Consider the following 56,132-nt stretch of genomic DNA (forward strand, 5'->3'; position numbering starts at 1 on the left):
GAAACCCTTGAAGGTCTGGTAGTGGGCCAGGGCCTCGCGGTCGAGACCCAGCCACAGCAGCAGGGCGTCGCTGCAGAGAATCCACAGGGCGGCGACGATCAGGTAGAGGAGCGAGAGCTGCAGCGGGCTGCGCTGGAGTTTCATCAGAACTGGGTAGGCCTTGGCGGGTGTGAGCTGCCGCACATTATAGATAAGTCGCCATCCAGCGCATTCTCGTCTAACGCTGCACTGGCATTCTCCCCCCGCTTGGGGATAATGCCGGGGAGGCTGGGTTTACAGTCGTTCTCTCTATCCCCGCGAGGCTACACCCTTCATGTGGTACAACGGTTTTCTCGATCTGTCGCCATGGCAACTGGTGGCGGTCACCCTCGTGCTGACCCACATCACCATCGTCAGCGTTACCGTCTATCTGCACCGCTATTCCGCGCACCGCTCGCTGGAACTGCACCCCGCGCTCAAGCATTTCTTCCGTTTCTGGCTGTGGATGACCACCGGCCAGAACACCCGCGAGTGGACTGCCATCCACCGCAAGCACCACGCCAAGTGCGAGACCGCCGATGACCCGCACAGCCCGGTGATCAAGGGCTTGGGTACCGTGCTGCGCAAGGGCGCCGAGCTGTACCAGGAAGAGGCGAAGAACGAAGAGACCCTGCGCATCTACGGCAAGAACTGCCCGGAAGACTGGATCGAGCGTAACGTCTACTCACGCTTCCCTATGGGCGGCATCATCCTCATGGCGATCATCGACCTGGCCCTGTTCGGCGTGCTCGGCATGACCGTGTGGGCGATCCAGATGATGTGGATTCCGGTGTGGGCCGCAGGCGTGATCAACGGCCTGGGCCATGCCGTCGGCTACCGCAACTTCGAGTGCCGCGACGCCGCGACCAATCTGGTGCCCTGGGGCATCCTGATCGGCGGCGAGGAGCTGCACAACAACCACCACACCTACCCGAACAGCGCCAAGCTGTCGGTGAAGAAGTGGGAGTTCGACATGGGCTGGGCCTGGATCAAGCTGTTCAGCTGGCTGGGCATGGCCAAGGTGCAGCGCGTGGCGCCCATTGCCCACCGCGTCGAGGGCAAGCACAACCTGGACATGGACACCGCCATGGCCATCCTCAACAACCGTTTCCAGATCATGGCGCAGTACCGCAAGCTGGTGATCAAGCCGCTGGTGCAGCAGGAACTGGCCAAGGCCGACGAGTCGGTGCGCCACCTGTTCCGCCGCGCCAAGCGCCTGCTGTCGCGCGAGACCAGTCTGCTCGACGAGCAGCACCATGCGCGCATCAGCGAGCTGCTGGCGCAGAGCCAGGCGCTCAAGGTGATCTACGAGAAGCGCATCGCCCTGCAGCAGATCTGGGTCAAGACCAGCAGCAACGGCCACGACATGCTCGAGGCGATCAAGCAGTGGGTGCACGAGGCCGAGGCCAGCGGCATCCAGTCGCTGCGTGACTTCGCCGAGCAGCTGAAGACCTACTCGCTGCGCCCGACCGCGGCCTGAGTCGAGCCGCTGCCGAAAAGCCCGCCAACAGGCGGGCTTTTTTGTGGTCGGAATATTTGTTGGCGCCGGGTGCGGGGCCGGCAAGGCGGGCTACGCTGAATGTATCAAGATGTTGCGCGAAATGCCGATGGCCAGGGAACGGCGTTGCTTGGTCGATCACTAGCCGTACTTCTCTCAACGGATGACGAGGTCGAACATGTTCGGTTCTTCTGTGCGTAACGAGTTGTCGCAGTGCCAGTCGCAGCTATTTGCTTCCGAGCAGATGCTCGCTGCCATTCGCGGCGGCATGGCGCTGATCGAGTTCAGCCCGCAGGGCGAGATTCTCGATGCCAATGCCGCCTTCCTCTCCACCATGGGTTATCGCCTGGAGGAGATTCGCGGCCAGCACCACCGCATGTTCTGCTCCCAGCAACTGCTTGGCAGCCCGGATTACGCGCGCTTCTGGCAGCGCCTGGCCCAGGGCGAGAGCTTCAGCGACCGCTTCATGCGCGTGGCCAAGGGCGGGCGGGAGATCTGGCTGGAGGCCAGCTACCTGCCGGTGCGCGATATGGGCGGGCAGGTGTGCAGGGTGATCAAGGTCGCCACCGACATCACCGCCCAGATCGAGGCCGAGCATCAGCACAGCAGCCTGCTCAACGCCATCAGCCGCTCCATGGCGGTCATCGAGTTCAACCCGGACGGCACCGTGCGCGAGGCCAACGACAACTTCCTCCACACCATGGGCTATCGCATGGAGGAGATCCGCGGCCAGCACCATCGCATGTTCTGCGAGGCCGGGGAGGCAGGCAGCGAGGGCTATCGCCGCTTCTGGCAGCGCCTCAACCAGGGCGAGTTCATCTCCGACCGCTTCAAGCGCATCGCCAAGAATGGTCGGGTGATCTGGCTGCGGGCTACCTATAACCCACTGTATGACGCCAACGGCCGCCTCAGCGGGGTGGTCAAGTTCGCCAGCGACATCACCTCCCAGGTCGAGCACCGCGAGGCCGAGGCGGCTGCAGCGCAGCTGGCCTTCGATAGCGCCCGCGAGACCGACTCCAGCGCCGTCCGGGGTGCCGGCACGGTCGATGAGGCGGTGCACATGGTGCGCGGCATCGCCGACGAACTGGGCCAGGTGGCGGACAAGGTCGGTGCGCTCAGCGAGCAGTCCGAGCGCATCAGCAGCATCGTGCAGGTGATCCGTGGCATCGCCGAGCAGACCAACCTGCTGGCGCTCAACGCCGCCATCGAGGCGGCGCGGGCCGGCGAGCAGGGCCGCGGCTTCGCCGTGGTGGCCGACGAGGTGCGCAACCTGGCTGCGCGCACCAGCCAGGCCACGGTGGAAATCAACGAAGTGGTGCGCCTCAACCACGAGCTGGCGCAGCAGGCAGTGGGCGGCATGGATGGCAGCAAGGTCAAGGCGGAGCAGGGCGTGCAGCTGGTCAACCGTGCCGGCGAGGTGATGCTGTCCATCCGCAACGAGGCCCAGCGTGTGGTGGATGCCATCGGCCAGTTCACCGAGGCCATGCAGGACTGAGTGCGGCCTTCGCCGCCATGAAAAAAGCCCGCCGATTGGCGGGCTTTTGCGTTGCAGGGCTCAGCGCTGTTGCGGCGCCGGCTGCTGCTGGGTGATGCAGTGGATGTTGCCGCCGCCGAGGAGGATCTCGCGGCCGGGCACCATCACCACGCGGTGCTCGGGGAACACGCGCTGGAGGATGGCGCGGGCCTCCTCGTCCTTGGCGTCGTCGAAGCTCGGCGCAACGATGCCGCCGTTGACGATCAGGAAGTTGACGTAGGAGCCGGCCAGACGGATCGACGGATCACGTTCCTGGGTGCCCTCGGCGGCGTCGACACCGGCGCACTCTTCCTCGGTCGCGTGGATCGGGCCGGGGATCGGCATCTTGTGCACCACCAACTGGCGACCCTTGGCGTCACGAGCAGACTCCAGCACCTTCATCGCCGCCTGGCAGCGCGGGTAGTTGGGGTCATTGACGTCATCGGTCCAGGCCAGCAGCACTTCGCCTGGGCGCACGTAGCAGCAGAAGTTGTCGACGTGGCCGTCGGTCTCGTCGTTGAACAGACCGTCCGGCAGCCAGATCACGGTGTCGACGGCCAGGTGCTCGCGCAGCACCGCTTCGATCTCTTCGCGAGTCAGGTGCGGGTTGCGGTTCTTGTTGAGCAGGCATTCCTCGGTGGTGATCAGGGTGCCTTCGCCGTCGACATGGATCGAGCCGCCTTCGAGCACGAAGCCCTCGGTGCGGTAGCGGTCGCGGCGCTCGATCTCGAGGATCTTGCTGGCCACCTGGTCGTCGCGCTGCCACGGCCAGTACAGGCCGCCGTCGAAGCCGCCCCAGGCGTTGAAGCCCCAGTCCACGCCGCGTACTTCGCCGCTGCCGTTGGTGACGAAGGTCGGGCCGGTGTCGCGCACCCAGGCGTCGTCGGTGGTGATTTCCACCAGGCGAATGTCGCTGCCTTCGAGGCGCGCGCGGGCGTTCTCGTACTGGCCGGCGGAAACGCAGATGGTCACCGGCTCGAACTCGGCGATGGCGCGGGCCACGGCGGTGAAGGCAGCCTGTGCCGGCTTGCCACCGAGGCGCCAGTTGTCCGGGCGCTCGGGCCAGACCATCCAGGTTTGGCTATGCGCTTCCCATTCGGCGGGCATGCGGAAGCCGTCGGCGCGCGGGGTGCTGTTCAGTGTGGTCATGGCAGTGGTCCGTAAGCTGGGCGCCGGCCCTCGTGGGGCTGGCGGGTGGATTACTCGGAAGCCTGTTGGCCGTCCAGGGTCTTGAGGGGATCGTACAGGTTGGGGCGACGGTCGCGGAATACGCCCCAGGCGCTGCGCACGTGCTCCAGTTGGTCGAGGTCGAAGCTGTGCACCAGCACGCCTTCCTCGGTCTCGCCCAGTTCCTCGACCTTCTTGCCGAACTGGTCGGCGATGAATGAGGAACCGTAGAAGGTGATGTCGTAGCCGTCCTGCTCCTCGCGGCCGATGCGGTTGGCGGCGATCAGCGGCATCAGGTTGGCGCCGGCGTGGCCCTGCTGCACGCGCTGCCAGTGGTCGCGCGAGCTGATGCTCGGGTCATGCGGCTCGCTGCCGATGGCGGTCGGGTAGAGCAGCAGTTCGGCGCCGAGCAGCGCCATGCTGCGCGCCGCCTCGGGGAACCACTGGTCCCAGCAGATTCCCACGCCGATCTTGGCGTAGCGGGTGTTCCATACCTTGAAGCCGCTGTCGCCGGGGTTGAAGTAGTACTTCTCGTGGTAGCCGGGGCCGTCCGGGATGTGGCTCTTGCGGTACACGCCGAGGTTGCTGCCGTCGGCGTCGATGATCGCGATGCTGTTGAAGCGCGCCCGCCCTGCGCGCTCGAAGTAGCTGATAGGCAGCACCACCTGCAGCTCGCGGGCGAGCCGCTGGAAATGCTGGATGGCCGGGTTCTCGTCGGTCGGCGTGGCCAGCTGCAGGTAGTCCGGGTTGGGCTTCTGGCAGAAGTAGGGCGTCTCGAACAGCTCCTGGATCAGGACGATCTGCGCGCCCTTGGCGGCCGCCTGACGCACCAGCTTCTCGGCGGTGGCGATATTGGCGGCGCTGTCCCAGGAGCAGGCCATCTGGGTGGCGGCGACGGTAACGATGCGCGACATGAGGCACCTCGCAGGAGCATTTGAGAGGTCATCTGACACTAGCAGAGACCCATGGCGGCGCCCGGCGTATTGTTTACGCGAGTGGCGGATGCCTGACTTTATATTCGATAAAAATCGGCTTTGAAAGCGAATTTTTATCCGCTCAGGCGAAATCACACTGTTTAGATAGATAAATATCCAATGCTTAAGGCGTACGGAGCCAGCTGGACTGCAGCGCAGTGCGGTGACTGACTCGTATGGCCGGCGATAACGAGAAGGCCGATAGTTATCGGCTCACTCCTGGGGGAACTGGCGCCTGGGCAGGGCGGGCGGCAGGTACAGGGCCAGGTAGGCGTCGAACACGCGCATGCCTTCCTCGGCCAGGCGCGGGGTGATCTCGCCATGCAGCTGCACCGAGCGGGCGTAGACCCGGTCGCCGAGCTCCATGGCCAGGGCGAACACGTCGACGTCTTCCGGCAGCTGCGGCAGCGGGAAGTGGCGATCGAACAACGCCTGCATCAGACGGCCCAGCTCGAGGTCGTGCTGGCGATCGGCCTGGGTCACTTCGGACAGGCCGTGCTGGGCCAGTATCAGCTGGCGCGCTGCGCTGTCGCCGGCGTAGATGGCCAGCATGCGCTGCTCGATGATCCGCGACAGGTCGCGCCAGTCGTGCAGGGCGGCGTGCTCCACCGGCTGCAGCAGGCAGTCGCGGAAGGCCGCGTGGATGTCGGCGGTCAGCGCTTCCAGCAGGGCCGGCACGCTGGCGAAGAAGTGGTACACGGAAGAGGGTGGGATGTCCGCGCGCTCGGCCACCGCATAGATGGTCAGGCCGGCGAAACCCTGGCTGCTGAGCAGTTCGCGCGCGGCCGCAAGGATCAGTTCGATGCGTGCCTGGCTGCTGGCGCGAGGCTTGCGGGCGATTGCGGTGCGGGTCATGCCGGTCTCCTGTCCGTGGCAGGCGCTATTGGACGCCAGACGGACAGGGGAGGCAAGCCACTCGTCGGGAGGGGGCTGTCGAGCGAGCCGGACCGCTTAGCCGCCGTCGCGGAAGCGGGTCCAGACCTCGTCGCGGGCGTTCTTGGCCTTGTCGGTCAGCGGCGTCAGGGCGAACAGTCGGCCCTTGGCACCATCCAGGTTGCGGCCCAGCTGGTCGCGCAGCTTGGGTTCGAGGAACTGCTGGGCGTCGCTGTTGGCGCTGGGGTAGAGGGTCTCGCTGCTGATCAGTGCGGCGACCTGCGGTTGCATCAGGTAGTCGATGAACTTGTGCGCCAGGTCCGCACGACGGGCGCTGGCCGGGATCACCAGGTTGTCGATGAACAGGGTCGAACCTTCATCCGGTACCACGAACTGCACCGGCTGGCCGGCGTCGCTGGCGCCCAGGGCGTCGCCGACCCAGGCCACGGCCATGCACAGCTTGCCCTGGTTGAGGTCCTCGATGTAGCGCTCGCTGTCCACGTAGCGCAGGTTGGGGCGCAGGCCCTGCAGGGCTTCGCCGGCCTTCTGGATGCGCCCCGGCGAGCTGTTGGCGAAGCTGCGGCCCTGGTAGTTGAGCAGGCTGTACAGCACCTCGTCCGGTGCATCCAGCACGCTGATGCCGCAGCCATTGAGCTTGGCGCTCTGCGCCGGATCGAACAGCAGGCTCCAGCTCTGTGGCAGCGGGCCGCCATAGGCGGCTTCGGCCTGCGGCGTGTTGATCGCCAGGCCCACGGCGCCCCACAGGTAGGGCACGGCGTAGCGGTTGCGCGGGTCGACCGCGGCCAGCTTGCTCAGCAGCTGCTTGTCCAGGTGCGTGCGGTTGGGCAGGCGACTGACGTCGAGCGGCTGCAGCAGGCCGGCCTTGATCAGCGGCGGCAGGTCGTTCTGCGAGGGCACGGCGATGTCGATGCTCTCGCCGCTGGCGAGGATCTTGTCGAGCTCCTCGGCCGAGGCATAGGTGTGGTACTCCACCTCGATGCCGGTGGCCTTGGTGAAATCGGCCAGCACCTGGGGCGCGATGTAGTCGTTCCAGTTGTACACGCGGATGCTGTCGGCGGCGGCCGCCAGCGCGGGGGTGAGGCTGAGCAGCAGCGGAGCAAGAATGCGAAACATGACGACCTCCTTGGCAAGTGTTGGGCATGGCTCCGCCGCCCCGCGTTAGGTGGTGGCGGACAAGCGGGCGCTGGTGGCAGATAAAAGAACGCCGGCACTAAGGCCGGCGTTGGGTGTTGCATCAAACGGTATGCAGATACCAGTTGTATTCGAGGTCGGAGATGGTGGTCTCGAACTCCTGCAGTTCAGCTTCCTTACAGGCGACGAAGATGTCGATGTAGTCCGGGCTGATGTACTTGTTCAGCACTTCGCTGTCGTCCAGCTCGCGCAGGGCATCGCGCAGGTTGTTCGGCAGGCTCTGTTCCAGCTGTTCGTAGGAGTTGCCTTCGATCGGCTCGCCCGGGTCGACCTGGTTGGTCAGACCGTGATGGATACCGGCGAGGATCGCCGACATCATCAGGTACGGGTTGGCGTCGGCACCGGCTACGCGGTGCTCGATGCGCACGGCATCGGCGCTGCCGGTCGGCACGCGGACGGCCACGGTGCGGTTGTCCAGGCCCCAGCTCGGCGCGTTGGGCACGTAGAACTGCGCGCCGAAGCGGCGGTACGAGTTGACGTTGGGGCAGAGGAAGGCCATCGACGCCGGCATGGTCTCCAGGACACCGCCGATCGCGTGACGCAGTGCGGCGTTCTCCTGGGGGTCATCGCTGGTGAAGATGTTCTTGCCGGTGGTCTTGTCGAGCAGCGAGATGTGCACGTGCAGGCCGTTGCCCGCCTGGCCCGGGTAGGGCTTGGCCATGAAGGTGGTGTCCATCTCATGGTCGTAGGCGATGTTCTTGATCAGGCGCTTGAGCAGCAGGGCGTAGTCGCAGGCCTTGATCGCGTCTTCGGTGTGGTGCAGGTTGACTTCGAACTGCGCCGGGGCGCTTTCCTTGACGATGGCGTCGGCCGGGATGCCCTGTTCCTTGGCCGCTTCCAGCATGTCCTGCAGGCAGTCGACGTATTCGTCGAGGTCGTCGATCAGGTACACCTGGGTCGACTGCGGGCGCTTGCCCGACATCGGCGAGCGCGGCGGCTGCGGACGGCCGTTCACGTTCTCCTGGTCGATCAGGTAGAACTCCAGTTCGAAGGCCGCGCAGATGCGCAGGTTCATCTCGTCGAACTTGGCCACGACCTGGCGCAGCACTTCACGCGGGTCGGCGAAGAACGGCTTGCCGTCCATCTCGTGCATGGTCATTAGCAGCTGCGCGGTGGGGCGCTTCTGCCAAGGCTCGTTGCACAGGGTATTGGGGATCGGGAAACAGATGCGGTCGGCGTCGCCGATGTCCAGGCCGAGGCCGGTGCTTTCGACGGTGGAGCCGTTGATGTCGAGGGCGAACAGCGAGGCGGGCAGGTTGATGCCCTTTTCATACACCTTATGGAGGCTGTTTCGTTCGATGCGCTTGCCGCGCACAACCCCATTCATATCAGCAATTAGAAGGTCAACGAACTGGACCTCAGGATGTTCCTTGAGGAACGCGTTCGCTTCGTTGAGCTGAACGGCACGCGGGGGTACCGACATGATGCAACACCTTTTTTGTTAAAAATTTCAATCATTCATTCTTACAGCCCTGAGTCAATCTCAATCGCCATGGGCTGTCAATAGCGGGCCATTTTGCCCTGAAACGGGGCTCGATGGCCAGTTTTGGGGCATTTCAGGGTTTTCTGGCCGGCCTCAAGCCCCTGTGGCGTCTAGCGCTCAGCGGCCTGTGTTCAATTTTTTACAGCCCTATTGTGTAATAAATTGAACAAGGCTAATCTCGGCCTCACCTGACAACAGCATAAGAACGGGTGTCCCATGTTGCGCCTGCCGATCATCGGCGTCACCGCCTGCACCAAGCAGGTCGGCCTTCATCCCAACCATATAGTCGGCGACAAGTATGTCCGCGCAGTAGTGGTTGGAGCCGGAGGGCTGCCCCTGGTGATTCCGGCGCTCGGTGAGCTGATCGATCTCGACACCCTGCTGGCCAGCGTCGATGGCCTGCTGTTCACCGGTTCGCCGTCCAATGTCGAGCCCCATCATTATAGTGGCCCGGCCAGCTCGGCCGGCACTCATCACGATATTGCCCGCGACGCCACCACCCTGCCGCTGATCCGCCGTGCCATCGATGCCGGCATCCCGGTGCTGGGCATCTGTCGCGGCTTCCAGGAAATCAACGTGGCCTTCGGCGGCAGCCTGCACCAGCGCGTGCAGGAAGTGACCGGGATGATGGACCACCGCGAGCCGGCCGACGAGCCGGTCGAGATCCAATATGCCCCCCGCCACGTCGTGCGCGTGCAACCGGGTGGCGTGCTTGCCGGCATCGGCTTGCCGAGCGAGATTCAAGTCAATTCCATTCATGGCCAGGGCGTTCAGCGTCTGGCGCCGGGCCTTCGCGTAGAAGCTCTGGCGCCTGACGGGTTGATCGAAGCCTTCTCCGTCGAAGGTGCGCCGAGTTTTGCACTCGGAGTGCAGTGGCACCCCGAGTGGCAGGTACGATCCAACCCGAATTATCTCGCCATCTTCCAGGCCTTTGGTGAGGCTTGCAGGAAGAAGGCGGGGCAATAGCTGAGTAGGTGAGCACCCGGCGAGCGGCGAATCCACACGGGTTCGCTAGGCTCTAACCGGTCCGCAGTAGCCGCTCTACAACCCTGAGGTCTTTATGACTAGCAAGCTCGACCAGCTGACCAGCTGGCTGAAAGAACGCAAAATCACCGAAGTTGAATGTCTGATCAGCGATCTTACCGGCATTGCCCGTGGCAAGATTTCGCCGACCAACAAGTTTCTCGACGAGAAGGGCATGCGCCTCCCCGAGAGTGTGCTGCTGCAGACCGTGACCGGCGACTACGTCGAGGACGACATCTATTACGAGCTGCTCGACGAGGCTGACATCGACATGTTCTGTCGCCCGGACGAGAACGCCGTGTTCCTCGTGCCCTGGGCCATCGAGCCCACTGCGATGGTGATCCACGACACCTTCGACAAGCAGGGCAACCCGATCGAGCTGTCCCCGCGCAACATCCTCAAGAACATCCTCAAGCTCTACGCCGACAAGGGCTGGAAGCCGATCGTCGCGCCGGAGATGGAGTTCTACCTGACCAAACGCAACAGCGATCCGGACTTCCCGCTGGAGGCGCCGATGGGCCGCTCCGGCCGCCCGGAAGTCGGTCGCCAGTCCTTCTCCATCGACGCGGCGAACGAATTCGACCCGCTGTTCGAGGACGTCTACGACTGGTGCGAGCTGCAGGAGCTGGACCTCGACACGCTGATCCACGAAGACGGCCCGGCGCAGATGGAAATCAACTTCCGTCACGGCGACGCGCTGCACCTGGCCGACCAGATCACCGTGTTCAAGCGCACCATGCGTGAGGCCGCGCTGAAGCATGACGTGGCGGCCACCTTCATGGCCAAGCCGATCACCGATCAGCCGGGCAGCGCCATGCACATCCACCAGAGCGTGGTGGACATCAAGACCGGCAAGAACCTGTTCTCCAACCCCGATGGCACCATGAGCGAGCTGTTCATGCACCACATCGGCGGCCTGCAGAAGTTCATCCCCGAAGTGCTGCCGCTGTTCGCGCCGAACGTCAACTCGTTCCGCCGCTTCCTGCCGGATACCTCGGCCCCGGTGAACGTCGAGTGGGGCGAAGAGAACCGCACCGTCGGCCTGCGTGTGCCGGAAGCCGGCCCGCAGAACCGCCGCGTGGAAAACCGCCTGGCTGGTGCCGACGCCAACCCGTATCTGGTGCTGGCCGCCTCGCTGCTGTGCGGCTACATGGGCATGGTCGAGGGCATCAAGCCGAGCGCGCCAGTCAAGGGTCGTGGCTACGAGCGCCGCAACCTACGCCTGCCGGTGACCATCGAGAGTGCACTGGAGCGCATGGAGGCCTGCAAGGCCGCCGAGAAGTACCTGGGCGAGAAGTTCGTGCGTGGCTACGTCGCGGTGAAGCGCGCCGAGCACGAGAACTTCAAGCGGGTGATCAGCTCCTGGGAGCGTGAATTCCTGCTGTTGTCGGTGTGACCGGAGCGGGCGCGGCATACCGCGCCCGTTGCCACTGATTTCATCGGGCTGCCGCCGGTGGCCCGCGTAATAAAAGGTGTTGTTATGACCAATGCAGTGACCAACCCGAAAACCCGCGAGTGGCAGGCCATGAGCCGTGAGCACCACCTCGCGCCGTTCAGCGACTACCAGCAGCTGCACGAGAAGGGCCCGCGCATCATCACCAAGGCCGACGGCGTTTACCTGTGGGACAGCGAGGGCAACAAGATCCTCGACGGCATGGCCGGTCTCTGGTGCGTGGCGGTCGGTTACGGCCGCGAGGAGCTGGTCGAAGCGGCCGCGGCGCAGATGCGTGAACTGCCGTTCTACAACACCTTCTTCCAGACCGCCCATCCGCCGGTGCTGGAATTCGCCAAGGCCATCGCCGAAGTGGCGCCGGCCGGCATGAATCACGTGTTCTTCACCGGTTCCGGCTCGGAAGGCAACGACACCATGCTGCGCCTGGTGCGCCACTACTGGGCGAGCAAGGGTCAGCCGAACAAGAAGGTGATCATCAGTCGTCACAACGGCTACCACGGCTCCACCGTGGCCGGCGCCAGCCTCGGCGGCATGAAGTACATGCACGAGCAGGGCGACCTGCCGATCCCGGGCATCGTGCACATTCCGCAGCCGTACTGGTTCGCCGAAGGCGGCGACATGAGCCCGGAAGAGTTCGGTATCTGGGCTGCCGACCAGCTGGAGAAGAAGATCCTCGAAGTCGGCGAAGACAACGTCGCGGCCTTCATCGCCGAGCCGATCCAGGGCGCTGGCGGCGTGATCATTCCGCCGGACAGCTACTGGCCGCGCATCCGCGAGATCCTCGCCAAGTACGACATCCTGTTCGTCGCCGACGAAGTGATCTGCGGCTTCGGCCGTACCGGTGAGTGGTTCGCCAGCGAGTACTACGGCAACGCGCCGGACATGATCACCATCGCCAAGGGCATGACCAGCGGCTACGTGCCCATGGGCGGCCTGATCGTCAGCGACAAGGTGTACCAGGTGATCAGTGCCGCCGGTGACTTCAATCACGGCTTCACCTATTCCGGGCACCCGGTGGCGGCCGCTGTCGGCCTGGCCAACCTGCGCATCCTGAAAGAAGAAAAGATTATCGAGCGGGTGCAGAGCGAAACGGCACCGTATTTGCAAAAGCGTCTGCGTGAGCTGGCGGATCACCCGCTGGTTGGCGAGGTTCGCGGAGTGGGCATGCTCGGCGCCATCGAACTGGCGAAGAACAAGCAGACCCGCGAGCGTTTCCCGGGCGAGATGGGCGTCGGCATGATCTGTCGCGGCCACTGCTTCGAGAACGGTCTGATCATGCGCGCCGTAGGCGACACCATGATCATCGCGCCGCCTCTGGTGATCAGCAAAGAAGAGATCGACGAACTGGTGGAAAAGGCGCGCAAGTGCCTCGATCTGACCGCCCGCGCGGTGCTGGTGTAAGGCTTGAGCCAAGGGCTCGACCTTGCCAGACTGCACGGTGCGTTGGCCAGGCTCACCGGAGGGTGCGTCGCTAAGGCGACGCAGCCCCGGATACTTCAAACGACAATGGAGCTAACCCGCATGATCAAGACCTTCGGTAAAACACTGCTCGCCCTTACCTTGGCGGGCACCGTGGCCGGCATGGCGCAGGCCGACGACAAGGTGCTGCACGTCTACAACTGGTCGGACTACATCGCCCCGGATACCGTAGAGAAGTTCACCAAGGAAACCGGAATCAAGGTCGTCTACGACGTCTTCGACTCCAACGAAACCCTGGAAGCCAAGCTCCTGGCCGGCAAATCCGGCTACGACATCGTGGTGCCGTCCAACAACTTCCTGGCCAAGCAGATCAAGGCCGGCGTCTACCAGCCGCTGGACAAGTCCAAGCTGCCGAACTGGAAGAACCTGGACAGCAACCTGATGAAGACCATCGAGGTTTCCGACCCGGGCAACCAGTACGCCTTCCCCTACATGTGGGGCTCGATCGGCATCGGTTACAACCCGGAGAAGGTCAAGGCCGCGCTGGGCGAGAACGCCCCGGTCGATTCCTGGGACCTGCTGTTCAAGCCTGAGAACATCGAGAAGCTGAAGTCCTGCGGTGTGTCCTTCCTCGACTCGCCGACCGAGATCCTGCCGATCGCCCTGCACTACCTGGGCTACAGCCCGGTGAGCCAGGACGCCAAGGAACTCAAGGAAGCCGAAGCGCTGTTCCTCAAGATTCGTCCGCACATCACCTACTTCCACAGCTCCAAGTACATCGGCGACCTGGCCAACGGCAACCTGTGCGTGGCCGTCGGTTACTCGGGCGACGTGTACCAGGCCAAGTCCCGTGCCGAAGAGGCCAAGGGTGGCGTGACCGTGGCGTACAACATTCCCAAGGAAGGTGCCGGTACCTTCTTCGACATGATCGCCATGCCGAAAGATGCCGCCAATCCTGAAGCCGCCTACGCCTTCATGAACTTCCTGATGAAGCCGGACGTCATGGCCGAGATCACCAACTTCGTGCAGTTCCCCAACGGCAACGCTGCCGCTACCGAACTGGTCGACGAGGCGATCCGCAAGGACCCGGGCATCTACCCGAGCCAGGAGACCATGTCCAAGCTGTACGCCTTCCCGGATCTGCCGGCCAAGGTACAGCGGACCATGACCCGCAGCTGGACCACCATCAAGTCCGGCAAGTAACAGACAACAGCGACACCCTCCGGCGGGTGCTCCCGCCGGAGCCCCGCAGGAGGTTCCATGACTCAATTCGACTACCGTTACACACGAGCCCCACACAGCTCCGTGGGCGGGCGGCTGGGCGATTGGCATGGGCGTCAGGGATAGAACAGACCGAATTTCCACCATCCCGGGTCGCACTGCGGCCTGTAACACCAACAAGAAAGAGGACCGACGTGTGCGAATTTCCTTCCGCAAAACCCTGACTGCGGCCGCTGTGGCTCTGGGTTTGGCCGGCGTGGTGCAAGCCGCCCCCAGCGTGCATATCTACAACTGGACCGACTACATCGGCGAGACCACCCTGGCTGACTTCGAGAAGGCCACTGGCATCAAGCCGGTCTACGACGTGTTCGACTCCAACGAGACCCTGGAAGGCAAGCTGCTCGCCGGTCACACCGGTTATGACGTGGTCGTGCCGTCCAACCATTTCCTCGGCAAGCAGATCAAGGCCGGGGCATTCCAGAAGCTGGACAAGAGCCAGCTGCCGAACTGGCAGAATATCGACCCCGCGCTGCTCAAGCAGCTCGATGTCAACGATCCGGGCAACCTGTACGCCGTCCCCTACCTGTGGGGCACCAACGGCATCGGCTACAACGTCGAGAAGGTCAAGGCCGCACTGGGTGTCGACAGCATCGACTCCTGGGCGGTTCTGTTCGAGCCCGAGAACCTGAAGAAACTCAGCAGCTGCGGCGTAGCCTTCATGGACTCGCCGGACGAGCTGTTCCCCGCGGTGCTCAACTACCTGGGCCTCGACCCACGCAGCACCAGCCCTGATGACTACAAGAAGGCCGAGGAAAAACTCCTGGCCGTACGTCCCTACGTGACCTACTTCCACTCCTCGAAGTACGTTTCCGACCTGGCCAACGGCGACATCTGCGTGGCCTTCGGCTACTCCGGTGACGTGTTCCAGGCCGCCGCGCGCGCCGAAGAGGCGGACAAGGGCATCGAGATCGCCTACAGCATTCCGAAGGAAGGCGCCAACCTGTGGTTCGACATGCTGGCAATCCCGGCGGACTCGAAGAACACCAAGGAGGCCCACGCCTTCATCAACTATCTGCTCGACCCGGCGGTCATCGCCAAGGTCAGCGATTATGTCGGCTACGCCAACCCGAACCCCAAGGCGGGCGAGCTGATGGACCAGGAAGTCCGCAACGATCCATCGGTCTACCCATCCCAGGCCGTATTGGACAAACTGTACGTTTCGACCGAACTGCCGCCGAAAATCCAGCGCCTGATGACGCGCAGCTGGACCAAGGTCAAGTCGGGCAAATGAGTTAACTGCCCGGCCGTTGTGGCCGGGCACGATTTATCTTTCCGGGAGTTTTGGAAATGGCTGTTGCCTCCAGCGCCTACAAGAAAGCCCTCGAGGGCAACCAGCAACCCAAAGAGGTGCTGGTCAAGATCGACCGCGTGACCAAGAAGTTCGACGAGACCGTTGCTGTCGACGACGTTTCGCTGACCATCAACAAAGGCGAGATCTTCGCCCTGCTCGGTGGCTCCGGCTCCGGCAAGTCGACCCTGCTGCGCATGCTCGCTGGCTTCGAGCGGCCGACCTCGGGTCGCATCCTGCTCGACGGCGTCGACATCACCGACATGCCGCCCTACGAGCGGCCGATCAACATGATGTTCCAGTCCTACGCCCTGTTCCCGCACATGACTGTGGCGCAAAACATCGCCTTCGGCCTCAAGCAGGACAAGCTGCCGCAGGCCGAGATCGACGAGCGCGTCAACGAGATGCTCAAGTTGGTGCACATGACCCAGTACGCCAAGCGCAAGCCGCACCAGCTGTCCGGTGGCCAGCGTCAGCGCGTGGCCCTGGCCCGCTCGCTGGCCAAGCGTCCCAAGCTGCTGCTGCTCGACGAGCCGATGGGCGCGCTGGACAAGAAGCTGCGCTCGCAGATGCAGCTGGAGCTGGTTGAGATCATCGAGCGCGTGGGCGTGACCTGCGTGATGGTGACCCACGACCAGGAAGAGGCCATGACCATGGCCCAGCGCATCTCCATCATGCACCTGGGCTGGATCGCCCAGACCGGCAGCCCGATCGACATCTACGAGACCCCGGCCAGCCGCCTGGTCTGCGAGTTCATCGGCAACGTCAATCTGTTCGACGGCGAGATCACCACCGACGAAAGCGACCACGCCATCATCAGCTGCCCGCAACTGGACAAGCCGATCTACATCGGTCACGGCGTCAGTACCCGCGCCGAGAGCAAGGCGGTCAGCTACGCCCTGCGTCCCGAGAAGCTGCTGATGGCCACCAGCCTGCCGGCCGACCATGAGCATCCGGAATACAACTGGTGCAACGGCACCGTGCACGACATCGCCTACCTCGGCGGCCACTCGGTGTACTACGTCAAGCTGACTTCCGGGCAGATCGTGCAGTGCTTCATCGCCAACGCCGAGCGCCGCGGCAAGCGCCCGACCTGGGATGACGCGGTAGTGGTGTACTGGGAAGACGACAGCGGCGTGGTACTGCAATCATGAGCAAACTGAGACGCTACCTGCCCAGTGGGCGGCATGCTGTCATCGGCGTGCCGTTCTTCTGGTTGTTCCTGTTCTTCCTGATGCCGTTCTTCATCGTTCTGAAGATCAGCTTCGCCGAAGCCGATGTGGCGATTCCGCCGTACACCGAGATCTACAGCTGGGCGGAAAACCAGCTGTCGATCGTGCTCAACATCGGCAACTACATCTTCCTCACCGAGGACGAGCTGTATCTCGCGGCCTACCTCGGCTCGCTGAAGATGGCCTTCATCAGCACCCTGCTGTGCCTGCTGATCGGCTATCCGATGGCCTACGCCATCGCACGCGCCAGCAAGGAAGCGCAGACCGTGCTGCTGCTGCTGATCATGATGCCGACCTGGACCGCGATCCTGATCCGCGTCTATGCCTGGATGGGCATCCTCAGCAACAACGGCCTGCTCAATGGCTTCCTGCAGAGCATCGGTCTGATCGACTCGCCGCTGCAGATCCTCAACACCAACCTGGCGGTCTACATCGGCATCGTCTATTCGTACCTGCCGTTCATGATCCTGCCGCTCTACGCCAACCTGGTGAAGCACGACCTCAGCCTGCTGGAGGCCGCCTCCGACCTGGGTTCGAGCAACATCAACAACTTCTGGAAGATCACCGTGCCGCTGTCCAAGAACGGCATCATCGCCGGCTGCATGCTGGTGTTCATTCCGGCGGTGGGCGAGTTCGTCATCCCCGAGCTGCTTGGCGGTCCGGAGACCCTGATGATCGGCAAGGTGCTGTGGCAGGAGTTCTTCAACAACCGCGACTGGCCGGTGGCATCTGCCCTGGCGGTGATCATGCTGCTGATCCTGATGGGCCCGATCATCTGGTTCAACCGTAACCAAGCCAAAGAGATGGAGGGCCGCGCATGAAAAAGTTGAGCTTCTCCAATGTCATGCTCTGGGTAGGTCTGACCTTCATCTACCTGCCCATGCTGATCATGGTCATCTACTCGTTCAACGCCTCCAAGCTGGTGACGGTGTGGGGCGGCTGGTCGGTCAAGTGGTACGCCGGCCTGCTCGACAACAGCCAGCTGATGGGCTCGGTAGGGCGTTCCCTGGAAATCGCCCTGTACACCGCGGTCGCCGCGGTGGCCCTGGGCACCATGGCCGCCTTCGTGCTGACCCGTGTCACCCGCTTCAAGGGGCGTACCCTGTTCGGTGGCCTGGTCACCGCGCCGCTGGTAATGCCTGAGGTGATCACCGGTCTGTCCCTGCTGCTGCTGTTCGTGGCCATGGCCCAGTTGATCGGCTGGCCGCAGGAGCGTGGCCTGGTGACCATCTGGATCGCCCACACCACCTTCTGCTCGGCCTACGTGGCGGTAGTGGTGTCGGCGCGCCTGCGCGAGCTGGACCTGTCGATCGAGGAAGCGGCCATGGACCTGGGTGCCAAGCCGTGGAAGGTGTTCTTCCTGATCACCATCCCGATGATCGCACCGTCCCTGGCGGCCGGCGGCATGATGTCCTTCGCCCTGTCGCTCGACGACCTGGTGCTGGCCAGCTTCGTATCCGGTCCGGGCTCGACCACCCTGCCGATGGAAGTGTTCTCCGCCGTGCGTCTGGGCGTGAAGCCGGAGATCAACGCGATCGCCAGCCTGATCCTGCTGACCGTGTCGATCTTCACCTTCCTCGCCTGGTACTTCACCCGTCGTGCCGAGGAGCGCCGCAAGCGCGCCATCCAGCAGGCGATGGAGGCCATGGCCGAAGAGGCTTCCGGCGCCAACTGGAAGCCCGCTCAGGCCGCCTGAGTCGTTCCTGCTGCATGAAAAAGGCCGCCCTAGGGCGGCCTTTTTCATTGCCGGGCTATCAGTCCGTCGGCTGCAGTTGCAGGGTACCGCGGGTATTGGCCTGCACATCGTCGCCGGCGAAGTGCATGGGCTGGTACTCGCCCTTGATGTAGGGCTCGGCCTGGTCGGAGTAGTGCTTGTCGAACGGCACGCCGCTCTGCCCGACCGGGTTGATGCCCAGCGCCTTGCTGGCGTCGGCCAGGTCGATCAGGCGACGGGTAGACGGGCCGTAAACCACCGACCAGGGCGCCGGACCGACGCGGTGCGAGAGGTTGTTCGGCACCTCGTGGCCACCCGGAGCGGCGAACGGGCCGACGTTGAACAGCAGGTTCAGCGGCTTCTGCGAGCCCAGCGGGTGCTGGTGGGTGACGGTGTGGCCCTGGCTCCATTGCCACTTGGTACTGTCCTCGCCGAAGGTTTGGCGCAGGTGCGCAACGCTCGCCTGCCAGGCCGCCTTGACCGTATCAGCGCGGGTTTCCACGGCTTCAGTGCCGCGCTTGTCCCACCAGGCGGAACCGGCATCGGCGGTCAGGCGCGGCAGGGCCACGTCGAGCACGCGGGTCTGCAGCAGGCTGTCGAAGAAGGCGTCGCCCAGTTCGTCATGCATGGCCTGGTTGGCCAGCTCGAAGGTCAGCTGGTTGAACAGGGTGGCCGCGGTGGACTCCAGCGGATGCCCGCCGTCCCAGGTGGCGAGTTGCTCGACCAGGGCACGTTCTTCGTCGTTGGCTGCGGCGGCGCGCAGGTCGGCGAGGATCGGTGCCAGCAGGCGCGGGCCGTAGCCGGTGCCGTCGTCCAGCTGCAGCGCCTGGCTGTTCTGGGTGTCCCACTTCACGTCCGCCTGGGCCAGGCGTTGGTTCAGGCGCGCGCCGCGGTCCGGCAGGTTGTAGTAGCCGGGGATCGGCACGCCGGTGGGTGAGTCAGGCTGGAAGTTGGCCGAGACGATGTAGCCACGCTCCGGGTTCTCTTCCTGCGGGTTGGCGGAGAACGGTAGGAACGCAGGCTTGTCCGCCTCGCCGGTGCTGCCGTCGAGGATGAAGTTCGGGTTCACGCCGGCCGGGCGCTGCGGCAGCTTGCCGGCGGCCCACCAGCCGATGTCGCCGCTGGCATTGGCGTAGATCACGTTGAGGCCGGGCGAGTGGATCTTCGCGGCGGCGGCGCTGGCCTTGGCCAGGCTGTCGGCGCGGTTGAGCTGGTAGAAGGCCTCGAGGATCGGGTTCTCGGTCTCGAGGAAGGCCCACCACATGGCGATCGGCGTCTTGCCCGGCGTGGAGCCGAGCACGTCGTTGACGATGGGGCCGTGTGGCGAGCGGCGCAGGGTGATGCTGACGTCGTCGCCACCCTTGACCTTGATGGTTTCCTCGCGGCTCTGCAGGTCGACCCACTGGCCGTTGATCGACACCTGGTTGGGGTTGTCCGGGTTGACCTTCTCGGCGATCAGATCGAGGTCGTCGTTCTGGAACATGGTCAGGCTCCAGGCGAACTGCTGGTTGTGCCCGAGCGAGGCATAGGGGTTGAGCGCCTGGTGGTGGCCATACAGCTCGAAGCCCGGGTAGCTCAGCTGCGCCTCGTACCACACTGCCGGTGCGCTGAAGCGAATGTGCGGGTCGCCGGCCAGCAGCGGCTTGCCGCTGGCGGTGCGGCCACCGGACACGGCCCAGGCGTTGCTGCCCTCGAACTGCGGCAGGCCGGCGTCCTCGAGTGCCTGCAGGCTGAGGTGTGCCAGGCCGTTGAGTGCCTGCCAGTCCTCGTTGCCGAGGCGCTGGGCCAGGGCGCCACCGGGGTGCCAGTCGAGGTCGAACACGCGCAGGTAGTCGGCACCGAGGTTATCACGCACGTAGGTCAGCACCGGCTCGGTGCGGAAGCCGGCGGCGAAGCTGTAGGCCATGTAGCCGGCCACGCTGACGGTGTCCTCCAGGGTGAAGGGGCGCGGCTCGATGCCCAGCAGGGCGAACTCCACCGGCGCCGGGCGGCTGGCCTGGAACTGGTTGATGCCGTCGAGGTAGGCCTGCATGGCCTTGATCGCCGGGCTGTTGCGGTCGAGCGACTGCACGTAGCGATCGGCATGCTGGCGGATGTCCAGGCTGCGGAACAGGCGGTCGGTGTCGACCAGCTTCGGCCCCAGCACCTCGGCCAGTTCGCCGCGCGCCAGGCGGCGCAGCAGCTCCATCTGGAACAGGCGGTCCTGGGCATGCACGAAGCCCAGGGCGCGGTACATGTCGGTCTCGTTCTGCGCCTGGATATGCGGCACGCCGCGTTCGTCGTAGCGCACCTCGACGGGGGCTTGCAGGCCGGCGAGCGGCAGGCTGCCGTCGCGCACGGGCAACTGCTTGTCGATGTACCAGGCGGTGCCGGCAGCAGCCGCGGCGATGGCCACGGCGAGGAAGGTCAGACTGCGTTTCATGACGCGCTCCTTGTTGTTGTGCGGCCATTCTGCGCAGCAGTTCGGCCAGCGGCATTGACCGTTGATGTTCATGCTGGAATTCTCTGGTCAAACAAGGAGCCGTCATGACGACCCTCGCCGGCACCGCGCCGCTGACCCATTCCGCCACTCTGCGCCGCCTGCTCTACGAGGCCCTGGCCGAGCTCGGCCACGACCCGGCGACCATCTACCGGCGCACCAACCAGAACCGCCGCCTGGTGCCGCCACCGATGGAGGGTCGCCTGAGCCACGACGAGGCGCCGTTGTTCTGGCTGGCCGCCGATGCCCTGACCGGCGACCCGGATATCGGCCTGCACCTGGGCGAGGTGATGAAGCCGCGCCTGCTCGATGTGGTCGGCTACCTGCTGCTGGCCAGCCGCGACCTGGAGCAGGCGTTGCGCAGCTTCCTGCAGTTCCAGCACATCCTGGCCGGTGGTTTCGTCGCCCAGCTGCGTATCGAGGGCGAGCGCGTCTGCCTGGTGCTGGACCTCAACTACCGCGGCTTCGGCCCGCTGCGCCAGCAGATGGAGTGCCTGGTGCTGCTGTTCATCAAGCTGCTGCGGCTGATCACCGACGACGATTTCCAGATCGATGGCCTCGATCTGCGCCATGTCCGCCCGGTGCGCATCGGCGAGCACCTCAGGCTGTTCGGCCTGCAGCCAAACTTCGCCGCCGAGCACGATGCCCTGTGGTTCCCCGCCGCGCTGCTGCGCAGGCCGTCGCGCAACGCCAATCCCGAGCTGCACCGGGTGCTCTGGCAGCACGCCGAGCAGCAACTGGCCGAGCTGGTGGAGAACGATCTGCTCAATCGCCTGAGTTATCTGCTGGAGATGCGCCTGGGCAGGGCCGACTGTTCGCTGCAGGCCTGCGCGGCCGAACTGGCCATGGCGCCGGCAGCCCTGCAGCGCGGCCTGGCTGCCCAGGGCAGCCACCTGCGCCAGGTGCGCGAGGCGATCCAGCAGGCACGCGCGCATGCCCTGCTGCAGGGTGGTCAGGCGATTCGGGAGGTGGCACGTGCCTGCGGCTTCGCCGAGCTGTCGCCGTTCTACCGGGCGTTCAGGCGCTGGTACGGCATCGCGCCGGATGCCTATCGGGCCAAGCTGCTGCTGGAGAAGGGCGAGTAGTAGGCGTCCCACAGTCGATTGCGAAATTTGTATCCCGGGTCCAGACGCTGTTTGAGGGCGAAGAACTCGGGGGCGCGTGGGTAGGCAGCGAGGAACTGCTCCCGGCTGGCGTGAATCTGGTACGGCAGGTAATAGCGTCCACCGCAGGCCAGTGCCGCGTCGATCAGGTCGCGGGTCCAGGCCGCGGCGCGTGTGCGTTCGTCCGCGGAGCTGCCCTGGCGATAGTAGAGCACCAGGGCGAACACTTCTTCCGGGGCCCAGGCCAGCAGGGTGCCGGGGTCGGCCTTGGCGTGGCGGATCGACACGTTGAGTAGGTTAGCGTCGTGTTGTCGGGTCAGGCGTGCCAGCTCGCCAACGAAGCGTTCCAGCTGCTGTGGCGGTACGAAGTATTCCTGCAGCACGAAGCTGAAGTCCGGCCCGGAGATGGGTTCCAGCTCGCGCACGTCCAGGCTGGCCTCGTGGTTGCGCCATTGCACCAGCTTGCCGCGGAATAGCAGCGGGTCCAATGCTGCCTCGCGCAGCATGCGGCCGGTGTGGGACGAGCTGGTCAGGCGGATGCCGGCATGCTGCAGGTGGTAGCTGCGGTTGGCCGGAGTCAGGCGCAGCAGTTCGGTGAGGGTCGCGTCGGTGCTGCGATAGGACACGGCGCGGACCTTGTCGAAGGAGCCTGGATAGAGAATGGCGTTGTGCAGGACCAGATCGGTCTTGCCGCGCACCTCCTGGTCGAACCAGGCGCGGTACTCGGTGAGCGGCATGACCTTGGATTCGCGGGCGATGCGGCTGTTCTCGGCCAGGCCAAGCGTGGCCTCGACTATGACGCCCAGGCCGCCATAGCCTCCGATGGCACCATGGAACAGTTCGCTGTTCTGGCTCGGGCTGGCGTCCACCAGGCTGCCGTCGGCCAGCACCAGGCGGATGCTGCGCACCGAGCCGATCAGCGGGCCCTCGCCGACGTAGCGGCCATGCACATTGACCGACAGCGAGCCGCCGACCGTGAAGTTGGCGTAGGACTGCATGATCTGCGGCGACAGGTCGTATGGGTCGATGTATTCGAGTATCTCGCGCCAGGTGATGCCGGTCTGTACACGAATCTCCCGGCGCTCGGCGGAGAATTCCAGGACTTGGTCGAAGTCACGCATGTCGATCTGCAGGGCGCCGACGGTGGCGGTCTGGCCGCCCATGCTGAAGCGCCCGCCGCCGATACTGATGGGGCCGGAATGCTGCTTCACCGCTTCGATGATCTGCTCCAGCTCTGTAGGGGCAATGACCTGTTCGACCTCGATGGGGTTGAGGCCGGTAACATCGTTGATCATCTGGCCGGCCAGCGCCGGCAGGCCTAGGAGGGTCAGGCAGAGAAGTAATGCGCGCATGAACTGTCCTTGTTCGCGGCGCGGCGACTCAGCTCTGGATGGTCGCCGCCGGGTTGATCACGCGGCCCAGGCCGAGGTTGCGCAGGGCCAGGTGCAGGGCGCTGTGGATGACCTGCGGGTTGTCGATGGTCATCAGCTGCTCGAGCAGCTCGCGGGCCTTGCTCGAGCTGATCTGGCGCAGCAGCCACTTCACCTTGGGCAGGTTGGTGGCGTTCATCGACAGGCTGTCGAAGCCCATCGCCAGCAGCAGCACGGCCATGGCCGGGTCGCCGGCCATCTCGCCGCAGATGCTCACCGGCTTGCCTTCGGCATGGGCGCCATTGACCACCAGACGCAGTGCCGTGAGCACCGCCGGGTGGAGGAAGTCGTAGAGGTCAGCGACGCGCGGGTTATTGCGGTCGACCGCCAGCAGGTACTGGGTCAGGTCGTTGGAGCCGACCGAGAGGAAGTCGACCTGCCGCGCCATCTCGCGAATCTGGTAGACCGCAGCGGGAATCTCGATCATCACGCCTACCGGCGGCATGGGGATGTCCACGCCCTCGTCGCGTACCTCGCCCCATGCGCGGTGTATCAGGTGCAGCGACTCTTCCAGTTCCTGCAGGCCGGAGATCATCGGCAGCAGGATGCGCAGGTTGTTCAGGCCTTCGCTGGCCTTGAGCATGGCGCGCACCTGAACCAGGAAGATCTCCGGGTGGTCGAGGGTGATGCGGATGCCGCGCCAGCCGAGGAAGGGGTTGTCTTCCTTGATCGGGAAGTAGGGCAGGGCCTTGTCGCCACCGATATCCAGGGTGCGCATGGTCACCGGCAGCGGGTGGAAGGCGGCCAGCTGCTCGCGGTAGGTGGCCAGCTGTTCCTTCTCGCTGGGGAAGCGCTCGCCGTTCATGAACGGCACTTCAGTGCGGTACAGACCGACGCCTTCGGCGCCGCGTTCCTGGGCGCGCTTCACGTCGGCCAGCAGGCCGGTGTTGACCCACAGCGGCATGCGCTGGCCGTCCAGCGTCTCGCAGGGCAGCTCGCGCAGGGCGTCGAGGCCCTGGGCCAGCTGGCGTTCCTCCTCGACCACCTCGGCGTACTGCTTGCGCAGCATCTCGCTGGGGTTGGTGAAGACCTCGCCGTGGTAGCCGTCGACGATCAGCTCGATGCCGTCGACCTTGGAGTAGGGCAGGTCGACCACGCCCATGACCGTGGGAATGCCCATGGCGCGGGCGAGGATCGCCACGTGAGAGTTGCCCGAGCCCTGTACGGAGATCAGGCCGACCAGCTTGCCTTCCGGCACCTGGCCGAGCATGGCCGGCGAGAGTTCCTCGCTGACCAGGATGGTGTTGTCCGGATAGACCAGGTTCTGCTTGCGCTCTTCCTGCAGGTAGGCGAGCAGGCGGCGGCCGAGGTCGCGCACGTCGCTGGCGCGTTCGCGCAGGTAGGCGTCGTCCATCAGCTCGAAGCGCGACACGTGCTCGGTGACCACCTGGCGCAGCGCGCCCTGGGCCCACTGGCCGGTTTTGATGACCTTGCGCACCTCGTTACCGAGGGCGTTGTCGTCGAGCATCATCAGATACACGTCGAACAGCGCCAGCTCTTCCTTGCGCAGCTGGCTGGCGAGCTTCTCGGACAGCTCCTGCATGTCCTCGCGGACCCATTCCAGGGCCTTGCCGAACAGGCCGAGCTCGGCCTCGATATCGTCGACCGACTTGTCCGGTACCACGTTGAGATCGGCCGGCGGCAGTACCACCACGGCGGAACCGACGGCCGCGCCGGGTGAGCCGGGCACGCCGACGAAGCGCGCCTCCTGGATGCCCTTGCCCTGCTTGCCCAGGCCGCGGATCGAGCCGGTGGCTTCGGCGTGGGCGATAACGCCGGCGAGCTGGGCGCTCATGGTGACCAGGAAGGCTTCTTCGCCCTCGTCGAACTGGCGGCGTTCCTTTTGCTGCACCACCAGAACGCCCATCACCCGGCGGTGGTGGATGATCGGTGCGCCGAGGAAGGAGGCGTAGCGCTCCTCGCCGGTCTCGGGGAAGTACATGTAGCGCGGGTGTTCGGAGGCGAACTCGAGGTTCAGCGGCTCCTCGCGGGTGCCGACCAGGCCGACCAGGCCCTCGTTCGGCGCCATGCTGACCTTGCCGATGGAGCGCTTGTTGAGGCCGTCGGTGGCCATCAGCACGAAGCGGTTGCTCTCCGGGTCGAGCAGGTAGACGGAACAGACCTGGCTGCCCATGGCTTCCTTCACCCGTTGCACGATGATCGTCAGCGCCGCGCGAAGATCCTTCGCGGCGTTTACTTCCTGGACGATCTTGCGCAGGGTGTTGAGCATGGCTCGCACTTGAACTCCGTCAGTCGCGCGCTAGCAGGCGCGGGGCCAATTCCTTGAGGGCGCGACGGTAAACCTCGCGCTTGAACGTCACTACTTGATTCAGCGGGTACCAGTAACTCACCCAGCGCCAGCCGTCGAACTCCGGCTTGCCGGTCAGGTCCATCCGTACCCGGCTCTCGTCGCCGGTCAGACGCAGCAGGAACCACTTCTGTTTCTGCCCGATGCACAGCGGCTGGCTGTGGGTGCGGACCAGACGCTGGGGCAGACGATAGCGCAACCAGCCTCGGGTGCAGGCGAGAATCTTCACATCCTGCTGCTCCAGCCCCACTTCCTCGTTCAACTCGCGGTACAGCGCCTGTTCCGCCGATTCGTTGGGGTTGATGCCGCCCTGGGGAAACTGCCAGGCGTCCTGGTTGATCCGCCGTGCCCATAGCACCTGCCCGACATCATTGGTCAGGATGATGCCGACATTGGGGCGGAAACCATCGGAATCGATCACGGCACAGCACCTCGAAAACGCATGTTCCGGCATTGTTCCATAAAGCCCGCAGGCGCAGCAAACGCGGGGCGCCGGCGATGGGCAGGGGCGGTGAAAGCGGCTATTCTGGCGCCCCTTCGTGACCATTGCGATTCAGGTATCCAGACGTGCGCCTTGCTCTCTTCGACCTCGACAACACCCTGCTGGCCGGTGACAGCGACCACAGCTGGGGCGAATTCCTCTGCGAGACCGGCCGGGTCGACGCCGTCGAGTACCGCGCGCGCAATGATGCCTTCTACGCCGACTACTGCGCCGGCAAGCTCGATGTGGTGGCCTACCAGAGCTTCACCCAGGACATCCTCAGCCGTACAGGCGCGGAAGAACTGGCGAGCTGGCAGGCCGAGTTCATGCGCGATGTGATCGAGCCAATCATCCTGGCCAAGGGCGAGGCGCTGCTGCAGCAACACCGCGAGGCTGGCGACAAGCTGGTGATCATCACCGCCACCAACCGTTTCATCACCGCGCCGATCGCCGCGCGCCTGGGCGTCGAGACGCTGATCGCCACCGAGTGCGCGATGGAAGATGGCCGCTACCTCGGCCGCGTTGCCGGCGTGCCCTGCTATCAGGAAGGCAAGGTGACGCGGATGTCCGAGTGGCTGGCCGAGACTGGCCTGAGCCTGGAAGGCAGCTACTTCTACAGCGACTCGCGCAACGACCTGCCGCTGCTGCAGGCGGCTTCGCACCCCGTTGCGGTCGACCCGGACGACACCCTGCGCGCCATCGCCGTCGAGCGTGGCTGGCCGGTGCTCAGCCTGCGCTGATCCGTCACAGGGGCTTGGCCACCATCAGCCAGAAGATGGCGATGAAGGCGATGAACGCCGGCCAGCCGAGCACGAACCAGATACGCATATAGCGCTCGGCACGCTCCGGTAGCTCGCCGCCGCTCTGCAGTGCCTCGATGGCCATGTCGCGCACGCGGATCTGCAGCCACAGCACCGGCAGCCAGCACAGCCCGGCGAAGACGAATAGCCCGACGCTCCACAGCAGCCATGCCTGGTTCAGCGGCCAGCCGCCGAGCTTGGCCAGGCCCAGGCCGGATAGCGGCTGAAAGACGGCCGTCGTCGCGATGAACAGCCAGTCGGCGGTGACTAGGTGGCGGAAGGTGGTGGCGATCATCTCCACGCGCCCGCTGCGCCAGGCGCGCAACGCGTAGTACGCCGAGCCCAGACCGGTGCCGAACAGCAGGGTGGAAGAGAGAACGTGCAGGGTCTTGAGCAGCAGGTAGAGCGTCATCGCTGCTGCTCGCGATGGAGAAGAGGCATCAGGCCGGCTTGGCCCCCATCAGGGCGAAGATCGCCAGCAGCAGGACCAGCATCACCGCCGCATAGGCGACCACGAAGCGCAGCAGCTTGGCCGGCACGTTGCCTGCGGCGACGGCCTTCTGCCAGGCGCCCAGGCGGTTGTGCAGGAGCAGGCCGAACAGCACCAGCACGCCGAACATCTTGGCGCTGAACAGCAGCCAGGTCGCACCCAGCGACAGGCCGACCGTGTGCACCAGCCACCAGCCGCTGACCGGCAGGCTCAGGGTGACCAGGCCGATGGCCGGCATGCTGTACAGGCGGGTGACGCGCAGCTTGCGGGTCAGGATCGCCGCATCGCCCGAGCGGTTGGCCTTCCACAGCATGAAGGTATGGGCGATGAAGCCCGCCAGGATCAGTACAGCGGGAATCAGGTGGGCGTACTTCAGCAGTTGGTAGTGTTCCATCAGTGTTCCTTAACCGAGGAAAAGCTTGTAGGCCGGGTTATCGGTCTCGTCCCAGTAGGGGTAGCCGATGGCATCGAAGGCCGCGGGAATCTGGTTGCGCTCGTCTGCCGGCACCTGCAGCGCGGCCAGTACGCGGCCATCGGCGGCACCATGGTTGCGGTAATGGAACATGGTGATGTTCCAGCGCCCGCCCAGGCGGTTGAGGAAGTTGAACAGCGCGCCCGGGCGCTCGGGGAACTCGAAGCGGAATACCACCTCGTCCGCCACGGCCGCTGCGTGGCCGCCCACGGTGTGGCGAATGTGCAGTTTGGCCAGCTCGTTCTCGGTCAGGTCGAGTACCGGGAAGCCCTGTTCGCGCAGGTTCTCCACCAGCGCCTGGCGCGGGTCGTTTTCCGGGTGGGTCTGCACGCCGACGAAGATGTGCGCCTCGCGGTCGGTGTGATAGCGGTAGTTGAACTCGGTGATCTGGCGCTTGCCGATCGCCTCGCAGAAGGCCTTGAAGCTGCCCGGCCGCTCGGGGATGGTCACGGCGATGATCGCCTCGCGCTTCTCGCCCAGCTCGGCGCGCTCGGCCACGTGGCGCAGGCGGTCGAAATTGATGTTGGCGCCCGAGTCGATGCCCACCAGCACCTTGTCCTGCAGGCCCTCGCGCTCCACGTACTTCTTGATCCCGGCCACGGCCAGGGCACCGGCCGGCTCGGTGATCGAGCGGGTGTCGTCGTAGATGTCCTTGATCGCCGCGCAGATCTCGTCGGTGCTGACGGTGATCACCTCGTCCACATAGTCCTTGCAGATGTCGAAGCAGTGCGCACCGATCTGCGCCACGGCCACGCCGTCGGCGAACAGCCCGACCTGCGGCAGCACCACGCGCTCGCCGGCGGCCATGGCGGCCTGCAGGCAGTTGGAGTCGTCCGGCTCGACGCCGATCACCTTGATGTCCGGGCGCAGGTATTTCACGTACGCGGCGATGCCGGAGATCAGGCCGCCGCCGCCGACCGGCACGAAGATGGCGTCCAGCTGGCCCGGCTGCTGGCGCAGGATTTCCATGGCCACGGTGCCTTGCCCGGCGATCACCAGCGGATCGTCATAGGGGTGGATGTAGGTGTAGCCCTTCTCTTCCACCAGCTTGAGCGAATGCGCCAGCGCCTCGGGGAAGGCGTCGCCGTGCAGCACCACCTTGCCACCGCGCGAGCGCACGCCCTGCACCTTCAGCTCCGGGGTGGTGCGCGGCATGACGATGGTCGCCTTCACGCCCAGGTGCTTGGCGGCCAGGGCCAGGCCCTGGGCATGGTTGCCGGCGGAGGCGGTGACCACGCCGCGCTCCAGCTCCTCGGCAGTCAGCTGGGCCAGCTTGTTGTAGGCGCCGCGAATCTTGAACGAGTACACCGGCTGCAGATCCTCTCGCTTGAGCAGAATCTGGTTGCCCAGCCGCTCGGTGAGCTGGCGGGCGGGTTGCAGCGGGGTTTCCACCGCGACGTCGTAGACGCGCGAGGTGAGGATCTTCTTCATGTACTGTTCGAGCATCACGGGTATCACGGCGCAGAGAAGGAGGGAGAGGGGAGTCTACTCCGCCCGCACCGCGCGCGGCCACCCGCGCGGCTGCGCTGGCGAGCCGACCGGCGGCGGGAATCTTTTGCCGCGCGTGTCAGTCAGTCAGCTCAGGCCCCTTGTGCAGTGGCGTGCCGCTCCCACACCCCACTTCATGAGGATCCGCCATGGCCGTTCCCTCTCGCGTACCCGTGCCCGGCACTTCCGGCGATGACCTGCTGGTCGCGCCCGCCGAACCCAGCCGCCTGGTTGGCGGTGCCGGCGATGACATCCTGATCGACAGCCCCGGCTCCGACGCCCTGGTCGGCGGCGCCGGCCACAACCGCCTGTATGGCGGCCTCGGCAGCGACTACTACACCTACGACCTGGCCGCCGCCGGCCGCGACGAAATCCTCGACTTCGACCCCAGCCCATCCTGGGTCAACGTCAACCTCGACACCCTGATCATCAGCGAGAGCCTGGAAGAGTTCGGGCCCTTCGAGCGCCGCGACGACGACCTGCTGATCGGCCTGAGCGGCGAGCCGGGCGTGGTGACGGTCAAATACTTCTTCCTCGACCCGGCGTTCCGCATCGAGATCTTCCGCTTCGGCAACACAGTGATCACCGACGAGCAGATCCTGCGCAACTTCCACATCGACCCGACCATGCCCATCGGCCGTAGCGCCGACAACCCGCCGACCTACACCGGTGACTTGATCCGCCTGACCGGCAACGAGCAGGCCAATCGCCTGGCGGCGGCGGACCGGCCGACCTACCTGCTCGGCCGCGGCGGCAACGACCTGCTGATCGGCAGCCGCCACGGCGATGTGCTCAACGGCGGCAGCAGCAAGCCGATGTTCCTCGGCGACAACCGCTGGAACCGCCTCTACGGCGGGCCGGGCAACGACTACTACCAGGTCGACTCCGTGGTCGACTTCGGCGACCAGCAGATCTACGACTACGACCCCACGCCGGGCAACCTCGACACCCTGCAGATTCGTGGCGATGTCGGCGGCGCGGCGGGCGTGCACATGAACGGTGTGGCCGGTGGTGACCTGATCATCGAGCTGTACACCGAGCAGCGCATCGTCATCAGCAACTACTTCCTCGACCGGGCCTTCGTGGTCGAGAAGATCGTCTTCGACGACGGCAGCGTGCTCGACGAGGCCGCGGTACGCCAGCGCGTGGGGCTGCCGGCGGCGCTGGCGCCACAGGCCAGCCTGAGCACGCCGCCGCACTGCTGCGCGGATGATGTCGGTGGCGATGCCTGGCTGAATCTGACGCTGCTCGCTGGTGCGGCGCTGGGTGGCGGCTGATCGGCGCTGCGGCGAGCCGGTCGGGGCGGCTATAATCGCGGTTTTCCAGCCCGGCAGAAGCGTCATGACCCAGGATCAGCTCAAGCAGGCGGTGGCCCAGGCCGCCGTCGACCACATTCTTCCCCACCTCGACAGCAAGAGCGTGATCGGCGTCGGCACCGGCTCCACCGCCAACTTCTTCATCGACGCCCTGGCCCAGCACAAGATGGCCTTCGACGGCGCCGTGGCCAGCTCCGAAGCCACCGCTGCACGCCTCAAGGGCCACGGCATCCCGGTCTACGACCTGAATGCGGTGGACGGCCTGGAGTTCTACATCGACGGCGCCGACGAGAGCGATGAGCGCCTCAATCTGATCAAGGGCGGCGGCGCGGCCCTGACCCGCGAGAAGATCGTCGCGGCCGTGGCCAAGACCTTCGTCTGCATCGCCGATGGCAGCAAGCTGGTGCCGGTGCTCGGCGCCTTCCCGCTGCCAGTCGAGGTGATTCCCATGGCCCGCAGCCACGTGGCGCGCCAGCTGGTGAAGCTGGGCGGTGACCCGGTGTACCGCGAGGGTGTGGTCACCGACAACGGCAACATCATTCTCGACGTGCACAACATGAGCATCACCGACCCGGTGAAGCTGGAGGCGGACATCAACGCCATCGTCGGCGTGGTCACCAACGGCCTGTTCGCTGCGCGCCCGGCCGACCTGTTGCTGCTCGGCACCAGCGAAGGCGTGAAGACGCTCAAGGCCTGATCTCAGCGCCGTAATGCAAAAGACCCGGCCTAGGCCGGGTCTTTTTGTTTGCGTGGGGGCTCAGGCGACGTTGCCGCTGATGCCCGGCGCGCGGCGGGTACGATGGCTGCGTACCCAGCGCGGGCCTTGCGGGCCGTAGACGCACGGCGGCTCGGGGAACAGCGCCAGCAGCGTGAGGTACAGCAGCGCGGCGATGCCCAGGGTCACCGGCAGGCTGATGTCGATGCCGCCGGCCAGCTCGCCGAGCGGTCCGACGAACTGCCCCGGCAGGTTGACGAAGGCCAGGCCGATGGCCGCGCTCGGCAGCCAGGCACCCATGCCACGCCAGTTCCAGCCACCCTCGAACCAGTAGGCGCCGCCACGCTGGCCGCGGGTGAACACCTGCAGGTCATCGGCGTGGTAGAAGCCGCGGCGCACCAGCAGGCCGAGCAGCATGATGACCATCCACGGGCTGGTGCAGGTGATGATCAGCACGGCGAAGGTCGACACGCTCTGCACCAGGTTGAAGGCGAAGCGGCCGATGAAGATGAAGGCGATCGACATCACCCCGATCAGCAGTGTGGCCTGCACCCGGCTGAGCAGGCGCGGCATCACGCTGGACATGTCCAGGCCGGTGCCATACAGCGCGGTGGTGCCGGTGGACATGCCGCCGATCACCGCAATCAGACACACCGGCAGGAAGAACCAGGTGGGCGACACGGCCAGCAGGCCGCCGACGTAGTTGTAGTTGGCGATGTAGTCCGGTGCCTTCACCGCGACGATGGTCGCGGTGATCAGGCCGAAGAAGAACGGGATCAGGGTGCCCAGTTGGGCGCAGATCACCGCCAGCATGATGCGTTTCTGCGAGGTCTCGCGCGGGATGTAGCGCGACCAGTCGCCGAGGAAGGCGCCGAACGACACCGGGTTGCTCATGGCCAGCAGCGCGGCGCCGATGAACGAGGCCCAGAAGCCCGGCTGGTCGAGTTGCACACTGCCGGCGTAGCTGGCGTCGAACGGGCCGAAGAAGGCGGCGGCGCCGAGCAGGAACAGCAGGCTGGCGGCCAGCACGGCGATCTTGTTGACCCACAGCATGAAGCGGAAGCCGTAGATGCACACCACCAGCACCAGCACGGCGAACAGGCCGTAGGCCAGGCCCAGGGTCAGGTCGGTCTCCGGCAGGCCGAACAGGCGCTTGGCGCCGCCGATCAGGGCGTCGCCCGAGCTCCACACCGACAGCGAGAAGAAGGCGATGGCGGTGAGCAGCGAGAGGAACGAGCCGACGATGCGCCCGTGCACGCCGAAGTGGGCGCCGGACGACACCGCGTTGTTGGTGCCGTTGAGCGCGCCGAACAGGCCCATCGGGGCGAGGATCAGCGAGCCGACCAGCACGCCGAGCAGGATGGCCCAGGCGCCGGCCTCGAAGGACAGGCCGAAGATCACCGGGAAGCTGCCCAGCACGGCGGTGGAGAAGGTGTTGGCGCCGCCGAAGATCAGACGGAACAGGTCCAGGGGCTTGGCGTGGCGCTCGTGAGCGGGGATCTGCTCGACCCCGAAGGTTTCTATCTGCGTGATCGTTTGTGGCTTGTTGTTGTTATCCATTGTTCTCTCCCGGGATGCCCATCAGGTGTTCGGCAGCTGCTCCGGCATGGCCGATAGGTGCTCGTGGCAGGCCAGCCAACGGCCCTGTTCTTGTTGTTGGCGGAAGACGATGGTCTCCCGTTCCAGGCACTCCACGACCTCGCCGCCCACCTGCAGGCGCGTGGCGACATCGTGAATGAAAATCGCCAGCTCGCCCTGCAGGCTGACGACCGGATTGCTCGAGGCGCAGGCCAGCACGCGGAAGCCGTCGCGCTGCCAGTCGTCCCACAGGGCGCGATAGGCCGCGCGGCCGATCAGCGGCTGTGCGGTGGTGTGGAAGACGAAGCTGGCATCTGTGCTGAAGGCGGCGAAGTAGCCCTCGGTATCGTTGCTGGCGAAGGCCTCCACCAGGGTGCGGGCGGCCGCCAGCACCTGCTGTTCGGCATTCATCGGCGCTGCACTCCCGGCAGGATGCAGAGCATCTCGTAGAGCAGGTTGGCGCCCAGCAGCGAGGTATTGCCGGTGGTGTCGTAGGGCGGCGAGACCTCGACCAGGTCGCCGCCGATGATGTCCAGGCCCTGGCAGCCACGGATGATCTCCATCGCCTGGATGGTGGTCAGGCCGCCGATCTCCGGGGTGCCGGTGCCGGGCGCCCAGGCCGGGTCGATGCCGTCGATGTCGAAGGACAGGTACACCGGGCCGCCACCGACCTTCTCGCGCACTTCGGCCATCAGCGGGGCGAGGGACTTGTGCCAGCACTCCTCGGCCTGCACCACGCGAAAGCCCTGCTTGCGGCTCCAGTTGAAGTCTTCGGCGGTGTAGCCCTGGGCGCGCAGGCCGATCTGCACCACGCGGTCGCAGTCGAGCAGGTCTTCTTCCACGGCGCGGCGGAAGGTGGTGCCGTGGGCGATCTTCTCGCCGAACATGTGGTCGTTCACATCGGCATGCGCGTCGATATGTACCAGGCCGACCTTGCCGTGCCTCTTCTTGATGGCGCGGAGGATCGGCAGGGTGATGGTGTGATCGCCACCGAGGGTCAGCGGCAGAATGCCGTGGCCGAGGATCTTGTCGTAGGACTCCTCGATGATGCGCACGGCTTCCAGCAGGTTGAAGGTGTTGATCGCCACGTCGCCGATATCGGCCACGTTCAGCGAATCGAAGGGCGCAGCGCCAGTGGCCATGTTGTACGGGCGGATCATCACCGACTCGGCGCGGATTTCGCGCGGGCCGAAGCGGGTGCCGGAGCGCAACGAGGTGCCGATATCGAGCGGCACGCCGACGAAGGCGGCGTCGAGCTTGTCGAGTTCTTCCGGGGTCTGGATATGCGGCAGGCGAAGCATGGTGGCGATGCCGCCGAAGCGCGGCATCTCGTTGCCGCCCAGGGGCTGGTGGAGGATCTTGTCCACGGGGTGGCCTCACGGTGTTGTGGTTATGATCGGCCAGGAGAACGCTGCCCCCGGCCAAGGCTTGGGCGGATTCTTGCGGGGTGGCGCGGCGGGAAGAATCTCTGTGGCGAAATAATCAGTTCAGAAATTTCTGAACTAATGGCAGCCTTGTCCCGCTCACCGGAGACTGCCTCATGACCCTCGCCCTGCCCGATCTCAAGCTGCTGCGTATCTTCGCCACGGTGGTTCGCTACCAGGGTTTCGCCGCCGCCCAGCAGGAACTGAACCTGTCCACTTCGGCGATCAGTACCTACATGAGCCAGCTGGAGTCGCAGCTGGGCCTGGTGCTCTGCCATCGTGGCCGTGGCGGTTTCAGCCTGACCAGCAAGGGCGAGCTGTTCCACCAGGAGTGCCTGCGCCTGCTGGCGGAACTGGAAGGCTTCGAGCGCTACTCGGCGGCGCTCAAGGGTGAGCTGCGCGGCACCCTCAACCTCGGCGTGCTGGATTCCACGGTGAGCGACCCGGCGCTGCCGCTGGCCGAGGTGATCGGCGCCTACAGCGACGAACACCCGGCCGTGCACCTGCACCTGTCGGTGATGAGCCCGCAGGAGTTGCAGCTGGCGGTGCTGGAGAACCGCCTCGACCTGGCCATCGGCGCCTTCTATACGCGCACCAGCGGCCTCACCTACCAGGCGCTGCACCGCGAGCAGCACTGGCTGTACTGCAGCGACCGCCATCCGCTGTTCGAGCAGCGGCGCATTCCGCCCGAGGTGATCACCCAGCAGCGCATGGTCGGGCGTGGCTACTGGAGCCAGAGCGAGCTGGCCCGGCACGGCTTCAAGCACAGCGCGGCGACCGTGGAGTCGATGGAGGCGCAGCTGATCCTGGTGCTGTCCGGCGCCTATATCGGCTACCTGCCGGAGCACTACGCGCAGAGCTGGGTCGACCAGCGCCGGCTCAAGGTGCTGCTGCCGACCACCTTCGGCTACCAGGCGCCGTTCAGCCTCGCCCTGCGTCGCGGTCGCGCGCGTGAGCCGTTGATCCAGAGCTTCCGTGATCGGCTGAAAGGTCAGCTCGACCCCGCGTAGCTGCGGCTACGCTTAGCTGACCCTGCACAACGGAGGTTCAGCCATGGCCAGTAAATTCCACCTGAAGAAAGCCGCGAACGAGCAGTTCCACTTCAACCTGCACGCCGGCAACGGCGAGATCATCCTCAGCAGCGAGCAGTACAAGGCCAAGCAGTCGGCCCTGGATGGCATCGAGTCGGTGCGCAAGAACTCCCAGCGCGACGGCGCGTTCGAGATCAAGGCGGCCGCCGGCGGCAAGTATCACTTCGTGCTCAAGGCCACCAACGGCCAGGTGATCGGGCAGAGCCAGCTGTATGCCACTGAGGCCGGCGCCAAGGCCGGCACCGAATCGGTGAAGAAGAGCGCCCCGGACGCGACCCTGCAGGACGACAGCTGATACCTGGCGTGGGGCGGCCGGCGCCGCCTCACTCGGCGGCTTGCTTCTCGAACACGTAGAACAGGTTCGGCTCGCTGACCAGGTACAGCCGGCCGTTGTCGTCGGTGGCCACGCCCTCGGCCTGTGGCACGCCGCGCTCCAGACCGTGCTGGCCGCCGAGCAGTGACAGCGAGCTGATCGGGCGGCCATCCGAGTTGATCTCCAGCACCAGCCGCGACTCGTCCGAGAGCGCCAGCAGATGGCCGGTATGGGTGTCGTAATCGAGGCTGGAGAGGTCGCGCACGAACAGGCGGGCGTCGCGCTTAGGATCATCCACCACATGCACCGCGAAGGGTTTGTCCGGATTGGTGTGGGGGAAGCCGTGGATCTCGTAGATGCGCACCGGGTCGCGCTCCTTGGCGGCGAACAGACGGTGATTAACGGCGTCGTAGGCCAGCCCCTCGAAGCCCTTGTTGCCATTCAGGCCGATGCCCAGCGACAGCTGCTCGGACTCGGCGGCGTCGACGAACTCGGTGTCGGCGTTGAGGTTGACTCGGTACAGGCGCTGCTGGCGCTCGTCGGTGATCACGTAGACGTCGCGGCTGATGTACTCGATGGCCTCCGGGTCGCCGAAGCCGACCAGTGCCACGCGGCGCAGCACCTTGCCGTCCAGCGACAGCTCGACGATCTCCGGATTCTTGTTGGTCACCGTGAAGAGGCTGTGACGATCCGGGTCGAAGGTCAGCGCCGAGACATCGGCGCTCAAGCCGTCGATGGGCTGGGCCTGGACCACGACGCGATAGTCCGGCAGCCAGATCGATTTGTCGCGCCACTCGCTGGCATGGCGCCATTCTTGCACCACGAACCAGCCACGTTCGAGCAGGCGCCATTGGTGGGCAACTACCAGCAGCGCCACGAGGGCGAGCAATGCCAGGGTGGGCAGCAGGACACGAGCTTGAGTCAGGCGGCGCATGGACGAGGTTCCGAGTCAGGGTGGCAGCATCAAAACAGCTGCAGCTGAATTCAAGCTTAAGAAAGCTGAACCGGGCCGCCGGCCAAGTTACCGAATACCACCGCAGCGGAAACGGCTTCATGTCAGTGTTACCGGAAGAGCGAATATTGACCACCCTGCACACGGTCGCCCTGGCCGTGCAGAGCGTGCAGCGCATGGGCGTGCCGGCCGAGCAGTTGCTGGAGGGCAGCGGCATCTGCCAGCAGGAGTTGCAAAGCCCCGCCCGGCTGGTCAGCCATGCCCAGGAGCTGCGGGTGCTGAGCAATGCCCTGGCGGCCAGTGCCGACCCGGCCCTCGGCCTGCTGCTGGGCAAGCGCATGCATGTGTCCGCCTACGGCATGCTCGGCTACACCCTGCTGGCTAGCCGCGACCTGGCCGAGGCGCTACGCCTGGCGATCGCTCATCCGACGCTGCTCGGCACCTATTTCCAGCTGGAGCTGCAGCCGGTCGGCGACGAGGTACGCCTGAGCGCCAGCGGCTATCGCTACGCGCTGGCGCTGCGCCAGTTCAACATCGAGCTGTGCCTGGCCTCGCTACTCACCGTGGTGCAGGACCTGCTCGGCGAGTCGGTGCGCCCGCGGCGCCTGCTGCTGGACTACCCGGCACCGGCGCATGCTGCCAGCTACAGCGAGCGACTCGGCTGCCCGGTGGAGTTCGATGCCGGCTGCAACGCGCTGTGCTTCAACCCCAAGCTGCTCGAGCGCACGCTGCCGCTGGCCGACCCGGTCAGCCACCAGCACGGCCTGCAGCAATGCATGCAGCTGGAAGCGCAGCTGCACAGTCGCCACGACCTGCGCGACCTGATCCGCCAGCAGCTGTCCGGCGACCTGACCGAGTGCTCCACCTTGGAGCGTGTCGCTACCCGCCTGCACCGTTCCGAGCGAACCCTGCGCCGCCACCTGCAGCAGCTCAACACCAGCTTCCAGCACCTACTCGACGAGGTGCGCTACGACAAGGCGCGCCAGCTGCTGCTCAACACCGACAAGCCGATCTACCTGATCGCCGAGGAACTCGGCTACAGCGAGACCGCCAGCTTCCGTCACGCCTTCCAGCGCTGGAGCGGTCTGGCGCCGAGCGAACTGCGCCGCTGATTGACCGGGGACAAGGGCCGGGCGCTTGCTCGGCTCTAGACTCCGGCCATTCCTGTGTCGCGCGGAGCGCCCGTCCCATGATTCACGATGTCGCCATCATCGGCGCCGGCCCGGCCGGCCTGTGCCTGGCCCGTGCCCTGTCCGGGCACGGCCTGTCCATCGTCTTGCTCGAGCGTCAGGCCGAAGCTGAGCTGGCCGAGCCGGCCTTCGATGGCCGCGAGATCGCCCTGACCCACGCCTCCCAGGCGCTGCTGGAAAAGCTCGGCCTGTGGTCGCGCCTGCCTGCCGATGAGGTCGCCGTGCTGCGCGACGCCCAGGTGCTCAACGGCCCCTCGCTGTTCGCCCTGAAGATTCGTGCCGAGCAGGCCGGCGCCGAGCGCCTTGGCCATCTGGTCGCCAACCGGGCGATTCGCCGTGCCGCGTTCGAGGCGGTTGCCGAGTGCGCCGATGTGCAGCTGCGCTGCGCGGTGTCGGTACGAGCCATCCGCCACGCCGAGCGCGAGGTGCAACTGGAGCTGGCCGACGGCGAGGTGCTGCACACGCGCCTGCTGGTCGCCGCCGACAGCCGCTTCTCCGAGACCCGCCGCCAGCTGGGCATCGGCGCGCGGCTCAAGGACTTCGGCAAAACCATGCTGGTGTGCCGCATGGACCACGAGCAGCCGCACCGGCAGACCGCCTGGGAGTGGTTCGGCTACGGCCAGACCCTGGCCCTGCTGCCGCTCAATGGCAACCAGTCCTCGGTGGTGCTGACCCTGCCGCCGCGCGAGATCGAGCGCCTGCGCGCTCTGGACGAAGAGGCCTTCGCTCGCGAGATGGAGCAGCGTTTCGACCGCCGCCTGGGCGCCATGCGCCTGGCCAGTGCGCGGCATGCTTATCCGCTGGTCGGCGCCTATGCCGAACGCCTGGTCGGCCCGCGCTGCGCACTGCTCGGCGACGCCGCCGTCGGCATGCATCCGGTCACCGCTCATGGCTTCAACTTCGGCCTGGGCAGCGTGCAGCGCCTGGCCGAAGCCGTACTGGCCGCCCATGCCCGTCGCGAAGACATCGCCGTGCCGGCGGTGCTGGCCCGCTACGAGCGCCAGCACCGCCTGGCGACCTGGCCGCTGTACCAGGCCACCAACCTGCTGGTGGATGTCTACACCAACGACCGCCTGCCGGCGAAGCTGCTACGGGGTGCGGGACTGCGGGTGGCGCAGGGGTTGTTGCCATTGAAGAAGGGGATTGCGCGGCATCTGACGGCGCGAGCTTGAGCTAGATGACTTGAGCTACATGGCGCTTTGATGTGCCTTCGCGTGCAAGGCGCCCTTCTCGCATAAGCAGACCAATGATGCTGTAGGACAGATAGTCCTTAGAGCCACCGCCATAATCGCTGCGCAGTCCCAGCAGGCTCGCAGTGTCGGAGTTCGTCACGCCTTTGGGGTTGGCTTTGGCGAACTCCAACACGGCCTCTTTCAGAAGATTTAGCCCTAGCTGCGCCTTTTCCCTGACTCCTTGAGGGACGATGATCGCTGGCCTGACTTTGGCGCCTAAGCCATTAGGCAAGACTGCATTAGTTAACAGGCCACCTGTCTCGATGGTCCCAAATGCAGCAATAAGCTCGGCCTCTACCTTTAGGGCTTGGGCCTCGGTTAGTTGATCCACCATTCGGGTTACTAGCACTTTCGCACCTGCCAGCGTGATCTCCTTAATTCTTTGTCCTTTGATTGAGTCGTCGGGGCGTACGAGGTGATCGTAAGAGCGTGTCCCAGTGCCCTTCCCTATGTAGAAGGGAAGGGCAGGAGAGTTTCTTGGATCTTTAAGCGCGTAAACGTAGTAGGACGTATCTGTCATGGCTGGCTTCCAGTGCGCGAGATCGGGTCACTTTAATTGGGGTAGACGGTATCTAACAGGTGTCCTTGTTGAACTGAGCGGCCGGTAACTTGGCCGCATCTATCCCCTTTTGTCCGCATCTATCGTTCTGCCGCAAGCGCAGCGCTGCCTAGAATCGATCACAGGGCCATTTGGCTTCTTCCTGCCTCTTAATCACCAATAAAAACAATTGGTTAGGAGCTAATTGCGGATGAGCAGTGCGATCTCGATCGAAACCCTGAGCATGGAGTACGGCGCCGTTGGCAGTGGCCACAAGGCCCTGGACGGTGTCTCGCTGGAAATCCGCGACAACGAATTCTTCACCCTGCTGGGGCCGTCCGGCTGCGGCAAGACCACGCTGCTGCGGCTGATCGCTGGTTTCGAGCAGCCTACTGCCGGGGTGATTCGCCTGTACGGCGAGCCGATGCAGGACCTCCCGCCCTTCCGCCGTCCGGTCAATACCGTGTTCCAGAGCTATGCGCTGTTCCCGCACATGACGGTGGCGCAGAACATCGGCTTCGGCCTGGAGATGCAGGGCAAGCCCAAGGCCGAGATCGCCGCCACGGTCGAGCGCATGCTGGCGCTGGTGAAGCTGCCGGACGTCGGTAACCGCCGCGCCGACCAGCTCTCCGGTGGCCAGCAGCAGCGCATCGCCCTGGCACGTGCGCTGGCCAGCCGGCCCAAGGTGTTGTTGCTCGACGAGTCGCTCTCGGCGCTGGACATGAAGCTGCGCAAGGAGATGCAGATCGAGCTCAAGCGCCTGCAGGCCGAGACCGGCATCACCTTCATCTTCGTCACCCACGACCAGGAAGAAGCGCTGACCATGTCCGACCGCATCGCGGTGATGAGCAAGGGCTGCATCCACCAGGTCGGCACGCCGGGCGAGATCTACGAGAGCCCGGTGAATCGCACCGTGGCCGACTTCATCGGCGAGACCAACTTCCTCGAGGCCGACCCGTTCGCCGGTGGCGCGCGCCTCGGCGATGGCCAGGTGCTGAACCTGGCCGGCGTGCCACAGAGTGGGCGGGTGACCCTGGCGATCCGCCCGGAACGCATCAGCCTGAGCGAATCCGGCAACCTGGCCGGCGAGGTGGAGGAGGTGGTGTACATCGGCACCGACACCCTCTACCTGCTCAAGGTCGCCGGGCAGTCCGGCTTCCGCGTGCGCCAGCAGAATCGTGGCGGCATGAGCCAGCCGCTGCCGCGCGGTGCCCAGGTGCGCCTGGACGTGCCGGCCGCCGCCGTCCGGGTGCTGAGCGAATGAGTACGCCCCGGCAACTGGCCGAGCGCCGCCAGCTGCTGCGCCGCCTCGGCCTGATCGCGCCTGGCATGGCGGTGCTGCTGGTGTTCATGCTCGCGCCGCTGGCGATCATGCTGCTGGTGTCCTTCCTGCAGCCCGGCGACTACGGCGGTGTGAAGTGGGGCCAATACTCGCTGGATGCCTACGTCAGCTTCCTCTACGAGCGCGATTTCGACGACAGCCTGGTGTTCAACACCGACTACCTGGGCATCTTCCAGCGCTCCTTCGGCCTGGCAGTGGCGACTACGCTCGGCTGCCTGCTGATCGGCTTCCCCACCGCGCTGTACCTGGCGCTGCAGAGCGAGAAGAAACGCAACCTGCTGCTGTTCCTGGTCACGGTGCCGTTCTGGACCAACCTGCTGGTGCGGGTCTACGCCTGGATGCTGCTGCTGCGTAATGGCGGCCTGGTCGACAGCGGCCTCGGCCTGTTCGGCGTGCCGGAGGGCAGCGTCGGCCTGCTGTACAGCAATGGCGCAGTGATGATCGGCCTGCTCTACAGCTTCCTGCCGTTCATGGTGCTGCCGATCTACACCAGCCTGGAGAAGCTCGACTGGCGCCTGGTGGAGGCGGCCTTCGACCTCGGCGCCAATCGCTGGCAGGCGCTCAAGCGGGTGATCCTGCCGCTGGCGCTGCCGGGCATGCTGGCCGGCGCCACGCTGGTGTTCATTCCGGCGCTGGGCAACTACATCATTCCCGAGCTGCTCGGGGGCGGTAAGTCGCTGATGATCGGCAACCTGGTGCAGCTGCAGTTCGGCTCGGCGCACAACTGGCCGCTAGGGTCGGCGCTGGCCTTCGCGCTGTTCAGTCTGGTGCTGCTGGCGTTGCTGTTCAACGGCCTGCGCCAGCGTGGCCAGGAGGTGCGCGCATGAACCTGCAGGGCCCGCTGTGGCGGTTCACCGGCGTGCGCCCGGTGGCCTGGGCGTTCTTCGCCTTCCTCTATATCCCGATCATCGTGCTGGTGGCGCTGAGCTTCAACGCCGGGCAGTCGGCCACCCTGTGGCAGGGTTTCAGCTTCAAGTGGTACTCGGTGGTGGCCAATGACCCGGAGATCCTGCGTGCGGCGAAGAATTCGCTGATCGTCGCGGTCTGCGCCACGCTTATCTCCACCTGCCTGGCGACCCTGGCGGCGCTGGGCATGCACGGCCGGTGCTTCCGTGGCCAGGGCGCGCTGCAGGGCGTGCTCGGCCTGCCGTTGCTGGTGCCGGACATCGTCTGCGCGGTGGCGATCCTGATGTTCTTCGCCTTCATCGGCCTGAAGCTATCGCTGCTGACCATCCTCATCGCCCACGTGGTGTTCTGCACGCCGTTCGCCTACCTGCCGATCCGCGCGCGCCTGCAGGGCATGGATCCGCGCCTGCTGGAGGCTGCCGCCGACCTGTACGCCTCGCCCTGGCGCGCGTTCTGGCGGGTCAGCTTCCCGCTGCTGCTGCCCGGCATCCTCTCCGGGGCGATGCTCGCCTTCATCATCTCGATGGACGATTTCGTCATCACCTACTTCGTCGCCGGTGCCGGTTCGACCACCCTGCCGGTGTACATCTTCAGTTCGATTCGCATGGGCATATCGCCGAAGATCAACGCGATTTCCTCGATCATGCTCGTGCTTTCCATTCTTTTTGTAACCCTGTCGTACTACTTAGGCCAACGCAAACGCTAGGAGCCAGACCATGATCCGTCGTACCCCGCTCGCGCTATCCGTAGTATTCGCCCTGGGCCTGTCCGGCGCCGCCCAGGCCGCCGGCACGCTGAACTTCGCCAACTGGTCGGACTATTACCCGCCGGAGCTGCTGAAGAAGTTCGAGGCCGACACCGGCATCAAGGCCACTCTCGATGCCTACGACTCCAACGAGACCCTGCTGGCCAAGCTCAAGGCCGGTGGTGGCAACTACGACGTGGTGGTGCCCTCGGACAGCTTCATCCAGATCATGGTGCAGGAGGGCCTGCTGCAGAAGTTCGACAAGAGCAAGCTGCCGAACCTGGCCAACCTGGCGCCGACCTTCCAGAAGCTCGACTACGACCTCGGCCATGACTACAGCGTGCCGTACCTGTGGGGTTCGACCGGCTACAGCTACGACAGCGCCCAGGTGCCGGGCGGCAAGCTCGAGGAGAGCTGGGGCCCGTTCTTCGAACCGCCGGCCGAGCTGAAGGGCAAGGTGGTGGCGCTCAACTCGATGGACGACCTGTTCCCGCCGGCGGCCTTCTACCTGGGCATCGACCGCTGCACCGAAGACCCGCAGGACATGAAGAAGGTCATGGAGCTGCTGCTCAAGCAGAAGCCGATGCTGGCCATGTACAACAGCGACGGCACCATCGAGCGCATGGCGGCCGGCGAAGTGGCCATGCACCAGCAATGGAACGGCGCCTTCCACCGCGCCAAGGAACAGCGTGCGTCGCTGACCTACGTCTATCCGAAGGAAGGCATCGCCACCTTCATCGACAACTTCGTGATCCCCGCCGGCGCCACCAACGTCGCCGAGGCCCACGTGTTCATCAACTGGATGCTGCAGCCGGAGAACATCGCCGCCGCGTCCAACTTCGCCAAGTACCACAACGCCATCGCCGGCTCCGAGAAGTTCATGGACAAGGCGCTGTTCGACGACCCGGCGATCAACACCCCGGCCGACAAGCTCGAGCGTCTGCGCCCGTTCAAGCTCTGCTCGCCCAAGTCCCTGGCCCTGCGCAGCAAGGTCTGGACCAAGCTGAAGAAATAATCCGCAATCCCGGGAGGCCCTGGTGCCTCCCCATTTACCTGCCTAGCACGGACTTCGCCTGAGTCCGGGGAGCTTCTTATGCTGACGATTTATAGCGACGACCATCACCTGCACCACGGCAAATACGAGCTGATCGACGGCCAGCTCACGCCCTGCTTTGAGAAGCCCAGCCGCGCCGACATGGTCCTGGCGCGCGCGCAGAAGGTGAAGCTGGGTGAGGTGGCGGCGCCGCGCGACTTCGGCATGGCGCCGATCCTGCGGGTGCACGACGAAGGCTTCGTGCATTTCCTCAAGGACGCCTGGGCCGAATGGCAGGCCATGGGTCGTGACTACGACATGCTGCCGTTCACCTGGCCCAACCGCCGCTTGCGCCAGACCATTCCGGACTGCATCGACGGCAAGTTCGGCTACTACAGCTTCGACGCCGGCGTGCCGATCACTGCCGGTACCTGGCAGGCGGTGAGCAGTTCGGTAAACGTGGCGCTGACCGGCCAGGCAGAGCTGGCCAAGGGCGCGCGCGGGGTGTTCTCGCTGTGCCGTCCGCCGGGCCACCATGCCGCGGCCGACTACATGGGCGGCTACTGCTACTTCAACAACGCCGCCATCGCCGCCCAGGCCATGCTCGACCAGGGCGCCAGCCGCGTGGCGATCCTCGACGTCGACTATCACCACGGCAACGGTACCCAGGACATCTTCTACGACCGTGCCGACGTGCTGTTCACCTCGATCCACGGCGACCCGCGCTTCGAGTACCCGTTCTTCCTCGGCTATGCCGACGAGAAGGGCGAGGGCGTCGGCCGTGGCTTCAACTTCAACTACCCGCTGGCCGCCGGCAGCGACTGGTCGGCCTGGAGCCTGGCGCTGGCCGCCGCCTGCCGGCAGATTGCCGCCTACGCGCCGGATGCGCTGATCGTCTCGCTGGGCGTGGACACCTTCAAGGAGGACCCGATCTCGCAGTTCAAGCTGGATAGCCCGGACTATCTGCGCATGGGTGAGGTCATCGGCGCGCTGGGCCTGCAGACCCTGTTCGTCATGGAAGGCGGCTACGCGGTGGAGGAGATCGGCATCAACGCCATCAACGTGCTGCAGGGCTTCGACAGCGTTACCCGTTAAACGCCTAGAACCTGCTTAGGCTCTTGCGAGCTAGCGCCAGGCAAGGCGAAAGCCGGTGAGGAAGCGGAGTTTACGAATGGTAAATGAGCATTCCGAACCGGCTTTCAACACAGCCTGGCCGACGCGCAGCAAAGCATAAGTAGGTTCTCAGCCTTGTGGCGCGGTGAAGGGCTCATCCTTGCGGAACACGTAGAACAGGTTCGGCTCGCTGACCATGTAGATGGTGCCGTCCTCGTCCATGGCCACGCCCTCGGCGCGCGGGATGCGTCGATCGAGGCCGCTCTGGCCACCCATCAGGCTGATGAAGCTGACCGGGTCGCCCTTTTCGTTCAGCTCCAGCAGCAGGCGCGACTGGGCGGAGAGGACGAGGATGTGGCCGGTGCGCGGGTCGACGCTCAGCGCCGACAGGTTGCGCATGCCCAGGCCGTAGCTCGGTAGCGGCTGCAGTTCCTGGTCGAGCAGGTGCTGGCCGTCGCTGCCGAGGCTGAACATACGCGGTGTACGCTCCTTGCCGAGCAGCAGGCGCTGCTGTGCCGGGTCCCAGGCCACGCCCTCGAAGCCCTTGTTGCCGGCGTCGGGGAAGCCCAGGTCGAAGGGTTCGGCGTCGGCCAGGTCGAGCTCGCGGGTCTGCGGCGTCAGCTCGAAGATCGACAGCTGGCGCTGGCGCTCGTCGGCCACGGCGATCTTGCCGTTCTCCAGTACCGCGACTCCTTCCGGATTGCTGAAACCCTTGAGCACGATGCGCCGTAGCACCTGGCCGGTGCGGCTCAGCTCGACCAGCATCGGCAGCTTGCCGGTAACGGTGAACAGGGTGCCGGTGAGCGGGCTGTAGGCCAGGTCGGAAGTCTCGCCTTCCTCCAGGCCCGGCAATGGCAGGCTCTGGATGCTGGCCTTGTAGCCCGGCAGCCAGATGCTGGCGGCGCGCTCGGCGCCCGGCAGATTGTGTTCCTTGAACCAGTACAGGACGCGGTCGTCCCAGTGCATGTAGCGCACGATGGCGATCAGGCAGGCCAGCGTGACGACCAGCGCCAGGCTCTGGCGGCGGCCACGGGAGAGGGGAAAAGCGAAGGACATCGATGACTGCTCGGACAAATCGAGTTCGTCAGAGTACTCAGTAGGGGTGAAAGTTCTGTGAAGCGCGGCGGGCCAAGGCCCGCCGGGGGATTCAGAGGACGCGGGTGGCAAAGCTCGACAGACCGACCAGCTCGACCTGCAGGCTTTCGCCGCTGGCCAGCGGGCCGACGCCGGCCGGGGTGCCGGTGGAGATCACGTCGCCCGGCTGCAGGCTGAAATGCGCGGCGATGTGCTGGATCAGCGGGATGATCGGGTTGAGCATGGAGCTGGCGTTGCCGTCCTGGCGCACCTGGCCGTCGATGGTCAGGCGGATGCCGATGTCGCACAGGTCTTCCACTGCGTCGGCGACGACGAACGGTGCGAGCACGAAGGCGCCGTCGAAGCTCTTCGACAGTTCCCAGGGCAGGCCCTTCTCCTTGAGCTTGGCCTGCACGTCGCGCAGGGTCAGGTCCAGGGCGGGGGCGAAGCCGGAGATGGCGTCGCGCACTTCCTCTTCGCTGGGTTTCTTCGACAGCGGCTTGCCGATCAGCACGGCGATCTCTGCCTCGAAGTGCACGCCACCGCGATCCTGCGGGATGGCGAAGCCGTCATCCATCGGCACGGTGCAGCTGCCCGGCTTGATGAACAGCAGCGGTTCGGTGGGGATCGGGTTGTTCAGCTCGGCGGCGTGTTCGGCGTAGTTGCGGCCGACGCAGACCACCTTGCCCAGCGGGAAGTGGATCGGGGTGCCGTCGATGTACTGGTGCTGGTAGCTCATGCGGGCTCCTGTGAACGGGGAGACGGTGGACAGCCACCGCGGAGCGGCAGGATGGCAGGTGCGCGCGGCACCGGCCATCCGACGGAAGTCAAAGCGGGAAGATCTTGCCCGGGTTCATGATGCCGTTCGGGTCGAACACGGCCTTGATCGCCTTCATGTAGCCGATCTCGGCCTCGGAGCGGCTGTAGTGCAGGTAGTCACGCTTGGTCATGCCCACGCCGTGCTCGGCGCTGATCGAGCCGTTGTACTTCTGTACGGTCTCGAACACCCACTTGTTGACGATGGCGCACTTGGCGAAGAAGTCGTCCTTGGACAGGTTCTCCGGCTTGAGGATGTTCAGGTGCAGGTTGCCGTCGCCGATATGGCCGAACCACACCACCTCGAAGTCCGGGTAGTTGGCCTCGACGATGCGGTCGATATCGTGCAGGAAGGCCGGCACCTGGCCGACGGTGACCGAGATGTCGTTCTTGTACGGGGTCCAGTGGCTGATGGTCTCGGAGATGTACTCACGCAGCTTCCACAGGTTCTCCAGCTGCTGCTGGCTCTGGCTCATCACGCCGTCGACCACCCAGCCCTGCTCGACGCAGTGCTCGAAGGTCTCCAGTGCCTGGTTAGCGACTTCCTCGGTGGTGGCCTCGAATTCCAGCAGGGCGTAGAACGGGCAGTCGGTCTCGAAGGCCGGCGGCACGTCGCCACGGGCCATGATCTTGGCCAGGGCCTTGTCCGAGAAGAACTCGAAGGCGGTCAGATCCAGCTTGTTCTGGAAGGCGTGCAGCACCGGCATGATCGAGTCGAAGTCCGGGGTGCCGAGGACCATCGCGGTGAGGTTCTTCGGCGCGCGTTCCAGGCGCATGGTCGCTTCGACGACGAAGCCCAGGGTGCCCTCGGCGCCGATGAACAGCTGGCGCATGTCGTAGCCGGTGGCGTTCTTGATCAGGTCGCGGTTCAGCTCCAGTACGTCCCCGGCGCCGGTGACCACCTTCATGCCGGCCACCCAGTTGCGGGTCATGCCGTAGCGGATCACCTTGATGCCACCGGCGTTGGTACCGATGTTGCCGCCCAGCTGGCTGGAGCCGGAGGAGGCGAAGTCCACCGGGTAGTACAGGCCCTTGTCTTCGGCGTACTGCTGCAGCTGCTTGGTCACCACGCCCGGCTGGCACACCACGGTGCGGTCGAATTCGTTGAATTCGACGATCTGGTTCATGTAGTCGAAGGCCACGACCACTTCGCCATTGGCGGCGACGGCGGCGGCGGACAGGCCGGTGCGGCCGCCGGAAGGCACCAGGGCGACCTTGTGCTGGTTGGCCCAGCGCACGATGGCCTGCACCTGCTCGGTGGTCTTGGGGAAGACGATAGCGGACGGGGCTGGCGCGAAATGCTTGGTCCAATCCTTGCCGTAGGCGTTGAGGGAATCGGCGTCGGTCAGCACCTTGCCGGCATCCACCAGGGTCTTCAGCTCATCGATCAGGGCAGGATTGGTCATCTGGGAACTCTCGAACTATTCATGGTCACCCTGAGAACGCTTCATCGCCCAGGGGTGGCAGTTTCGCGGGGCGCGTATGTTAGCATACGCACCCCGCCAATCGTGCCTCACCGCCGATCCGCGGGCCGGCCAAGGCCGCTTTCCTGACACTTTTTGTGGGACCACAGGTACTCCGATGAGCAAGACCTCTCTCGACAAGAGCAAGATCAAGTTCCTTCTGCTGGAAGGCGTGCACCAGAACGCCGTCGACACGCTGAAGGCCGCTGGCTACACCAACATCGAGTACCTCAAGGGCGCGCTGTCCGACGAGGAGCTGAAGACCAAGATCGCTGACGCGCACTTCATCGGCATCCGCTCGCGTACCCAACTGACCGAGGAAGTCTTCGACTGCGCCAAGAAGTTGGTCGCCGTCGGCTGCTTCTGCATCGGCACCAACCAGGTCGACCTGGGCGCTGCCCGTGAGCGCGGCATCGCCGTGTTCAACGCCCCGTATTCCAACACCCGCTCGGTTGCCGAACTGGTGCTGGCCCAGGCCATCCTGCTGCTGCGCGGCATTCCGGAGAAGAACGCCTCCTGCCACCGTGGTGGCTGGATCAAGTCGGCGGCCAACTCCTTCGAGATCCGCGGCAAGAAGCTCGGTATCGTCGGTTACGGCTCCATCGGCACTCAGCTCTCGGTCCTGGCCGAAGCCTTGGGCATGCAGGTGTTCTTCTACGACACCGTGACCAAGCTGCCGCTGGGCAACGCCACCCAGGTGGCCAAGCTGCACGACCTGCTGGGCATGGCCGACATCGTTTCCCTGCACGTGCCTGAGCTGCCGTCCACCCAGTGGATGATCGGCGAGAAGGAAATCCGCGCCATGAAGAAGGGCGGCATCCTGATCAACGCCGCCCGTGGCACCGTGGTCGAGCTGGAGCACCTGGCCGCCGCGATCAAGGACGAGCACCTGATCGGCGCTGCCATCGACGTGTTCCCGGTCGAGCCGAAGTCCAACGACGAAGAGTTCGAGAGCCCGCTGCGTGGCCTGGATCGCGTGATCCTGACCCCGCACATCGGTGGTTCCACCGCCGAAGCTCAGGCCAACATCGGCCTGGAAGTGGCCGAGAAACTGGTCAAGTACAGCGACAACGGTACCTCGGTGTCCTCCGTGAACTTCCCGGAAGTCGCCCTGCCGGCGCACCCGGGCAAGCACCGTCTGCTGCACATCCACGAGAACGTGCCGGGCGTGATGAGCGAGATCAACAAGGTGTTCGCCGACAACGGCATCAACATCTCCGGCCAATTCCTGCAGACCAACGACAAGGTCGGCTACGTGGTGATCGACGTCGACGCCGAGTACTCCGATCTGGCCCTGGAAAAACTGCAGCACGTTACCGGCACCATCCGCAGCCGCGTCCTCTTCTAAGAGCGCCGCGCTGCAACGAAAAAGGGAGGCCTAGGCCTCCCTTTTTCATGTCCGCGATTGGCTCAGCGCACGGTCAGCACGAAGTTGATGCGGGTCAGCCATTCGGCTTCCTGCTCGAAATCGGCCTGGGTCAGCGGGTTGGCTTCCAGCCAGCCTTCTGGGAAGGTCATGTCCAGGCGCTGCGGGCCGGCCTGCAGCTGCACCTTGGGCATTTCCTGGGTGCCGCGGATGTGGTGGAAGAGGATGGCGAAGCGCAGCAGCACGCACAGGCGCAACAGCTGCACGCCGTCCTCGCCGAACTCGGCGAAGCGTTCCTTGGGGATGTTGCGGCGGTGGCCGCGTACCAGCAGGGCCAGCATCAGCTGGTCGCGACGGGAGAAGCCGGCCAGGTCGGAGTGCTCGATCAGGTAGGCGCCATGCTTGTGGTACTGGTAGTGGGCGATGTCCAGGCCGATCTCGTGGACCCGTGCGCCCCACTGCAGCAGGTCGCGGTGCCAGTCTTCGTCCAGCTGCCAGGCGCTGGCGACTTTCTCCAGCGCCGCCAGGGCCTTGGCCTCGACGCGCGCGGCCTGCTGCAGGTCGACGTGGTAGCGCTCCATCAGCGAACCCAGGGTGCGCTCGCGCACGTCCTCGTGGTGATGGCGACCGAGCAGGTCATACAGCACGCCTTCGCGCAGAGCGCCCTCGGAATGGTCCATGCGCTGCAGGTCGAGGGCGTCGAAGATGGCTTCGGCGATGGCCAGGCCGGCGGGGAAGATCTGCCGGCGGTCGGGCTTGATGCCGTCGATGTCCAGCTTGTCCGCCTCGCCCAGCTTGAACACCTTGCGCTTGAGCCAGGCCAGGCCTTCGGGATTGATCTCGCCATTGCCCAGGCCGCCGGCCTTGATCGCCAGGCCCACGGCTCGGATGGTGCCGGAGGCGCCTACCGACTCCTGCCAGCCCAGACGGTGCAGGCCCTGCTCGATGCTCATCAGCTCCAGGCGCGCGGCGGTGTAAGCCTGGGCATAGCGCGCCGGGGTGATCTTGCCGTCCTTGAAGTAGCGCTGGGTGTAGCTGACGCAGCCCATCTGCAGGCTCTCGCGCAGCAGCGGCTCGAAGCGCTGGCCAACGATGAATTCGGTGCTGCCGCCGCCGATGTCCACTACCAGGCGTTTGCCGGGGGTGTCGGCGATGGTGTGGGAGACGCCGAGGTAGATCAGGCGGGCCTCTTCACGGCCGGAGATGACTTCTACCTGGTGGCCGAGCATTTCGTCGGCGCGGCGGATGAACTCGGCGCGGTTGCGCGCCTCGCGCAGGGCGTTGGTGCCGACGATGCGTACGGCGCCGTGAGGCAGGCCCTGGATCAGCTGGCCGAAGCGGCGCAGACAGTCCAGGCCGCGCTGCATGGCTTCCTCGCTGAGCTGGCGCTCGTCATCCAGGCCGGCAGCCAGCTGCACCTTCTCACCGAGCCGCTCGAGGATGCGGATCTCGCCGTGGTCGGCCTTGGCCAGCACCATGTGGAAGCTGTTGGAGCCCAGGTCGATGGCGGCGATCAGAGGAAACTGTTTGGCGGTATTGGGCATGAAGGATTGTCCCTTGGCAAAACCTTGGTGCCCGACCTGATCGAGCGGGCACCGCATGACTGCATGTTAACCGCCCATGGCCGGGTTGCCGTAGTCTTTCATCAGCAGTATGAAATCCATTGATAGTCAAGCTCAATGGACAGCGGCTTTCGGCAGGGGCGGATGCGGGCTATCATGGCGCCACTTTTTCTGCTTCCGATCACGGAGACTGTACATGAGCGAATTCATCACCAACGTCAGCGACACCAGCTTCGAAGACGACGTGATCAAGGCCGAAGGTCCTGTTCTGGTCGACTACTGGGCCGAATGGTGCGGCCCGTGCAAGATGATCGCCCCGGTCCTGGACGAGATCGCCCAGACCTACGCCGGCAAGCTGAAGGTCTGCAAGCTGAACATCGACGAAAACCAGGAAACCCCGCCGAAGTACGGCGTGCGTGGCATCCCGACCCTGATGCTGTTCAAGAACGGCAACGTCGAGGCCACCAAGGTCGGCGCCCTGTCCAAGTCGCAGCTGGCCGCCTTCCTCGACGCCAATATCTGAGGTCCCGGCCCCGGATAGCGCAAAAGCCCCGCAGCTCGCGGGGCTTTTTCTTTGGGCGCAGGCTGGACGCGGCGCCAAACCCGGTGTTAAATTCGGGCCTGCAGCGGGTTCTTCGCTGCCCTCCAAGCCGTCGCCGACGCACTCCTCCCGATAATATCGAGCGATCCAGTCGCCTTCTCCGCGGCGCGGCCAGCAAAGCCCCCAGGGCTTTCCTTCCCTCTCTCTATATACCTACGTTCATTCCTATGAATCTGACCGAACTCAAGCAAAAGCCGATTGCCGAACTGCTGGACATGGCCGACCAGGCTGGTCTGGAAAACATGGCCCGTTCGCGCAAGCAGGACATCATCTTCGCCCTGCTGAAGAAGCACGCGAAAAGCGGCGAAGAGATCTCCGGCGACGGCGTGCTGGAGATCCTCCAGGACGGCTTCGGCTTCCTGCGTAGCGCGGACTCCTCCTACCTGGCCGGCCCGGACGACATCTACGTCTCGCCCAGCCAGATCCGCCGCTTCAACCTGCGTACCGGTGACACCATCGTCGGCAAGATCCGCCCGCCGAAAGAAGGCGAGCGCTACTTCGCCCTGCTCAAGGTCGACACCATCAACTTCGACCGTCCGGAAAACGCCAAGAACAAGATCCTGTTCGAGAACCTGACGCCACTGTTCCCGACCAAGCGCCTGACCATGGAAGCCGGTAACGGCTCCAAGGAAGACCTCACCGGCCGGGTGATCGACCTCTGTGCACCGATCGGCAAGGGCCAGCGCGGCCTGATCGTCGCCCCGCCGAAAGCGGGCAAGACCATCATGCTGCAGAACATTGCGGCCAACATCACCCGCAACAACCCCGAGTGCTACCTGATCGTCCTGCTGATCGACGAGCGCCCGGAAGAAGTGACCGAGATGCAGCGCACCGTGCGCGGCGAAGTGGTCGCCTCCACCTTCGACGAGCCGCCGACCCGCCACGTGCAGGTCGCCGAGATGGTGATCGAGAAGGCCAAGCGCCTGGTCGAGCACAAGAAGGACGTGGTCATTCTGCTCGACTCCATCACCCGCCTGGCGCGTGCCTACAACACCGTGATTCCGAGCTCCGGCAAGGTGCTGACCGGTGGTGTCGACGCCCACGCCCTGGAGAAGCCGAAGCGCTTCTTCGGCGCCGCCCGTAACATCGAGGAAGGCGGTTCGCTGACCATCATCGCCACCGCGCTGGTCGAGACCGGCTCGAAGATGGACGAGGTGATCTACGAGGAATTCAAAGGCACCGGCAACATGGAGCTGCCGCTGGACCGCCGCATCGCCGAGAAACGCGTGTTCCCGGCCATCAACATCAACAAGTCCGGCACCCGCCGCGAGGAGTTGCTGACTGGCGAGGAAGAGCTGGCGCGCATGTGGATCCTGCGCAAGCTGCTGCACCCGATGGACGAGATCGCTGCCATCGAGTTCCTCACCGACAAGCTGAAGGACACCAAGACCAACGACGAATTCTTCTTGTCGATGAAGCGCAAGTAAGCACGAGTCGTTACACGCGAGGCCGGGGAAACCCGGCCTCGTTGTTTCGGAATACCCGAGTCTGGCGCTAAACTTTGCGCCCCGACCTGTGAGGCCCAAGCATGCAGTACCGCGACCTGCGCGACTTCATCCGCGAGCTGGAAAGCCGCGGCGAGCTCAAGCGCATCCAGACCCCGGTCTCTCCCGTGCTGGAAATGACCGAAATCTGCGACCGCACCCTGCGCAAGGGCGGCCCGGCGCTGCTGTTCGAGAAACCCACCGGCTTCGACGTGCCGGTGCTCGGCAACCTGTTCGGCACGCCCGAGCGCGTGGCGCTGGGCATGGGCGCCGAGGATGTCGGCGAGCTGCGCGAGATCGGCAAGCTGCTGGCCTTCCTCAAGGAGCCCGAGCCGCCCAAGGGTCTGAAGGACGCCTGGAGCAAGCTGCCGATCTACAAGAAGGTCATCAGCATGGCGCCCAAGGTCCTCAAGGACGCGCCGTGCCACGAGGTGATCGAAGAAGGCGACGCGGTCGACCTGGGGAAGCTGCCGGTGCAGACCTGCTGGCCGGGCGACGTGGCGCCGCTGATCACCTGGGGCCTGACCATCACCAAGGGTCCCAACAAGGAACGACAGAACCTCGGCATCTATCGCCAGCAGGTGATCGGCCGCAACAAGGTGATCATGCGCTGGCTCAGCCACCGCGGCGGCGCGCTGGACTACCGCGAGTGGTGCCAGAAGTACCCGGATCGTCCCTATCCAGTGGCCGTTGCCCTGGGCGCCGACCCGGCGACCATCCTCGGCGCCGTCACCCCGGTGCCGGATACCCTCTCCGAGTACGCCTTCGCCGGCCTGCTGCGTGGCCATCGTACCGAGCTGGTCAAGGCCATCGGCTCCGACCTGCAGGTGCCAGCCAGCGCCGAGATCGTCCTCGAGGGCCACATCTATCCGGGCGAAACCGCACCGGAAGGCCCCTATGGCGACCACACCGGCTACTACAACGAGGTCGACACCTTCCCGGTGTTCACCGTCGAGCGCATCACCCGCCGGCAGAAACCGATCTACCACAGCACCTACACCGGCCGCCCGCCGGATGAGCCGGCGATCCTCGGTGTGGCGCTGAACGAGGTGTTCGTGCCGATCCTGCAGAAGCAGTTCCCGGAGATCACCGACTTCTACCTGCCGCCGGAAGGCTGCTCCTACCGCATGGCGGTGGTGACCATGAAGAAGCAGTACCCCGGCCACGCCAAGCGCGTGATGCTCGGCGTCTGGTCCTTCCTGCGCCAGTTCATGTACACCAAGTTCGTCATCGTCACCGACGACGACGTCAATGCCCGCGACTGGAACGACGTGATTTGGGCCATCACCACGCGCATGGACCCCAAGCGCGACACGGTGATGATCGACAACACGCCGATCGACTATCTCGACTTCGCCTCGCCGGTCTCCGGCCTCGGCTCGAAGATGGGCCTCGACGCCACCCACAAGTGGCCAGGCGAGACCACGCGCGAGTGGGGTCGGGTGATCGAGAAGGATCCGGCCGTGGTGGCGCGGGTCGATGAACTATGGAAAGAGCTGGGCATCGACTGATGGAGGCGTCACCTGCGGATCAGGTCATGAAGGTCACCCTGCAACCCTCCGGCGCGGTGCTCGACGTGCATGGCGGCGAACGCATCCTCGATGCCGCGCGGCGCCTGGGCTACGAGTGTCCGCAGAGCTGCCGCAATGGCAACTGCCATATCTGCGCGGCGTTGCTGGTAGAAGGGCGGGTGCGCCAGGCCGGCGCCGAGCTGGACCACGGCGAGCTGTTCACCTGCCTGGCCGAGCCGCTGGAAGACTGCGTACTGCACTGGGATGGCGTGCTCGCGCCGGGCGAGTTGCCGGTGCGTACCTTCGGTTGCCAGGTGCTCGACCTTACTGATCTGGGTGGCGATGTCTGCCGCGTGCGCCTGCGCGCCCCGGCCGGCAAGGCGCCGCGCTATCACGCCGGGCAGTACCTGCTGCTGCAGCGCGATGACGGCGAGTGGTCAGCGTTCTCCCTGGCCTCGGCGCCCCACCAGGGCCGCGATCTGGAGTTGCACATCCTTACCCGCGAGGACAGCAGCCGGCAGATCGTCGCGCAGCTGCAGCGCACGCGCCTGGCGCGGGTGCAGATGCCGTTCGGCGACACCCACCTGGCCGAGTTGCCGGACGGGCCGCTGGTGCTGCTCGCCGCCGGTACCGGTATGGCGCAGATGCACAGCCTGATCGAACACTGCCGTGGCAGCGGCTTCGCCCAGCCGATTCACCTGTACTGGGGCGTGCGCCACCCGGACGATTTCTACCAGCTGGAGCACTGGTCGGACTGGGAGAGCCAGCCCGGCCTGCAACTGCACCGGGTGGTCAGCGACGCCTGCGGCTGGGGCGGGCGTTGCGGCATGCTGCACGAGGCGGTGTGCCAGGACTTCGGCGACCTCAAGGCGCTGCACGTCTACGCCAGCGGTTCGCCGGGCATGGTCTACGGCACCCTGGACGCCCTGGTCGCGGCCGGCATGGACCCACACCAGATGCGCGCCGACGTATTCGCCTACGCGCCGCGCGACTGAGGCGCGGCGCGTAGTTCGGCGTCAGCCCTGCAGGCCGGCGTAGAGGCGGGTCAGCTCGTTCATGTGGCGGAACAGCGAATCGGTGCTGACGGTGATCGAGGTCGGCACGAAGGCGCTGGTGGCGTGCAGGTCGATGCCCTTGAGGGTGAAGGCCCAGTTGGCCCGCACACGGCGCAGCGAGGTGGCAATCTGCTCGTTCGCCGCCGGCTTGGCCTCGAACTCCTTGAGAATGCCGTCGAAGTCCGCCACGGCGGTATCCAGCTTGCTGTCCAGATCGGGCGCCTGAACCTGCCAGGCCTTGGCCATGTAGAGCATGGCGATGCGCTGGCTCTGCACGCGTGCCCAGCCGCTGCGATTGACCACGTTGCCCATGGCGCCCACCTGCGCGGCCATCAGGTCGGTCAGTTCCTGCGATTGCTTGAGCAGGCTCTCGCTGTTGGCCAGCATGGCGGCGGCCTGAGCCTGGTCCGGCTTTGCAGTGACCTGTGGGCGGAAGGTCTCCCAGGTCTGCCCGACTTCGGCCAGCTTGCTCTTGATCTCCGGCGTCGGCGCGTAGGCGCTGAGGGCCTGGTA

General features: G+C 65.2%; 50 protein-coding genes and 2 pseudogenes (2 of these 52 running past the window's edge). 29 read left to right on the forward strand and 23 right to left on the reverse strand.

From position 1 onward, the window contains the following. Nucleotides 1-144, reverse strand: partial view of a putative bifunctional diguanylate cyclase/phosphodiesterase gene (locus tag PTT45_RS19910; RefSeq protein ID WP_273815698.1) — the beginning only. Its footprint begins 2,127 nt before the window's first position; the window shows 144 of its 2,271 coding nt (coding positions 1-144); it begins with the start codon at nt 142-144; the stop codon falls past the left edge of the window. 169 nt (nt 145-313) lie between these two features. On the opposite strand from PTT45_RS19910, the gene desA reads away from it, so the two are divergent. The 3 genes and pseudogenes from desA to PTT45_RS22470 all read left to right on the forward strand — a co-directional run. Continuing rightward, nucleotides 314-1,498: a delta-9 fatty acid desaturase DesA gene (gene desA, locus PTT45_RS19915; RefSeq protein ID WP_273815700.1), complete on the forward strand. Its 1,185-nt coding sequence runs from the start codon at nt 314-316 to the stop codon at nt 1,496-1,498. Between the two features lie 262 nt (nt 1,499-1,760). Then, a pseudogene (locus PTT45_RS22465) lies at nt 1,761-2,471 on the forward strand (PAS domain-containing protein); the annotation flags it as partial. Nucleotides 2,472-2,570: 99 nt separating this feature from the next. Next, nucleotides 2,571-3,011, forward strand: a pseudogene (locus tag PTT45_RS22470) (methyl-accepting chemotaxis protein); the annotation flags it as partial. A gap of 60 nt (nt 3,012-3,071) precedes the next feature. Here the strand turns inward: PTT45_RS22470 and aguA are convergent. The 5 genes from aguA to PTT45_RS19945 all read right to left on the reverse strand — a co-directional run bounded on the left by aguA (nt 3,072) and on the right by PTT45_RS19945 (nt 8,678). Then, on the reverse strand, nt 3,072-4,178 hold the full coding sequence (aguA, locus tag PTT45_RS19925) for an agmatine deiminase (protein WP_273815703.1): 1,107 nt from the start codon (nt 4,176-4,178) through the stop codon (nt 3,072-3,074). 50 nt (nt 4,179-4,228) lie between these two features. Then, the gene (aguB, locus tag PTT45_RS19930; protein ID WP_273815705.1) at nt 4,229-5,110 is read right to left on the reverse strand and encodes an N-carbamoylputrescine amidase; all 882 of its coding nucleotides are present in this window, start codon (nt 5,108-5,110) and stop codon (nt 4,229-4,231) included. A gap of 273 nt (nt 5,111-5,383) precedes the next feature. Next, nucleotides 5,384-6,025: a TetR/AcrR family transcriptional regulator gene (locus PTT45_RS19935; RefSeq protein WP_273815706.1), complete on the reverse strand. Its 642-nt coding sequence runs from the start codon at nt 6,023-6,025 to the stop codon at nt 5,384-5,386. 96 nt (nt 6,026-6,121) lie between these two features. Then, nucleotides 6,122-7,177 carry an extracellular solute-binding protein gene (locus PTT45_RS19940; protein WP_273815707.1) on the reverse strand — a complete coding sequence of 352 codons (1,056 nt, stop codon included), beginning with the start codon at nt 7,175-7,177 and terminating at the stop codon, nt 6,122-6,124. Nucleotides 7,178-7,298: 121 nt separating this feature from the next. Beyond that, on the reverse strand, nt 7,299-8,678 hold the full coding sequence (locus PTT45_RS19945) for a glutamine synthetase family protein (protein ID WP_273815708.1): 1,380 nt from the start codon (nt 8,676-8,678) through the stop codon (nt 7,299-7,301). A gap of 276 nt (nt 8,679-8,954) precedes the next feature. Here PTT45_RS19945 and PTT45_RS19950 point away from each other — a divergent pair, with 276 nt between their 5' ends. The 8 genes from PTT45_RS19950 to PTT45_RS19985 all read left to right on the forward strand — a co-directional run bounded on the left by PTT45_RS19950 (nt 8,955) and on the right by PTT45_RS19985 (nt 18,130). Next, nucleotides 8,955-9,704 carry a gamma-glutamyl-gamma-aminobutyrate hydrolase family protein gene (locus PTT45_RS19950; RefSeq protein ID WP_273815710.1) on the forward strand — a complete coding sequence of 250 codons (750 nt, stop codon included), beginning with the start codon at nt 8,955-8,957 and terminating at the stop codon, nt 9,702-9,704. 94 nt (nt 9,705-9,798) lie between these two features. Beyond that, the gene (locus PTT45_RS19955) at nt 9,799-11,157 is read left to right on the forward strand and encodes a glutamine synthetase family protein (protein WP_273815712.1); all 1,359 of its coding nucleotides are present in this window, start codon (nt 9,799-9,801) and stop codon (nt 11,155-11,157) included. An 84-nt stretch (nt 11,158-11,241) separates the two neighbouring features. Continuing rightward, nucleotides 11,242-12,615 carry an aspartate aminotransferase family protein gene (locus PTT45_RS19960; RefSeq protein WP_273815713.1) on the forward strand — a complete coding sequence of 458 codons (1,374 nt, stop codon included), beginning with the start codon at nt 11,242-11,244 and terminating at the stop codon, nt 12,613-12,615. A 120-nt stretch (nt 12,616-12,735) separates the two neighbouring features. Continuing rightward, nucleotides 12,736-13,836 (forward strand): polyamine ABC transporter substrate-binding protein, encoded by a 1,101-nt coding sequence (locus tag PTT45_RS19965; protein WP_273815715.1) that lies wholly within the window; start codon nt 12,736-12,738, stop codon nt 13,834-13,836. A gap of 214 nt (nt 13,837-14,050) precedes the next feature. Continuing rightward, entirely contained in the window at nt 14,051-15,145 is a 1,095-nt protein-coding gene (locus PTT45_RS19970) for a polyamine ABC transporter substrate-binding protein (protein ID WP_273815717.1), read from the forward strand. A gap of 56 nt (nt 15,146-15,201) precedes the next feature. After that, nucleotides 15,202-16,356 carry a polyamine ABC transporter ATP-binding protein gene (gene potA / locus PTT45_RS19975; protein ID WP_273815719.1) on the forward strand — a complete coding sequence of 385 codons (1,155 nt, stop codon included), beginning with the start codon at nt 15,202-15,204 and terminating at the stop codon, nt 16,354-16,356. 17 nt (nt 16,357-16,373) lie between these two features. Then, nucleotides 16,374-17,255, forward strand: a complete 882-nt coding sequence (locus tag PTT45_RS19980) for an ABC transporter permease subunit (protein WP_273816042.1) — start codon at nt 16,374-16,376, stop codon at nt 17,253-17,255. Next, complete coding sequence (locus PTT45_RS19985) at nt 17,252-18,130, forward strand: ABC transporter permease subunit (protein WP_273815721.1); 879 nt, start codon at nt 17,252-17,254, stop codon at nt 18,128-18,130. Before PTT45_RS19980 ends, PTT45_RS19985 begins: the two co-directional genes overlap by 4 nt. Nucleotides 18,131-18,188: 58 nt before the next feature. Here PTT45_RS19985 and PTT45_RS19990 read toward each other — a convergent pair whose 3' ends face one another. Further along, entirely contained in the window at nt 18,189-20,570 is a 2,382-nt protein-coding gene (locus PTT45_RS19990) for a penicillin acylase family protein (protein WP_273815722.1), read from the reverse strand. Nucleotides 20,571-20,674: 104 nt separating this feature from the next. On the opposite strand from PTT45_RS19990, the gene PTT45_RS19995 reads away from it, so the two are divergent. Further along, entirely contained in the window at nt 20,675-21,712 is a 1,038-nt protein-coding gene (locus PTT45_RS19995; RefSeq protein WP_273815724.1) for an AraC family transcriptional regulator, read from the forward strand. On the opposite strand, the gene PTT45_RS20000 is transcribed toward PTT45_RS19995, so the two are convergent. From PTT45_RS20000 to PTT45_RS20010, 3 genes are read right to left on the reverse strand one after another with little or no spacing between them, the layout of a single operon-like run. Continuing rightward, entirely contained in the window at nt 21,676-23,082 is a 1,407-nt protein-coding gene (locus tag PTT45_RS20000; protein ID WP_273815726.1) for an FAD-binding oxidoreductase, read from the reverse strand. The two genes, PTT45_RS19995 and PTT45_RS20000, sit on opposite strands and share 37 nt — an antisense overlap. Nucleotides 23,083-23,110: 28 nt before the next feature. Continuing rightward, entirely contained in the window at nt 23,111-25,390 is a 2,280-nt protein-coding gene (gene ptsP / locus PTT45_RS20005; RefSeq protein ID WP_273815729.1) for a phosphoenolpyruvate--protein phosphotransferase, read from the reverse strand. Between the two features lie 19 nt (nt 25,391-25,409). Continuing rightward, nucleotides 25,410-25,889 carry an RNA pyrophosphohydrolase gene (locus PTT45_RS20010; protein ID WP_137973730.1) on the reverse strand — a complete coding sequence of 160 codons (480 nt, stop codon included), beginning with the start codon at nt 25,887-25,889 and terminating at the stop codon, nt 25,410-25,412. A gap of 146 nt (nt 25,890-26,035) precedes the next feature. Here PTT45_RS20010 and PTT45_RS20015 point away from each other — a divergent pair, with 146 nt between their 5' ends. Beyond that, a complete protein-coding gene (locus tag PTT45_RS20015) occupies nt 26,036-26,689 on the forward strand; it encodes an HAD family hydrolase (protein WP_273815731.1) in 654 nt (217 codons plus the stop codon). 4 nt (nt 26,690-26,693) lie between these two features. Here the strand turns inward: PTT45_RS20015 and PTT45_RS20020 are convergent, their stop codons facing one another. From PTT45_RS20020 to ilvA, 3 genes are read right to left on the reverse strand one after another with little or no spacing between them, the layout of a single operon-like run. Next, nucleotides 26,694-27,161 carry a DUF2269 family protein gene (locus PTT45_RS20020; RefSeq protein WP_273815732.1) on the reverse strand — a complete coding sequence of 156 codons (468 nt, stop codon included), beginning with the start codon at nt 27,159-27,161 and terminating at the stop codon, nt 26,694-26,696. Nucleotides 27,162-27,189: 28 nt separating this feature from the next. Beyond that, nucleotides 27,190-27,633, reverse strand: coding sequence for a DUF2269 family protein (locus PTT45_RS20025; protein WP_273815734.1), 444 nt, complete (start codon nt 27,631-27,633; stop codon nt 27,190-27,192). Between the two features lie 9 nt (nt 27,634-27,642). Then, nucleotides 27,643-29,157 (reverse strand): threonine ammonia-lyase, biosynthetic, encoded by a 1,515-nt coding sequence (ilvA, locus tag PTT45_RS20030; protein ID WP_273815735.1) that lies wholly within the window; start codon nt 29,155-29,157, stop codon nt 27,643-27,645. A gap of 191 nt (nt 29,158-29,348) precedes the next feature. On the opposite strand from ilvA, the gene PTT45_RS20035 reads away from it, so the two are divergent. Beyond that, nucleotides 29,349-30,476: a calcium-binding protein gene (locus PTT45_RS20035; protein WP_273815738.1), complete on the forward strand. Its 1,128-nt coding sequence runs from the start codon at nt 29,349-29,351 to the stop codon at nt 30,474-30,476. A gap of 64 nt (nt 30,477-30,540) precedes the next feature. Continuing rightward, nucleotides 30,541-31,212, forward strand: a complete 672-nt coding sequence (rpiA, locus tag PTT45_RS20040) for a ribose-5-phosphate isomerase RpiA (RefSeq protein ID WP_273815739.1) — start codon at nt 30,541-30,543, stop codon at nt 31,210-31,212. Between the two features lie 60 nt (nt 31,213-31,272). Here rpiA and PTT45_RS20045 read toward each other — a convergent pair whose 3' ends face one another. Genes PTT45_RS20045 through speB form a run of 3 tightly spaced genes read right to left on the reverse strand, consistent with a single transcriptional unit; the run spans nt 31,273 to nt 34,175 of the window. Then, nucleotides 31,273-32,790 carry a purine-cytosine permease family protein gene (locus PTT45_RS20045; RefSeq protein WP_273815741.1) on the reverse strand — a complete coding sequence of 506 codons (1,518 nt, stop codon included), beginning with the start codon at nt 32,788-32,790 and terminating at the stop codon, nt 31,273-31,275. 21 nt (nt 32,791-32,811) lie between these two features. Then, nucleotides 32,812-33,219, reverse strand: a complete 408-nt coding sequence (locus PTT45_RS20050; RefSeq protein WP_273815742.1) for a YybH family protein — start codon at nt 33,217-33,219, stop codon at nt 32,812-32,814. Further along, nucleotides 33,216-34,175, reverse strand: a complete 960-nt coding sequence (gene speB, locus PTT45_RS20055) for an agmatinase (protein ID WP_273815744.1) — start codon at nt 34,173-34,175, stop codon at nt 33,216-33,218. Before speB ends, PTT45_RS20050 begins: the two co-directional genes overlap by 4 nt. Before the next feature lie 173 nt (nt 34,176-34,348). Between speB and PTT45_RS20060 the strand changes: the two genes are divergently transcribed. Further along, on the forward strand, nt 34,349-35,242 hold the full coding sequence (locus PTT45_RS20060) for a LysR family transcriptional regulator (protein WP_273815745.1): 894 nt from the start codon (nt 34,349-34,351) through the stop codon (nt 35,240-35,242). 43 nt (nt 35,243-35,285) lie between these two features. Next, nucleotides 35,286-35,618: a YegP family protein gene (locus tag PTT45_RS20065; RefSeq protein ID WP_273815746.1), complete on the forward strand. Its 333-nt coding sequence runs from the start codon at nt 35,286-35,288 to the stop codon at nt 35,616-35,618. Between the two features lie 28 nt (nt 35,619-35,646). Here the strand turns inward: PTT45_RS20065 and PTT45_RS20070 are convergent, their stop codons facing one another. After that, nucleotides 35,647-36,570, reverse strand: coding sequence for an SdiA-regulated domain-containing protein (locus tag PTT45_RS20070; RefSeq protein WP_273815747.1), 924 nt, complete (start codon nt 36,568-36,570; stop codon nt 35,647-35,649). A 119-nt stretch (nt 36,571-36,689) separates the two neighbouring features. On the opposite strand from PTT45_RS20070, the gene PTT45_RS20075 reads away from it, so the two are divergent. Together PTT45_RS20075 and ubiM are read left to right on the forward strand one after the other, a co-directional pair. Further along, nucleotides 36,690-37,700, forward strand: a complete 1,011-nt coding sequence (locus PTT45_RS20075; RefSeq protein ID WP_273815748.1) for an AraC family transcriptional regulator — start codon at nt 36,690-36,692, stop codon at nt 37,698-37,700. 77 nt (nt 37,701-37,777) lie between these two features. Further along, nucleotides 37,778-38,950, forward strand: a complete 1,173-nt coding sequence (gene ubiM / locus PTT45_RS20080; protein ID WP_273815749.1) for a 5-demethoxyubiquinol-8 5-hydroxylase UbiM — start codon at nt 37,778-37,780, stop codon at nt 38,948-38,950. 1 nt (nt 38,951) lies between these two features. Here ubiM and PTT45_RS20085 read toward each other — a convergent pair whose 3' ends face one another. Further along, nucleotides 38,952-39,530 (reverse strand): GIY-YIG nuclease family protein, encoded by a 579-nt coding sequence (locus tag PTT45_RS20085; RefSeq protein WP_273815750.1) that lies wholly within the window; start codon nt 39,528-39,530, stop codon nt 38,952-38,954. Nucleotides 39,531-39,759: 229 nt separating this feature from the next. Between PTT45_RS20085 and PTT45_RS20090 the strand changes: the two genes are divergently transcribed. The 5 genes from PTT45_RS20090 to PTT45_RS20110 all read left to right on the forward strand — a co-directional run bounded on the left by PTT45_RS20090 (nt 39,760) and on the right by PTT45_RS20110 (nt 44,669). Further along, nucleotides 39,760-40,812 carry an ABC transporter ATP-binding protein gene (locus PTT45_RS20090; protein ID WP_273815751.1) on the forward strand — a complete coding sequence of 351 codons (1,053 nt, stop codon included), beginning with the start codon at nt 39,760-39,762 and terminating at the stop codon, nt 40,810-40,812. Beyond that, the gene (locus PTT45_RS20095; RefSeq protein ID WP_273815752.1) at nt 40,809-41,717 is read left to right on the forward strand and encodes an ABC transporter permease; all 909 of its coding nucleotides are present in this window, start codon (nt 40,809-40,811) and stop codon (nt 41,715-41,717) included. The genes PTT45_RS20090 and PTT45_RS20095 overlap by 4 nt, the downstream gene beginning before the upstream one ends. After that, nucleotides 41,714-42,502, forward strand: coding sequence for an ABC transporter permease (locus PTT45_RS20100; protein ID WP_273815753.1), 789 nt, complete (start codon nt 41,714-41,716; stop codon nt 42,500-42,502). The genes PTT45_RS20095 and PTT45_RS20100 overlap by 4 nt, the downstream gene beginning before the upstream one ends. Before the next feature lie 10 nt (nt 42,503-42,512). After that, nucleotides 42,513-43,556: an ABC transporter substrate-binding protein gene (locus tag PTT45_RS20105; RefSeq protein WP_273815755.1), complete on the forward strand. Its 1,044-nt coding sequence runs from the start codon at nt 42,513-42,515 to the stop codon at nt 43,554-43,556. A 78-nt stretch (nt 43,557-43,634) separates the two neighbouring features. Further along, nucleotides 43,635-44,669 (forward strand): histone deacetylase family protein, encoded by a 1,035-nt coding sequence (locus PTT45_RS20110; RefSeq protein WP_273815756.1) that lies wholly within the window; start codon nt 43,635-43,637, stop codon nt 44,667-44,669. A gap of 147 nt (nt 44,670-44,816) precedes the next feature. Here the strand turns inward: PTT45_RS20110 and PTT45_RS20115 are convergent, their stop codons facing one another. From PTT45_RS20115 to PTT45_RS20125, 3 genes are all read right to left on the reverse strand, one after another. Further along, nucleotides 44,817-45,743 (reverse strand): SdiA-regulated domain-containing protein, encoded by a 927-nt coding sequence (locus PTT45_RS20115; protein ID WP_273815757.1) that lies wholly within the window; start codon nt 45,741-45,743, stop codon nt 44,817-44,819. Between the two features lie 91 nt (nt 45,744-45,834). Further along, a complete protein-coding gene (locus tag PTT45_RS20120; RefSeq protein WP_273815758.1) occupies nt 45,835-46,500 on the reverse strand; it encodes a fumarylacetoacetate hydrolase family protein in 666 nt (221 codons plus the stop codon). 88 nt (nt 46,501-46,588) lie between these two features. Then, complete coding sequence (locus tag PTT45_RS20125) at nt 46,589-47,983, reverse strand: FAD-binding oxidoreductase (RefSeq protein ID WP_273815759.1); 1,395 nt, start codon at nt 47,981-47,983, stop codon at nt 46,589-46,591. A 175-nt stretch (nt 47,984-48,158) separates the two neighbouring features. Here PTT45_RS20125 and serA point away from each other — a divergent pair, with 175 nt between their 5' ends. After that, nucleotides 48,159-49,388 carry a phosphoglycerate dehydrogenase gene (serA, locus tag PTT45_RS20130; RefSeq protein WP_273815760.1) on the forward strand — a complete coding sequence of 410 codons (1,230 nt, stop codon included), beginning with the start codon at nt 48,159-48,161 and terminating at the stop codon, nt 49,386-49,388. A 62-nt stretch (nt 49,389-49,450) separates the two neighbouring features. Here serA and ppx read toward each other — a convergent pair whose 3' ends face one another. Continuing rightward, a complete protein-coding gene (ppx, locus tag PTT45_RS20135; RefSeq protein WP_273815761.1) occupies nt 49,451-50,950 on the reverse strand; it encodes an exopolyphosphatase in 1,500 nt (499 codons plus the stop codon). Nucleotides 50,951-51,164: 214 nt separating this feature from the next. Here ppx and trxA point away from each other — a divergent pair, with 214 nt between their 5' ends. The 4 genes from trxA (at nt 51,165) to PTT45_RS20155 (ending at nt 55,559) form a co-directional block, all read left to right on the forward strand. Further along, nucleotides 51,165-51,491, forward strand: a complete 327-nt coding sequence (gene trxA, locus PTT45_RS20140) for a thioredoxin TrxA (RefSeq protein ID WP_043310887.1) — start codon at nt 51,165-51,167, stop codon at nt 51,489-51,491. 245 nt (nt 51,492-51,736) lie between these two features. Beyond that, nucleotides 51,737-52,996, forward strand: coding sequence for a transcription termination factor Rho (gene rho / locus PTT45_RS20145; RefSeq protein ID WP_192312707.1), 1,260 nt, complete (start codon nt 51,737-51,739; stop codon nt 52,994-52,996). Between the two features lie 101 nt (nt 52,997-53,097). Continuing rightward, nucleotides 53,098-54,564 carry a 4-hydroxy-3-polyprenylbenzoate decarboxylase gene (ubiD, locus tag PTT45_RS20150; protein WP_273815763.1) on the forward strand — a complete coding sequence of 489 codons (1,467 nt, stop codon included), beginning with the start codon at nt 53,098-53,100 and terminating at the stop codon, nt 54,562-54,564. Between the two features lie 26 nt (nt 54,565-54,590). Then, entirely contained in the window at nt 54,591-55,559 is a 969-nt protein-coding gene (locus PTT45_RS20155; RefSeq protein ID WP_273815764.1) for a CDP-6-deoxy-delta-3,4-glucoseen reductase, read from the forward strand. Nucleotides 55,560-55,580: 21 nt separating this feature from the next. On the opposite strand, the gene PTT45_RS20160 is transcribed toward PTT45_RS20155, so the two are convergent. Continuing rightward, a protein-coding gene (locus tag PTT45_RS20160) for a type IV pili methyl-accepting chemotaxis transducer N-terminal domain-containing protein (protein WP_273815765.1) crosses the window boundary here: on the reverse strand, nt 55,581-56,132 show its 3' portion. It continues 222 nt past the right edge of the window; the window shows 552 of its 774 coding nt (coding positions 223-774); its start codon lies off the right edge, out of view; its stop codon occupies nt 55,581-55,583.

Source organism: Pseudomonas sp. Gutcm_11s (genome assembly GCF_028649395.1).
Lineage (GTDB): Bacteria > Pseudomonadota > Gammaproteobacteria > Pseudomonadales > Pseudomonadaceae > Aquipseudomonas.

What these genes read in the sequence shown, in the direction of transcription:
- PTT45_RS19965 (WP_273815715.1), top strand. Translation starts at nt 12,736, where the DNA reads ATGATCAAGACCTTCGGTAAAACACTGCTCGCCCTTACCTTGGCGGGC.
- rho (WP_192312707.1), top strand. Translation starts at nt 51,737, where the DNA reads ATGAATCTGACCGAACTCAAGCAAAAGCCGATTGCCGAACTGCTGGAC.
- PTT45_RS19950 (WP_273815710.1), top strand. Translation starts at nt 8,955, where the DNA reads ATGTTGCGCCTGCCGATCATCGGCGTCACCGCCTGCACCAAGCAGGTC.
- PTT45_RS20120 (WP_273815758.1), bottom strand. Translation starts at nt 46,500, where the DNA reads ATGAGCTACCAGCACCAGTACATCGACGGCACCCCGATCCACTTCCCG.
- desA (WP_273815700.1), top strand. Translation starts at nt 314, where the DNA reads ATGTGGTACAACGGTTTTCTCGATCTGTCGCCATGGCAACTGGTGGCG.
- PTT45_RS19985 (WP_273815721.1), top strand. Translation starts at nt 17,252, where the DNA reads ATGAAAAAGTTGAGCTTCTCCAATGTCATGCTCTGGGTAGGTCTGACC.
- PTT45_RS20075 (WP_273815748.1), top strand. Translation starts at nt 36,690, where the DNA reads ATGTCAGTGTTACCGGAAGAGCGAATATTGACCACCCTGCACACGGTC.
- trxA (WP_043310887.1), top strand. Translation starts at nt 51,165, where the DNA reads ATGAGCGAATTCATCACCAACGTCAGCGACACCAGCTTCGAAGACGAC.
- PTT45_RS20020 (WP_273815732.1), bottom strand. Translation starts at nt 27,161, where the DNA reads ATGACGCTCTACCTGCTGCTCAAGACCCTGCACGTTCTCTCTTCCACC.
- PTT45_RS20045 (WP_273815741.1), bottom strand. Translation starts at nt 32,790, where the DNA reads ATGGATAACAACAACAAGCCACAAACGATCACGCAGATAGAAACCTTC.
- ilvA (WP_273815735.1), bottom strand. Translation starts at nt 29,157, where the DNA reads ATGCTCGAACAGTACATGAAGAAGATCCTCACCTCGCGCGTCTACGAC.
- PTT45_RS20025 (WP_273815734.1), bottom strand. Translation starts at nt 27,633, where the DNA reads ATGGAACACTACCAACTGCTGAAGTACGCCCACCTGATTCCCGCTGTA.
- PTT45_RS20110 (WP_273815756.1), top strand. Translation starts at nt 43,635, where the DNA reads ATGCTGACGATTTATAGCGACGACCATCACCTGCACCACGGCAAATAC.
- PTT45_RS20090 (WP_273815751.1), top strand. Translation starts at nt 39,760, where the DNA reads ATGAGCAGTGCGATCTCGATCGAAACCCTGAGCATGGAGTACGGCGCC.
- potA (WP_273815719.1), top strand. Translation starts at nt 15,202, where the DNA reads ATGGCTGTTGCCTCCAGCGCCTACAAGAAAGCCCTCGAGGGCAACCAG.
- PTT45_RS20065 (WP_273815746.1), top strand. Translation starts at nt 35,286, where the DNA reads ATGGCCAGTAAATTCCACCTGAAGAAAGCCGCGAACGAGCAGTTCCAC.
- aguA (WP_273815703.1), bottom strand. Translation starts at nt 4,178, where the DNA reads ATGACCACACTGAACAGCACCCCGCGCGCCGACGGCTTCCGCATGCCC.
- PTT45_RS19940 (WP_273815707.1), bottom strand. Translation starts at nt 7,177, where the DNA reads ATGTTTCGCATTCTTGCTCCGCTGCTGCTCAGCCTCACCCCCGCGCTG.
- PTT45_RS20035 (WP_273815738.1), top strand. Translation starts at nt 29,349, where the DNA reads ATGGCCGTTCCCTCTCGCGTACCCGTGCCCGGCACTTCCGGCGATGAC.
- PTT45_RS19960 (WP_273815713.1), top strand. Translation starts at nt 11,242, where the DNA reads ATGACCAATGCAGTGACCAACCCGAAAACCCGCGAGTGGCAGGCCATG.
- ubiD (WP_273815763.1), top strand. Translation starts at nt 53,098, where the DNA reads ATGCAGTACCGCGACCTGCGCGACTTCATCCGCGAGCTGGAAAGCCGC.
- PTT45_RS19995 (WP_273815724.1), top strand. Translation starts at nt 20,675, where the DNA reads ATGACGACCCTCGCCGGCACCGCGCCGCTGACCCATTCCGCCACTCTG.
- PTT45_RS19955 (WP_273815712.1), top strand. Translation starts at nt 9,799, where the DNA reads ATGACTAGCAAGCTCGACCAGCTGACCAGCTGGCTGAAAGAACGCAAA.
- PTT45_RS20105 (WP_273815755.1), top strand. Translation starts at nt 42,513, where the DNA reads ATGATCCGTCGTACCCCGCTCGCGCTATCCGTAGTATTCGCCCTGGGC.
- PTT45_RS20115 (WP_273815757.1), bottom strand. Translation starts at nt 45,743, where the DNA reads ATGTCCTTCGCTTTTCCCCTCTCCCGTGGCCGCCGCCAGAGCCTGGCG.
- ppx (WP_273815761.1), bottom strand. Translation starts at nt 50,950, where the DNA reads ATGCCCAATACCGCCAAACAGTTTCCTCTGATCGCCGCCATCGACCTG.
- PTT45_RS20085 (WP_273815750.1), bottom strand. Translation starts at nt 39,530, where the DNA reads ATGACAGATACGTCCTACTACGTTTACGCGCTTAAAGATCCAAGAAAC.
- ubiM (WP_273815749.1), top strand. Translation starts at nt 37,778, where the DNA reads ATGATTCACGATGTCGCCATCATCGGCGCCGGCCCGGCCGGCCTGTGC.
- PTT45_RS20000 (WP_273815726.1), bottom strand. Translation starts at nt 23,082, where the DNA reads ATGCGCGCATTACTTCTCTGCCTGACCCTCCTAGGCCTGCCGGCGCTG.
- aguB (WP_273815705.1), bottom strand. Translation starts at nt 5,110, where the DNA reads ATGTCGCGCATCGTTACCGTCGCCGCCACCCAGATGGCCTGCTCCTGG.
- PTT45_RS20100 (WP_273815753.1), top strand. Translation starts at nt 41,714, where the DNA reads ATGAACCTGCAGGGCCCGCTGTGGCGGTTCACCGGCGTGCGCCCGGTG.
- PTT45_RS19990 (WP_273815722.1), bottom strand. Translation starts at nt 20,570, where the DNA reads ATGAAACGCAGTCTGACCTTCCTCGCCGTGGCCATCGCCGCGGCTGCT.
- PTT45_RS19935 (WP_273815706.1), bottom strand. Translation starts at nt 6,025, where the DNA reads ATGACCCGCACCGCAATCGCCCGCAAGCCTCGCGCCAGCAGCCAGGCA.
- rpiA (WP_273815739.1), top strand. Translation starts at nt 30,541, where the DNA reads ATGACCCAGGATCAGCTCAAGCAGGCGGTGGCCCAGGCCGCCGTCGAC.
- PTT45_RS20060 (WP_273815745.1), top strand. Translation starts at nt 34,349, where the DNA reads ATGACCCTCGCCCTGCCCGATCTCAAGCTGCTGCGTATCTTCGCCACG.
- serA (WP_273815760.1), top strand. Translation starts at nt 48,159, where the DNA reads ATGAGCAAGACCTCTCTCGACAAGAGCAAGATCAAGTTCCTTCTGCTG.
- PTT45_RS19945 (WP_273815708.1), bottom strand. Translation starts at nt 8,678, where the DNA reads ATGTCGGTACCCCCGCGTGCCGTTCAGCTCAACGAAGCGAACGCGTTC.
- PTT45_RS20050 (WP_273815742.1), bottom strand. Translation starts at nt 33,219, where the DNA reads ATGAATGCCGAACAGCAGGTGCTGGCGGCCGCCCGCACCCTGGTGGAG.
- PTT45_RS20155 (WP_273815764.1), top strand. Translation starts at nt 54,591, where the DNA reads ATGAAGGTCACCCTGCAACCCTCCGGCGCGGTGCTCGACGTGCATGGC.
- PTT45_RS20125 (WP_273815759.1), bottom strand. Translation starts at nt 47,983, where the DNA reads ATGACCAATCCTGCCCTGATCGATGAGCTGAAGACCCTGGTGGATGCC.
- PTT45_RS20070 (WP_273815747.1), bottom strand. Translation starts at nt 36,570, where the DNA reads ATGCGCCGCCTGACTCAAGCTCGTGTCCTGCTGCCCACCCTGGCATTG.
- ptsP (WP_273815729.1), bottom strand. Translation starts at nt 25,390, where the DNA reads ATGCTCAACACCCTGCGCAAGATCGTCCAGGAAGTAAACGCCGCGAAG.
- PTT45_RS20095 (WP_273815752.1), top strand. Translation starts at nt 40,809, where the DNA reads ATGAGTACGCCCCGGCAACTGGCCGAGCGCCGCCAGCTGCTGCGCCGC.